This is a genomic window from Serratia sp. 1D1416 (assembly GCF_003641105.1).
Classification (GTDB): Bacteria; Pseudomonadota; Gammaproteobacteria; order Enterobacterales; family Enterobacteriaceae; genus Serratia; species Serratia ficaria.
In genome coordinates this window covers 1,601,376-1,659,046 of record NZ_CP032738.1, presented here as the reverse complement: position 1 = coordinate 1,659,046, position 57,671 = coordinate 1,601,376, and the positions used below count along the sequence as shown (strand labels likewise).

At 61.1% G+C, this 57,671-nt stretch carries 42 protein-coding genes, 1 tRNA gene, 1 other RNA gene and 2 pseudogenes (2 of these 46 cut by a window edge); 10 read left to right on the top strand and 36 right to left on the bottom strand.

Translation table 11 applies throughout. The features are described 5' to 3' along the window. The 6 genes and pseudogenes from wecC to trxA all read right to left on the bottom strand — a co-directional run. Positions 1 to 1,093 carry the 5' portion of a UDP-N-acetyl-D-mannosamine dehydrogenase gene (gene wecC / locus D7I37_RS07865; RefSeq protein WP_061797951.1) on the bottom strand. 170 nt of this gene lie to the left of the window's left edge, so the window shows 1,093 of its 1,263 coding nt (coding positions 1–1,093); its start codon is at positions 1,091 to 1,093; its stop codon lies beyond the left edge, outside the window. Next, on the bottom strand, positions 1,090 to 2,220 hold the full coding sequence (gene wecB / locus D7I37_RS07860; RefSeq protein WP_061797950.1) for a non-hydrolyzing UDP-N-acetylglucosamine 2-epimerase: 1,131 nt from the start codon (positions 2,218 to 2,220) through the stop codon (positions 1,090 to 1,092). The genes wecC and wecB overlap by 4 nt, the downstream gene beginning before the upstream one ends. Positions 2,221 to 2,304: 84 nt before the next feature. Then, positions 2,305 to 3,356 (bottom strand): annotated as a pseudogene (gene wzzE, locus D7I37_RS07855) (ECA polysaccharide chain length modulation protein). A 20-nt stretch (positions 3,357 to 3,376) separates the two neighbouring features. Continuing rightward, on the bottom strand, positions 3,377 to 4,474 hold the full coding sequence (wecA, locus tag D7I37_RS07850) for a UDP-N-acetylglucosamine--undecaprenyl-phosphate N-acetylglucosaminephosphotransferase (RefSeq protein WP_095099948.1): 1,098 nt from the start codon (positions 4,472 to 4,474) through the stop codon (positions 3,377 to 3,379). A gap of 293 nt (positions 4,475 to 4,767) precedes the next feature. After that, positions 4,768 to 6,027 (bottom strand): transcription termination factor Rho, encoded by a 1,260-nt coding sequence (gene rho / locus D7I37_RS07845; RefSeq protein ID WP_037422810.1) that lies wholly within the window; start codon positions 6,025 to 6,027, stop codon positions 4,768 to 4,770. Positions 6,028 to 6,425: 398 nt separating this feature from the next. Further along, a complete protein-coding gene (trxA, locus tag D7I37_RS07840) occupies positions 6,426 to 6,752 on the bottom strand; it encodes a thioredoxin TrxA (protein ID WP_061797947.1) in 327 nt (108 codons plus the stop codon). Between the two features lie 131 nt (positions 6,753 to 6,883). Between trxA and rhlB the strand changes: the two genes are divergently transcribed. Further along, on the top strand, positions 6,884 to 8,170 hold the full coding sequence (rhlB, locus tag D7I37_RS07835; protein ID WP_095094984.1) for an ATP-dependent RNA helicase RhlB: 1,287 nt from the start codon (positions 6,884 to 6,886) through the stop codon (positions 8,168 to 8,170). A 128-nt stretch (positions 8,171 to 8,298) separates the two neighbouring features. Next, complete coding sequence (gene ppx, locus D7I37_RS07830; RefSeq protein WP_095099945.1) at positions 8,299 to 9,795, top strand: exopolyphosphatase; 1,497 nt, start codon at positions 8,299 to 8,301, stop codon at positions 9,793 to 9,795. A 31-nt stretch (positions 9,796 to 9,826) separates the two neighbouring features. Here the strand turns inward: ppx and rep are convergent, their stop codons facing one another. Then, positions 9,827 to 11,851, bottom strand: a complete 2,025-nt coding sequence (gene rep, locus D7I37_RS07825; RefSeq protein ID WP_061797944.1) for a DNA helicase Rep — start codon at positions 11,849 to 11,851, stop codon at positions 9,827 to 9,829. Between the two features lie 108 nt (positions 11,852 to 11,959). On the opposite strand from rep, the gene ppiC reads away from it, so the two are divergent. Further along, entirely contained in the window at positions 11,960 to 12,241 is a 282-nt protein-coding gene (gene ppiC, locus D7I37_RS07820; protein WP_037401326.1) for a peptidylprolyl isomerase PpiC, read from the top strand. Between the two features lie 22 nt (positions 12,242 to 12,263). On the opposite strand, the gene D7I37_RS07815 is transcribed toward ppiC, so the two are convergent. The 9 genes from D7I37_RS07815 to bcsR form a co-directional block, all read right to left on the bottom strand. Beyond that, a complete protein-coding gene (locus tag D7I37_RS07815) occupies positions 12,264 to 13,739 on the bottom strand; it encodes a pitrilysin family protein (RefSeq protein WP_061797943.1) in 1,476 nt (491 codons plus the stop codon). Positions 13,740 to 13,998: 259 nt separating this feature from the next. After that, positions 13,999 to 15,285: a dicarboxylate/amino acid:cation symporter gene (locus D7I37_RS07810; RefSeq protein WP_061797942.1), complete on the bottom strand. Its 1,287-nt coding sequence runs from the start codon at positions 15,283 to 15,285 to the stop codon at positions 13,999 to 14,001. Between the two features lie 248 nt (positions 15,286 to 15,533). Beyond that, the gene (hmsP, locus tag D7I37_RS07805; RefSeq protein ID WP_207205556.1) at positions 15,534 to 17,540 is read right to left on the bottom strand and encodes a biofilm formation regulator HmsP; all 2,007 of its coding nucleotides are present in this window, start codon (positions 17,538 to 17,540) and stop codon (positions 15,534 to 15,536) included. 218 nt (positions 17,541 to 17,758) lie between these two features. Further along, the gene (gene bcsC, locus D7I37_RS07800; RefSeq protein WP_129543521.1) at positions 17,759 to 21,232 is read right to left on the bottom strand and encodes a cellulose synthase complex outer membrane protein BcsC; all 3,474 of its coding nucleotides are present in this window, start codon (positions 21,230 to 21,232) and stop codon (positions 17,759 to 17,761) included. After that, positions 21,214 to 22,326: a cellulose synthase complex periplasmic endoglucanase BcsZ gene (gene bcsZ, locus D7I37_RS07795; RefSeq protein WP_061797973.1), complete on the bottom strand. Its 1,113-nt coding sequence runs from the start codon at positions 22,324 to 22,326 to the stop codon at positions 21,214 to 21,216. The genes bcsC and bcsZ overlap by 19 nt, the downstream gene beginning before the upstream one ends. A 5-nt stretch (positions 22,327 to 22,331) precedes the next feature. Next, the gene (gene bcsB, locus D7I37_RS07790) at positions 22,332 to 24,620 is read right to left on the bottom strand and encodes a cellulose biosynthesis cyclic di-GMP-binding regulatory protein BcsB (protein ID WP_061797936.1); all 2,289 of its coding nucleotides are present in this window, start codon (positions 24,618 to 24,620) and stop codon (positions 22,332 to 22,334) included. A gap of 63 nt (positions 24,621 to 24,683) precedes the next feature. Then, positions 24,684 to 27,287, bottom strand: coding sequence for a UDP-forming cellulose synthase catalytic subunit (gene bcsA / locus D7I37_RS07785; protein ID WP_061797933.1), 2,604 nt, complete (start codon positions 27,285 to 27,287; stop codon positions 24,684 to 24,686). Continuing rightward, positions 27,284 to 28,021 carry a cellulose biosynthesis protein BcsQ gene (gene bcsQ / locus D7I37_RS07780; RefSeq protein WP_129543520.1) on the bottom strand — a complete coding sequence of 246 codons (738 nt, stop codon included), beginning with the start codon at positions 28,019 to 28,021 and terminating at the stop codon, positions 27,284 to 27,286. The genes bcsA and bcsQ overlap by 4 nt, the downstream gene beginning before the upstream one ends. A gap of 3 nt (positions 28,022 to 28,024) precedes the next feature. Further along, entirely contained in the window at positions 28,025 to 28,216 is a 192-nt protein-coding gene (gene bcsR, locus D7I37_RS07775) for a cellulose biosynthesis protein BcsR (RefSeq protein ID WP_129543519.1), read from the bottom strand. A 200-nt stretch (positions 28,217 to 28,416) separates the two neighbouring features. Between bcsR and bcsE the strand changes: the two genes are divergently transcribed. The 3 genes from bcsE to bcsG are packed head-to-tail and all read left to right on the top strand — an operon-like array spanning position 28,417 to position 31,824. Next, complete coding sequence (bcsE, locus tag D7I37_RS07770; RefSeq protein WP_129543518.1) at positions 28,417 to 29,985, top strand: cellulose biosynthesis protein BcsE; 1,569 nt, start codon at positions 28,417 to 28,419, stop codon at positions 29,983 to 29,985. After that, the gene (bcsF, locus tag D7I37_RS07765; RefSeq protein WP_061797927.1) at positions 29,972 to 30,175 is read left to right on the top strand and encodes a cellulose biosynthesis protein BcsF; all 204 of its coding nucleotides are present in this window, start codon (positions 29,972 to 29,974) and stop codon (positions 30,173 to 30,175) included. The genes bcsE and bcsF overlap by 14 nt, the downstream gene beginning before the upstream one ends. Next, positions 30,172 to 31,824: a cellulose biosynthesis protein BcsG gene (bcsG, locus tag D7I37_RS07760; RefSeq protein WP_061797926.1), complete on the top strand. Its 1,653-nt coding sequence runs from the start codon at positions 30,172 to 30,174 to the stop codon at positions 31,822 to 31,824. The genes bcsF and bcsG overlap by 4 nt, the downstream gene beginning before the upstream one ends. A 245-nt stretch (positions 31,825 to 32,069) precedes the next feature. On the opposite strand, the gene dppF is transcribed toward bcsG, so the two are convergent. From dppF to D7I37_RS07690, 14 genes and pseudogenes are all read right to left on the bottom strand, one after another. After that, positions 32,070 to 33,059, bottom strand: coding sequence for a dipeptide ABC transporter ATP-binding subunit DppF (gene dppF / locus D7I37_RS07755; RefSeq protein WP_061797925.1), 990 nt, complete (start codon positions 33,057 to 33,059; stop codon positions 32,070 to 32,072). After that, complete coding sequence (gene dppD / locus D7I37_RS07750; protein WP_061797923.1) at positions 33,056 to 34,036, bottom strand: dipeptide ABC transporter ATP-binding protein; 981 nt, start codon at positions 34,034 to 34,036, stop codon at positions 33,056 to 33,058. The genes dppF and dppD overlap by 4 nt, the downstream gene beginning before the upstream one ends. Positions 34,037 to 34,051: 15 nt before the next feature. Then, on the bottom strand, positions 34,052 to 34,954 hold the full coding sequence (gene dppC, locus D7I37_RS07745; protein WP_061797922.1) for a dipeptide ABC transporter permease DppC: 903 nt from the start codon (positions 34,952 to 34,954) through the stop codon (positions 34,052 to 34,054). An 11-nt stretch (positions 34,955 to 34,965) separates the two neighbouring features. Then, positions 34,966 to 35,985, bottom strand: coding sequence for a dipeptide ABC transporter permease DppB (gene dppB / locus D7I37_RS07740; protein ID WP_061797921.1), 1,020 nt, complete (start codon positions 35,983 to 35,985; stop codon positions 34,966 to 34,968). Positions 35,986 to 36,153: 168 nt separating this feature from the next. Continuing rightward, positions 36,154 to 37,761 carry a dipeptide ABC transporter periplasmic-binding protein DppA gene (gene dppA, locus D7I37_RS07735; protein WP_129543517.1) on the bottom strand — a complete coding sequence of 536 codons (1,608 nt, stop codon included), beginning with the start codon at positions 37,759 to 37,761 and terminating at the stop codon, positions 36,154 to 36,156. Between the two features lie 632 nt (positions 37,762 to 38,393). After that, on the bottom strand, positions 38,394 to 40,085 hold the full coding sequence (locus D7I37_RS07730; protein WP_095094963.1) for a glycosyl hydrolase family 18 protein: 1,692 nt from the start codon (positions 40,083 to 40,085) through the stop codon (positions 38,394 to 38,396). A gap of 394 nt (positions 40,086 to 40,479) precedes the next feature. Beyond that, positions 40,480 to 40,608, bottom strand: a non-coding RNA gene (locus D7I37_RS07725) — RtT sRNA. Positions 40,609 to 40,640: 32 nt separating this feature from the next. Next, positions 40,641 to 40,717: transfer RNA gene (locus tag D7I37_RS07720), tRNA-Pro, on the bottom strand. A gap of 120 nt (positions 40,718 to 40,837) precedes the next feature. Then, positions 40,838 to 42,213, bottom strand: a pseudogene (locus D7I37_RS07715) (MFS transporter). Between the two features lie 94 nt (positions 42,214 to 42,307). Continuing rightward, positions 42,308 to 43,849: a signal transduction histidine-protein kinase/phosphatase UhpB gene (uhpB, locus tag D7I37_RS07710; RefSeq protein ID WP_129544754.1), complete on the bottom strand. Its 1,542-nt coding sequence runs from the start codon at positions 43,847 to 43,849 to the stop codon at positions 42,308 to 42,310. Further along, on the bottom strand, positions 43,849 to 44,439 hold the full coding sequence (gene uhpA, locus D7I37_RS07705; RefSeq protein WP_061797915.1) for a transcriptional regulator UhpA: 591 nt from the start codon (positions 44,437 to 44,439) through the stop codon (positions 43,849 to 43,851). Before uhpA ends, uhpB begins: the two co-directional genes overlap by 1 nt. Positions 44,440 to 44,560: 121 nt before the next feature. Continuing rightward, positions 44,561 to 46,255, bottom strand: coding sequence for a kdo(2)-lipid A phosphoethanolamine 7''-transferase (eptB, locus tag D7I37_RS07700; RefSeq protein WP_061797914.1), 1,695 nt, complete (start codon positions 46,253 to 46,255; stop codon positions 44,561 to 44,563). 215 nt (positions 46,256 to 46,470) lie between these two features. After that, on the bottom strand, positions 46,471 to 46,896 hold the full coding sequence (locus D7I37_RS07695; protein WP_061797972.1) for an organic hydroperoxide resistance protein: 426 nt from the start codon (positions 46,894 to 46,896) through the stop codon (positions 46,471 to 46,473). Positions 46,897 to 47,055: 159 nt separating this feature from the next. Next, positions 47,056 to 47,520: a MarR family winged helix-turn-helix transcriptional regulator gene (locus D7I37_RS07690; protein ID WP_061797912.1), complete on the bottom strand. Its 465-nt coding sequence runs from the start codon at positions 47,518 to 47,520 to the stop codon at positions 47,056 to 47,058. A 112-nt stretch (positions 47,521 to 47,632) separates the two neighbouring features. Between D7I37_RS07690 and D7I37_RS07685 the strand changes: the two genes are divergently transcribed. Continuing rightward, positions 47,633 to 48,232 (top strand): HD domain-containing protein, encoded by a 600-nt coding sequence (locus tag D7I37_RS07685; protein ID WP_061797911.1) that lies wholly within the window; start codon positions 47,633 to 47,635, stop codon positions 48,230 to 48,232. Between the two features lie 41 nt (positions 48,233 to 48,273). Here the strand turns inward: D7I37_RS07685 and D7I37_RS07680 are convergent, their stop codons facing one another. The 3 genes from D7I37_RS07680 to D7I37_RS07670 all read right to left on the bottom strand — a co-directional run bounded on the left by D7I37_RS07680 (position 48,274) and on the right by D7I37_RS07670 (position 52,567). Next, entirely contained in the window at positions 48,274 to 49,677 is a 1,404-nt protein-coding gene (locus tag D7I37_RS07680; RefSeq protein WP_095094957.1) for a glycoside hydrolase family 1 protein, read from the bottom strand. 14 nt (positions 49,678 to 49,691) lie between these two features. Next, positions 49,692 to 51,560 (bottom strand): PTS beta-glucoside transporter subunit IIABC, encoded by a 1,869-nt coding sequence (bglF, locus tag D7I37_RS07675; RefSeq protein WP_061797908.1) that lies wholly within the window; start codon positions 51,558 to 51,560, stop codon positions 49,692 to 49,694. A gap of 260 nt (positions 51,561 to 51,820) precedes the next feature. Beyond that, on the bottom strand, positions 51,821 to 52,567 hold the full coding sequence (locus tag D7I37_RS07670; RefSeq protein ID WP_061797907.1) for an SDR family NAD(P)-dependent oxidoreductase: 747 nt from the start codon (positions 52,565 to 52,567) through the stop codon (positions 51,821 to 51,823). A 114-nt stretch (positions 52,568 to 52,681) separates the two neighbouring features. On the opposite strand from D7I37_RS07670, the gene D7I37_RS07665 reads away from it, so the two are divergent. Both D7I37_RS07665 and D7I37_RS07660 read left to right on the top strand, forming a co-directional pair. Next, positions 52,682 to 53,545: a LysR family transcriptional regulator gene (locus D7I37_RS07665; RefSeq protein WP_095094951.1), complete on the top strand. Its 864-nt coding sequence runs from the start codon at positions 52,682 to 52,684 to the stop codon at positions 53,543 to 53,545. A gap of 94 nt (positions 53,546 to 53,639) precedes the next feature. Then, complete coding sequence (locus D7I37_RS07660) at positions 53,640 to 54,389, top strand: NAD(P)-dependent oxidoreductase (RefSeq protein ID WP_061797904.1); 750 nt, start codon at positions 53,640 to 53,642, stop codon at positions 54,387 to 54,389. On the opposite strand, the gene D7I37_RS07655 is transcribed toward D7I37_RS07660, so the two are convergent. Then, positions 54,367 to 54,825 (bottom strand): bifunctional diaminohydroxyphosphoribosylaminopyrimidine deaminase/5-amino-6-(5-phosphoribosylamino)uracil reductase RibD, encoded by a 459-nt coding sequence (locus D7I37_RS07655; RefSeq protein ID WP_095099941.1) that lies wholly within the window; start codon positions 54,823 to 54,825, stop codon positions 54,367 to 54,369. The genes D7I37_RS07660 and D7I37_RS07655 overlap by 23 nt on opposite strands. A 389-nt stretch (positions 54,826 to 55,214) precedes the next feature. Between D7I37_RS07655 and D7I37_RS07650 the strand changes: the two genes are divergently transcribed. Next, positions 55,215 to 55,916 carry a LuxR family transcriptional regulator gene (locus D7I37_RS07650; protein WP_073970304.1) on the top strand — a complete coding sequence of 234 codons (702 nt, stop codon included), beginning with the start codon at positions 55,215 to 55,217 and terminating at the stop codon, positions 55,914 to 55,916. A 20-nt stretch (positions 55,917 to 55,936) separates the two neighbouring features. On the opposite strand, the gene D7I37_RS07645 is transcribed toward D7I37_RS07650, so the two are convergent. Together D7I37_RS07645 and D7I37_RS07640 are read right to left on the bottom strand one after the other, a co-directional pair. Then, complete coding sequence (locus D7I37_RS07645; protein WP_083950372.1) at positions 55,937 to 56,917, bottom strand: SUMF1/EgtB/PvdO family nonheme iron enzyme; 981 nt, start codon at positions 56,915 to 56,917, stop codon at positions 55,937 to 55,939. Then, positions 56,910 to 57,671, bottom strand: partial view of a WD40 repeat domain-containing protein gene (locus D7I37_RS07640; protein WP_073970307.1) — the 3' portion only. It continues 954 nt past the right edge of the window; the window shows 762 of its 1,716 coding nt (coding positions 955–1,716); its start codon lies off the right edge, out of view; its stop codon occupies positions 56,910 to 56,912. The genes D7I37_RS07645 and D7I37_RS07640 overlap by 8 nt, the downstream gene beginning before the upstream one ends.

Here is a 57,671-nt window from a genome sequence, read left to right as displayed (position 1 = left end):
CAACATTCGGCTCAACCGCCAGCGTCTCCCCAACGTGCCAGTCGGCGATCAGGTGAGCGACTTCCACCGCCGGGCTTTCGCGCAGATCGTCGATATTCGGCTTGAACGCCAGGCCGAAGCAGGCGATCTTCACTTCAGACGCGCGCTTGTCGGTAGCCGCCAGGCAGTCCGCCACCGCCGCCTTGACGCGATCGACCACCCACAGCGGTTTGCCGTCATTCACCAGCCGCGCGGTGTGGATCAGGCGCGCCTGCTGCGGATTCTGCGCCACGATAAACCAGGGATCGACGGCGATGCAGTGGCCGCCGACGCCAGGGCCCGGCTGCAGGATATTGACCCGCGGATGGCGATTCGCCAGGCGGATGAGTTCCCAGACGTTGATGCCCTGATCGGCGCAAATCAACGACAGCTCATTGGCAAAGGCGATGTTCACGTCGCGGAAGCTGTTTTCCGTCAGCTTGCACATCTCTGCGGTGCGGGAGTTGGTGATCACGCACTCGCCTTCGAGGAAAATCTTGTACAGCGCGCTGGCGCGCTCGGAGCATCTCGGCGTCATGCCGCCGATCACCCGGTCGTTCTGGATCAGTTCAACCATCACCTGGCCAGGCAGTACGCGCTCCGGGCAGTAGGCGATATTCACATCGGCCGCTTCGCCGGCCTGCTGCGGGAAGCTGAGATCGCTGCGCGCTTGCGCCAGCCATTCCGCCATCTGTTCGGTGGCGCCCACCGGCGAGGTAGACTCGAGGATCACCAGATCGCCGCGCTTCAGCACCGGCGCCAGTGATTTGGCCGCCGCTTCGACATAGGCCAGATCCGGTTCATGGTCGCCTTTGAACGGCGTCGGCACCGCGATCAGAAACGCATCCGCCGGCAGGGGTTGGCTCACCGCCTGCAGATAACCGCCGTCGACCGCGTCCTTCACCACTTTATCCAGATCCGGCTCAACGATATGGATCGCGCCGCGATTGATGGTGTCGACCGCATGTTGGTTAACATCTACGCCCACCACTTTTTTCTTGCGGGAAGCAAACGCCGCCGCCGTTGGCAGACCGATATAACCCAGGCCGATAACCGAAATAGTGTTAAAACTCATAGTGTCACCTGATGATTCTTTAAAGCTTCGAGGATACGCTGGCAGGCATTGCCATCACCGTAGGGGTTATGCGCCCGGCTCATCGCATGGTATTCATTCTTGTCGGTCAGCAGCCGGGTCACCTCATCGACGATTTTAGTCACGTCGGTGCCCACCAGGCGTACCGTGCCCGCATCGACCGCTTCCGGACGTTCGGTGGTGTCGCGCATCACCAGCACCGGCTTGCCCAGCGACGGCGCCTCTTCCTGAATGCCGCCGGAGTCGGTCAGGATCATATAAGCGTTGGCCATCAGATAGACGAACGGCAAGTAATCCTGCGGGTCGATCAACATGATGTTGTCGATGCCTTTCAGGATGCGGTTGACCGGCTCGCTGACGTTCGGGTTAAGGTGCACCGGATACACTACCTGCACATCCGGATGGTTGCGGGCGATCTCCGCCAGCGCGCTGCAAATGCGTTCAAACCCGCCGCCAAAGCTTTCGCGACGGTGGCCGGTTACCAGGATCAGCTTCTTGTTGGCATCGAGGAACGGGTAGCGCTGCGCCAGGCTCGCACGCAATTCGGCATCGCCCATCACCCGATCGCGCACCCAGAACAGCGCGTCGATCACCGTATTGCCGGTCACGAAGATATGATCGTCCGGCAGCAGCTCACGCAGCAGGTTCTGGCGCGAGTTTTCCGTCGGCGCGAAGTGATACATCGCCAGATGGCCGGTCAGTTTGCGGTTGGCCTCTTCCGGCCACGGCGAGTAAAGATCGCCGGTGCGCAGCCCCGCCTCCACGTGCCCGACCGGAATGCGTTGATAGAACGCCGCCAGGCTGGTCGCCAGCGTGGTGGTGGTATCACCGTGCACTAACACCACGTCCGGTTTGAACTCTTCCAGTACGCCTTTCAACCCTTCCAGAATGCGGCAGGTGATCTCACTCAAGCCCTGCCCGGGCTTCATGATGTTCAGATCGTAATCCGGCACGATTTCAAATAGCCGTAATACCTGATCCAGCATCTCCCGATGCTGCGCCGTTACGCAGACTCTTGATTCAAAGGCTTCATCCTGAGCCAGGGCATGTACCAGCGGCGCCATTTTGATGGCTTCAGGTCTGGTGCCGAAAACAGTCAACACTTTCACAGCGAATCTCTTTTGGTCGGTTAACCGCAGGCGTACCTGCGAATTGGGCGCTTACGCGCCCATCAGCGAATTATTATATTATTTTTAATTACGCGGCCGACGCGCCAGGGCAATGCCTGCGCCAACCAAAGCGCCCATCGCGCCCCACAGAATCAGCCAAAATACCCGTCGTGGGCTGTCGCGTTTTACCGGTTCTTCCGGCGTGCGCAAATAGCGGTAAGTCTGAAACTTCTCGTCCAGCGTCGGGCCAACGTTCAGCGTCGCCAGCATCGCGCGGTTCTGATCGTAATCCAGGTCGTAGGTCGGGCCGGAGGCCTGCAGGCCTTCCAGGCGCGCCTGCAGCATCGGCTTGCCCAGCAGGAACAAGTCGGAGTCCGGCAGCTGCTCCGCCGGCGTGTCGGTCTGCGTGCGGCTGATGCCCTGGGTTTCGGCGATTTTCAGCGCCAGCTGGATGGTATTGAGCTCACGCTTGTAGACCGCTTCCGCTACCGCTTCCTGACGCTTGACCTGCGCCTTCATCGAGGTGGTCCGGGCCGCCCAGGCCCCTGGATCTCTTCGTTCAAATGCAGGGCCGCGCGGTGGCTGGCGAAGGCGACATACTGGCGCAGCAGACGGTTGGCGTCCGCCGCCGTTTCGGCCGTCAGCCTTACGCCGTCGTTTGGCGCCTTTTTGTCGTCGCGCGGGGTAAATTGAATATTGTTGATCAGCTCGTCGAGCATGGCCGCATCGGCGCGGGCATCCCCTTCCTGGCGCTGCCGGTAATAATCGCTCTGCAGCCAAAAATCACGACGCGTATCGTAAGCCGCCAGCTGCATGATGAATTCATTATAGGCTTCGTCGGCGATGCCCGGCTGCTCGCTGGCGACCGCCGGCAGGGTCCGCACGTCCAGATTGCGCAGGAACTGCTGCTGCGAATAATAACCGCCCAGCGCATTGACCGTCGGCCTGTCGGTAATCGCGGCCGCGCTCCACTCCTGCTTGACCAGATAGGACACGACAAGCGCCACCGCGGCGAACAGCACCGCAATGCCGATAATCCAGGGCTTGCCGCGCCACAGGGTACGGAACAGGCCGCGGATATCGAGTTCGTTATCCACCGCCGGGGTATTCTTGTCAGACGTTGTTTCTGGATTCATCACTGCCCAAAAGCCTCTGGTTAAGATACTTGCTTATTGTCGGTCGAACGCCGCAGGCGGCGCTTGATACGCTTAATGTAACGGGCGACGCGCCAGGCGCGCTTGATGCAATAACCGTACAGGAAGAAAGCAAGCAAAAATAATGCCAACATCACCCATTCAGGAATAAAGGTCAGCCGCTCGCCAATGACGCCAATGGCCGCCAGCAGCGCCGCCGCCAGGGTAATCAGGACAAACGCCTGCCGCGGCGTAAAGCCGGCGCGCATGATCAGGTGGTGAATATGTTGACGATCGGGGGAGAAGGGGCTCATCCCCTTGCGTAAACGACGATACATGATAGCAATCATGTCCATCAGCGGAATGGCGATAATCCACAGGGCGGTCACCGGGTTGATCGAGTGAACCTTCCCCTGCGAGCTCTGCAACAGCAGCCAGATGGCGGTAAAGCCGATCAGCGTGCTGCCGGCGTCCCCCATAAAGACCTTATAGCGGCGGCCGAGGATACCGAGATTAAGCAGGATATAGGGAACGATGGTGGCGATCATCGCAAAGCACCAGAACGCCAGCTCGGAATGGCCGCTCAGATACAGCAGAATGCCCAACGCGCCGAAGGACACGCACGACAGACCGCCCAGCAGGCCGTCGATGCCGTCCACCATGTTGAAGGCGTTGATTGCCGCCCATACCGCAAACAGCGTCACCAGGTAGCCGAACGGCCCCAGCAGCATTTCCCAATCGCCCAGCACGTGGCCGAAGCTGCGCAGATAAAGCCCGGCGAACGCCATCATCGCAATGCCGACCAGCGCCTGTACCAGCGCGCGGATCTTGACGCTGATGTCGAAGCGGTCGTCCAGAGCGCCGACAAACACTAAAATCCCCGCGCAGGTGAGATAAAGTTTGCCGTGCGCGATGGTTTGTTCAGAGATCAGGAAAGCGAAGCACAGCCCGGCATAAACGGAAATACCGCCGACCAAGGGAATCAGCCCCTGGTGACGTTTGCGGTAATTAGGTTTATCAACCAGACCAATACGTTTTGCTGCTTTACGGGCAACAAAGAGAAAAGCCAAGGAAAACAGGAAAACAAATAGAATTTCAGTACTCATAGTGAGTAAGTTCACAGTTAACAGATCTCTGTAGAAGATAAGGCAGCTTAACATGGGCGACAGCTTGCGCCATGGGCCCCCGCTACCTTTCAGTCATTTCCTATGACAACAGTGATTCATTCTCATTTCCGTTGTTGCCGGCTAAATCGGCAGCGACAAGATGCGAACGGCAAAGGCCGACCGCAAACAAGATGAATTCCCAATAAGTCGCAGAAACAACTTACTTTTCCATTACTGCTACTTATCGTATCTGCCAGAAGCGAAAAACGCCACGGCTAGGCGTGGCGTTCTGCGAATTTTTTACTGAATTATGAGCGTTTCATCATATCGAAGAATTCATCGTTGGTTTTAGTCATCGCCAACTTATTAATGAGGAACTCCATCGCGTCGATCTCACCCATCGGATGAATGATTTTGCGCAGGATCCACATTTTTTGCAGTTCTTCAGAGGTGGTGAGCAACTCTTCTTTACGGGTACCGGAGCGATTGTAATCGATGGCAGGGAATACGCGCTTCTCGGCGATTTTACGCGCCAGGTGCAATTCCATGTTGCCGGTACCTTTAAATTCTTCGTAGATAACCTCGTCCATTTTCGACCCGGTATCCACCAGCGCGGTAGCGATGATGGTCAGGCTGCCGCCTTCTTCAACGTTACGCGCCGCGCCGAAGAAACGCTTCGGACGGTGCAGGGCGTTGGCGTCCACACCGCCGGTCAGCACCTTGCCCGAGGCCGGCACCACGGTGTTGTAGGCGCGCGCCAGACGGGTGATGGAGTCGAGCAGGATGATCACGTCTTTTTTGTGCTCAACCAGGCGCTTGGCCTTCTCGATGACCATTTCCGCTACCTGCACGTGACGGGAAGCCGGTTCGTCGAAGGTCGAGGCGATCACTTCGCCTTTCACCAGACGCTGCATTTCGGTAACTTCTTCCGGACGTTCGTCGATCAGCAGCACCATCAGCACGCAGTCTGGGTGGTTGTAGGCGATGCTCTGCGCGATGTTCTGCAGCAGCATGGTTTTACCGGCTTTCGGCGGCGCGACGATCAGGCCACGCTGGCCGCGACCGATCGGCGATGCCAGATCCAGCACGCGCGCCGTCAGGTCTTCGGTAGAGCCGTTGCCGCGCTCCATGCGCAGACGGGAATTGGCGTGCAGCGGGGTCAAGTTCTCGAACAGGATCTTGCTGCGGGCGTTTTCCGGTTTGTCATAGTTAACTTCGTTAACTTTCAACAGGGCAAAATAGCGCTCGCCTTCTTTTGGCGGTCGAATCTTACCGGAAATGGTGTCACCTGTACGGAGGTTGAAACGGCGGATTTGGCTAGGGGATACATAGATGTCGTCGGGGCCGGCGAGGTAGGAACTGTCTCCGGAACGGAGGAAACCAAATCCATCCTGCAATATCTCGAGCACGCCGTCGCCGAAGATGTCTTCTCCGCTTTTCGCATGCTGCTTCAGAATGGAGAAGATGATGTCCTGCTTGCGCATGCGGGCAAGGTTTTCCAGCCCCATATTTTCGCCGAGAGTAATCAGCTCAGAAACCGGCGTATTCTTTAATTCGGTAAGATTCATAGTGGTGGGTTCTTAAACTCGGGGTATGTCTCGAACTTGTATCGTGAATGGTATGGCAGCGTGATACGTGCCTGTTTACTGGACGTTCGATCACCGGGCGCTGAGCCGTCGCGGTAAGAAATGGCTTACATCGGGCGTGCGCATTGACGGTTTAAGATCGAAGGTACCTTAAAATTGATTTTGCAAAACCGTTTGATTGCTAAAACGCGGGTTGAGTTCAATTTACTTGCAACGCCAGCGGTTCAACACAGAGTAAAGCTTAGATTCAAACTCTTTAGATTTAAAACTTCGGGCAAGTTCTATATGCAGTGTGGTTAAACTTAACACGCTTCTTGGCAGGCGTCTAGCGGTGAATTAAACATCGCCGCCAGACGCCGCTGCTTGGGCTTCCCGCCCGATTACAGATTCGCGTTCAGGAAATCTTTGAGCTGACCTTTGGACAACGCGCCCACCTTGGTCGCGGCCACTTCACCGTTCTTGAACAGCAACAGCGTAGGGATACCGCGGATACCGTACTTGGGAGCGGTCGCCGGGTTTTGATCGATGTTCAGCTTGGTGATGGTCAGTTTGCCTGCGAATTCTTCGGCAATCTCGTCCAGAATCGGAGCAATCATCTTGCACGGTCCACACCATTCAGCCCAGAAATCGACCAGGATTGGCCCTTCAGCTTTCAGCACGTCGGTGTCGAAGCTGCCGTCAGTCAGGTGAATAATTTTATCGCTCATGTTCTACTCCACAGGATTATGTCTACCTTGTTGGTGTAGCATTAACCAACTCAAGGTGATTTTATTTCACCGCGTTTATTTCAACGGATGTGCTTTCGTAAAGCAATAGTTAGCTGATATTCTACCACACTATGAGCAAAACACACTTGACCGAACAGAAGTTTTCCGACTTCGCCCTGCACCCGTTAGTCCTTGAAGCCCTTGAGAAAAAAGGGTTTCACCATTGCACGCCTATCCAGGCGTTAGCATTGCCGCTCACGCTCTCCGGGCGTGACGTTGCAGGTCAGGCGCAAACCGGTACCGGAAAGACGCTGGCATTTTTGGCGTCTACTTTTCACTATTTGCTTAACCACCCGGCGAAACAGGATCGCCAGACCAACCAGCCGCGCGCCTTGATCATGGCGCCAACGCGTGAACTGGCGGTGCAGATCCACTCCGATGCGGAACCCCTGTCCCAGTCCACCGGCCTGAAGCTGGGCCTGGCTTACGGCGGCGACGGCTACGACAAGCAGCTGAAAGTGCTGGAAAGCGGCGTGGATATCCTGATCGGCACCACCGGTCGCTTAATCGACTACGCCAAGCAAAACTACATCGATCTGGGCGCCATCCAGGTCGTGGTGCTGGATGAAGCCGATCGCATGTACGATCTGGGCTTTATCAAAGACATCCGCTGGCTGTTCCGCCGCATGCCCGCGGTCGACCAACGCCTGAACATGCTGTTCTCTGCCACCCTGTCCTATCGCGTTCGCGAACTGGCCTTCGAGCAGATGAACAACGCCGAATATGTTGAAGTGGAACCGGAACAGAAAACCGGCCACCGCATTAAAGAAGAGCTGTTCTACCCGTCCAACGAAGAAAAAATGCGCCTGCTGCAGACGCTGATCGAAGAAGAATGGCCGGATCGCGCCATCGTCTTCGCCAACACCAAGCACCGCTGTGAAGACATTTGGGGCCACCTGGCCGCCGACGGTCACCGCGTCGGCCTGCTGACCGGCGACGTGGCGCAGAAAAAACGCCTGCGCATTCTCGACGACTTCACCAAGGGCAACCTCGACATTCTGGTCGCCACCGACGTCGCCGCGCGCGGCCTGCACATCCCGTTGGTCACCCACGTGTTCAACTACGATCTGCCTGACGACTGCGAAGACTACGTGCACCGCATCGGCCGTACCGGCCGCGCGGGTGAAAGCGGCCACTCCATCAGCCTGGCCTGCGAAGAGTACGCGCTCAACCTGCCGGCGATCGAGACCTACACCGGCCACAGCATTCCGGTGAGCAAGTACAACAGCGATGCATTGCTGACCGGCCTGCCTGCGCCGAAACGCCTGTCGCGTCCGCGCGGCGGCAACGGCCCACGCCGCAACTCCGCGCCACGCCGCGGCGGCGCGCCGCGCAGCAACCGTAAACGCTCGGGCTGATGCGCCAATGAAGTACCCGCCGCATCCCGGCGCCAAGCACGCAAGCCCTCCGTCACTTACCCCGGTAAGCGGCGGAGGGCGGCGAATGCGGCCAACCACGATGCGGCTTGAAAGGCAAAGGGGATAACATGCTCAGTTCCAGCACGCTCTATGCCGCCATCGATCTCGGCTCCAACAGCTTTCACATGCTGGTGGTGCGCGAGGTGGCCGGCAGCATTCAGACCCTGGCACGCATCAAGCGCAAAGTGCGCCTGGCCGCCGGGCTGGATCAGAACAATCACCTGTCGCATGACGCCATGCAGCGCGGCTGGCAGTGCCTTAAGCTGTTCTCCGAACGCCTGCAGGATATTCCCCGGGAACAAATCCGCGTAGTGGCCACCGCCACCCTGCGCCTGGCCTGCAATGCCGAGGCGTTCCTGCAGACCGCCGAGCAAATCCTCGGCTGCCCGATCCAGGTGATCAGCGGCGAGGAAGAGGCGCGCCTGATTTATCATGGCGTCGCGCACACCACCGGCGGGCCGGACCAACGTCTGGTGGTCGATATCGGCGGCGGCAGCACCGAGCTGGTCACCGGTACCGGCGCTCAGGCGGCCCAGCTGTACAGCCTGTCGATGGGCTGCGTCACCTGGCTGGAACGCTTCTTCAGCGATCGCAATCTCGGGCAGGAAAACTTCGAGCGCGCCGAACAGGCCGCACGCGACATGGTGCGGCCGATCGCGCCGCAGCTGCGCCAGCACGGCTGGCAAATCTGCGTCGGCGCTTCCGGCACCGTGCAGGCGCTGCAGGAAATCATGGTGGCGCAGGGCATGGATGAACGCATTACCCTGGCCAAGCTGCGTCAGCTGAAACAGCGCGCCATTCAGTGCGGCAAGCTGGAAGAATTGGAAATTGAGGGCCTGACGCTGGAGCGCGCGCTGGTATTCCCCAGCGGATTGTCCATTCTGCTGGCGATATTCCAGGAGCTGGGCATTGAAAGCATGATGCTGGCCGGCGGCGCGTTGCGCGAAGGGCTGGTGTACGGCATGCTGCATTTGCCGGTGGAGCAGGATATTCGCAATCGCACCATCCGCAACCTGCAGCGCCGCTACCTGCTCGATACCGAGCAGGCCGAACGCGTCGGCCAGCTGGCCGCCAATTTCTCGCAACAGGTCGCCGGCGAATGGCAGCTGGATACGCGATGTCGCGAACTGCTGCACAACGCCTGCCTGATCCACGAACTCGGCCTCAGCGTCGATTTCAAACAGGCGCCGCAACACGCCGCCTACCTGATCCGCCATCAGGATCTGCCCGGTTTCACCCCGGCGCAGAAAAAATTGCTGGCCACCCTGCTGCAAAACCAGAGCAACACCCTCGACCTGCCGCTGCTGAGCCAGCAAAACGCCCTGCCGCCGCGCATGGCGCAGCGTTTATGCCGCATCCTGCGTCTGGCCATCATCTTCGCCAGCCGCCGCCGCGACGACACGCTGCCGGCGGTGCGGCTGCGCGCGAACAAGGACGATGAACTGACGGTGATCCTGCCGCCGGGCTGGCTGGAGCAGCATCCGCTGCGCGCCGAGGCGCTGGAGCAGGAAAGCCATTGGCAAAGCTATGCCCACTGGCCGCTGCAGCTGGAAGAACAACGTTGATATGACAAGGGCGCAAACCGCGCCCTTTGTTTTACCCTTCGCCTTTGGCCTTGGCCAGCTGGGCGCGAATATTGGCCAGATGGCTCTGGCCCTTCTGCATCCGTTCCTGCGGGCTGACCACCTTGCGCTCGCTTTCCCAGGCCAGGTCGTCCTGCGGCAGCTCCAGCAGGAAACGGCTCGGCTCCGGCCGCACCAGTTCGCCATACTGGCGGCGTTCCCGGCACAGGGTGAAAATCAGCTCTTTCTGGGCGCGGGTGATCCCCACATAGGCCAGGCGCCGCTCTTCGTCGACGTTGTCCTCATCGATGCTGCTCTGATGCGGCAATAATCCTTCCTCCATCCCCACCAGGAACACATAGGGGAATTCCAGACCCTTGGAGGCGTGCAGCGTCATCAGCTGCACCTGGTCCAGCTCTTCTTCGCTTTCGCCTCGCTCCATCATATCGCGCAGGGTGAAGCGCGTGACCACCTGGGTCAGCGTCATCGGCTCATCCAGCTCGCTGCCCTCCAGCATCTCCGTCATCCAGCCAAACAGCGTGTTGACGTTTTTCATGCGCATTTCCGCGGCTTTCGGGCTGGGGGAGGTTTCAAACAGCCAGCTTTCGTAATCGACGCCGCGGATCAAATCGCGCACCGCCGCCACCGGCTCGCGTTCGGCCAGCTGCGCGATGCCGTCCAGCCAGTGGGTAAAGCGCTGCAGCGACTCCAGCCCGCGGCCGGTGAGGTGCTGGCCGAGGCCCAGATCGAAGCTGGCGCGGAACAGGCTCTTGTTGCGCTGATTGGCCCATTCGCCCAGTTTCTGCAGCGTCGCCGGCCCGATCTCGCGCTTGGGCGTATTGACGATGCGCAGGAAGGCGCTGTCGTCGTCCGCGTTGGTCAGCACCCGCAGATAGGCCAACAGATCCTTGATCTCCGGCCGTGAGAAAAACGAGGTGCCGCCGGAAATTTTGTACGGGATGCGGTTCTGCATCAGCATCTTTTCAAACAGCCGCGACTGGTGGTTGCCGCGGTAGAGGATCGCGTAATCGCTGTAATTAGTCTTCTTCACGAAGTGATGGGCGATCAGTTCGCCGACCACCCGTTCGGCCTCGTGGTCTTCGTTATTGGCGGTGACCACCTTCAGCTCTTCGCCGTAGCCGAGCTCGGAAAACAGCCGCTTTTCAAATACGTGCGGGTTATTGGCGATCAGGATATTGGCCGCTTTCAGGATGCGCTCGCTGGAGCGATAGTTCTGCTCCAGCTTGATCACCTGCAGCGCCGGGAAATCCTCTTTCAGCAGCACCAGGTTCTGCGGCCGCGCGCCGCGCCAGGAGTAGATAGACTGGTCATCGTCGCCCACCACGGTAAAGCGCGCGCGGTTGCCCACCAACAGCTTCACCAGCTCATACTGGCTGGTGTTGGTATCCTGATATTCGTCCACCAGCAGGTAACGAATGCGGTTTTGCCAGCGTTCGCGCACCTCTTCATTGCGCTGCAGCAGCAGGGTCGGCAGCAGGATTAAATCGTCGAAGTCCAGCACGTTGCAGGCCCGCATATGGGCGTGGTACAGGCCGTAGCAGTGGGCGAACAGCTTGTCGCGTTCGGAGCGCGCCAGCTCCATCGCCCGTTTGGGATCGACCAGGTCGTTTTTCCAGTTGGAAATGGTGGAAATAAGCTGCGCCACCAGCGTTTTGTCGCTTTCCAGCCATTTCTCGGTCAGCTCTTTCAGCAGCGCCAGCTGATCCTGATCGTCGAACAGCGAGAAGTTGGACTTCATCTCCAGCGCCGCATACTCCCGTTTGATGATCTCCAGCCCCAGGGTATGGAAGGTGGAAATCATCAGCCCGCGCGCCTCTTTGCGCCCCATGGTTTGCGCCACACGCTCTTTCATCTCGCGCGCGGCCTTGTTGGTAAAGGTCACGGCGGCGATGTGCCGCGCCTGATAACCGCAATGGTGGATCAGGTGGGCAATCTTGTTGGTGATGACGCGCGTCTTGCCGGAACCTGCACCGGCCAGCACCAGGCAGGGCCCGGTAACGAATTCGACGGCTTGTTGTTGGCTGGGGTTTAATCGCATGGCGCTTTATTGCTCGACTTTATAACGTGGATGGGGATTGTAGCAGAAAGCGCCGCCGAGATTTAACGGGTATAATCGGCGCAATTTCGCATTGATAAAGGCAATACCATGGCAAAGACGGCGTGCGCCCTGCACATACTGGTGGATAATGAAAAGCTGGCCAACGAACTGCTGGCCAAGCTAAAGCGCGGCGTCAGCTTCGATACGCTGGCGCGCAAATACTCGAGCTGCCCGTCGAAACGCAACGGCGGCTCATTGGGTGAATTCAACAAGGGCACCATGGTGGCCGCCTTCGACAAGGCGGTATTCAGCATTCCGCTGCTGAAACCCTACGGCCCGGTCAAAACCCAGTTCGGTTACCACATCATCAAGGTACTGTACCGCAATTGAGGGGGCCGCAGCCCCCTCAAGGCTACTGCGTGCCGGCGTCGGCCGGCCTGGCCTCTTCCGTCACCACGGCGGGCGCCGGCGACATGATGCCGTTGTAGGTTTCCTGCAGCTGCTTCATGCTCATTTCCGGCTCGCCCTTCGGCTGCATCAGCACCAGGGTCGCGTCCTGAGAAAGCTGCAGCTTCAGCTCCTGATTCAGCGATTCCAGCGTCAGGCCGGACAGGAACTCCTGGCGCAGCTTCTGGTACTGCTCGGGCGCGATATCCACCACCCCGCTCTGCTGGGAACGCAGGCGCTGGCTCATCAGCACGTCGGTATCGGTGCGCGCATAGGTGGCGAACAGCTTGCTCAGCTGATCGTTTTTCTGCGCCAGCAGGCCGTCGAACTCTTCCTGCGACAGCCCGTTGTCGCGGACGTTGACCAATTCGCGGGCGATAAAGCCCAGGCTGCCGTTCAGGTTGTTATTCGGCGTATCCAGGTGAATGGCGCACTGCGCGCGCTGATATTGCACCCGGCAGTCAAAGCCCAAATGCAGGTTCTTCTGATCGCTCTTTTCCAGGGTTTGCTGGAGGTGCCAGAACAGCGCTTCGCGCGCCAGATCGCTGCGCCAGTAACGGCTCAGGCTCTGCGAGTCGCGGATCGGGTGCCAGGGCGCATCCCACATGATCGACAGCGTGTCCTGCTTCACCTGCTCGCTGAGCAGGCTCACCGGCTGCGGCGGCAACGGCGTCAGCGTCGGCATGGTGGCCGGGGTCTCGCGCTTGCCTTTCAGCGGCGAGAAGGCTTTGCCGATCTGCTCACCGAGGCTGCGGCTGTCGACCTTGCCGACCACGTACAGCGTCATGGCGTCCGGGGTGTACCACTGCTGGTAGAATTTTTTCAGCTGATCGATATTGACCGGCCGTTTCACCGGCTGCGCGGGATCGTGCGCCAGCAAGGTCGAGCCCTTCAGGCGGTAGCGCCACCAGGCGTCTTGCGGGTTTGGCGGGAAGGTGCCGATCGGATCCACGCTGGAATTCATCACCGCATGCACCGTATGCTCGTCGATCGCCAGCCTGCCGGTGGTGTCGGACAGCCACGCCAGCGCTTCTTTCAGCAGATCGGGGCGGTTGTTCGGCAGGCTGAGGTTGTAGAGGGTGAAGTCGTAAGAGCTGATGGCCGGCGGCAGCGGCCGATCATTGTCCACGCTCTGCTGCCACAGCGAACGAAGCTGCGGCGCGGTAAAGCTTTCGCTGCGCGCCAGCGCCAGGCGCGGCAACAGATGGGCGAAGCCGATCTGTTGGGAAGACTCCACCAGGGAGCCGGTATTGACCATCAGCCGCAGTTCGACGCGATCGCTCGGCCGCTGGGGCGTATCCAGGATCTGCCATGCAAACCCGTTGTCCAGTTTGCCCTGCTGCCAGGCGGGATCGGGTTGTAGTGCTTCAGCCTGCACGCTGCCGTTGGCTGCAGCCAATAGCAGCCCACCAACTATAAGATGAATTCTGGTGCCCTGCATGTGAACCCCTACTTAATTACTATCCAATTTCTTTATGCAAATACGGATATTCCATTCAATGGAATCATAAAAATACGCCCTGAGTTTCACAGTGGGGCGGAAAGCAGAAAGTGTACCATCCTGTTAGACCGCGCGCCTTTGCGGATGTCACTCATCGGAGTGAAAAATAATGGATAGCAGGATTTTTAATGCAAGAATTCGTTACGCGGGGGAATAAAACGTCACCGGCCGCCGCAGCAGCCGGTGATTCAGGGGAGGATCAGGCGGAAGGCAGCGTTTTGTCGGCGCCGGCTTTTTTGTTGTTCAGCGTATCCTTCAGCTGCTTTTCATCCAGCTGGTTACACCACTTCGCCACCACCACGGTGGCCACGCCGTTGCCCACCAGGTTGGTCAGCGCGCGCGCCTCCGACATAAACCGATCGATGCCTAAAATCAGCGCCAGGCCCGCCAGCGGCAAATGCCCCACGGCGGAAATGGTGGCGGCCAGCACGATAAAGCCGCTGCCGGTCACCCCGGCCGCGCCTTTGGAAGACAGCAGCAGCACCACCAGCAGGGTAATCTGGTGCATGATGTCCATATGGGTGTTGGTGGCCTGGGCGATAAACACCGCCGCCATGGTCAGGTAAATCGATGTGCCGTCGAGGTTGAACGAATAGCCGGTCGGGATCACCAGCCCCACCACCGATTTCTTGCAGCCCAGCCTCTCCATCTTGTCCAGCATGCGCGGCAGCGCGGATTCGGAGGACGAGGTGCCGAGCACGATCAGCAGCTCTTCCTTGATGTAATTGACGAACTTGAAGATGCTGAAGCCGTTGGCGCGGGCTATCGACCCCAGCACCACCACCACGAACAGGATGCAGGTGATGTAGAAGCACAGGATCAGCTGGCCGAGCTGCACCAGGGTGCCGACGCCGTATTTGCCGATGGTGAACGCCATGGCGCCGAAGGCGCCCAGCGGCGCCAGGCGCATGATCATGTTGATGATGCCGAAAATCACCCGCGAGAAGCTGTCGATCACGTTGAAGATCAGCTGCCCTTTCTCCCCCAGGCGATGCAGGGCGAAACCGAACAGCACCGCAAACAGCAGCACCTGCAGAATGTTGCCGCTGGCGAACGCGCCGATCACGCTGCCGGGGATGATGTCCAGCAGGAACGGAATGATGCCCTGCTGCTGCGCCTGCTCGGCATAAACCGCCACCGCCTTGGCGTCCAGCGTGCCGGGATCGACGTTCATGCCGGCCCCCGGCTGCACCAGGTTGACGATCACCAGGCCGATGATCAGCGCAATGGTGCTGACGATTTCAAAATACAGCAGCGCGATGGCGCCGGTGCGCCCCACCGCTTTCATGCTTTCCATGCCGGCGATGCCGGTCACCACGGTGCAGAAGATCACCGGGGCGATAATCATCTTGATCAGTTTGACGAAGCCATCGCCCAGCGGTTTCATCTGGGCGCCGATGTCAGGGTAGAAGTGACCAAGCAGGATACCCAGCGTAATCGCCGTCAGTACCTGAAAATAGAGGCTTTTAAAGATAGTTATTTTCATATGGACATCCTATGGGGGAGACACGCACCAGGCGGCACCGCCTGTTCATCGCTTGCGCGGAAAATAACACCCACATAACAACATGGAAATAATTTGTTGCACCCCGACAGCGGGGTTGATGTGATTTTAAGAGCTGAAACGCGTCAGTCGGGATGCAAGGCTGAGAATTTCGTAAGCCTTTGTTTGCACTAACGCCAAAGAGGTAGGGGATGCGCGCGATTTTTTGAACGCGGCCGCAGCGCGGCCACTCAATCCGCAGCGCGGCAGAACTGGGCTTCAAACGCCTCGCGCGGCAGCGGGCGCGCAAACAGGAACCCCTGGCCGCTGCGGATGCCATGTTCCAGCAGCCAGTCGCGCTGCGCGGCATTTTCGACGCCCTCGGCCATGACCGGCAGGTTGAGCACTTCGGAGATGGCGCTGACGATGCGCGCCATGGCGTCATCGTTCGGCAATCCCTGAATAAAGCTTTTATCGATTTTAATCAGATCGATCGGCAAGGATTTCAGCCGGTTCAGGTATTCCAGGCTGGAATAGCCCATGCCGAAATCATCCAGGGCGATCGACAGCCCCAGGCCGTGCAGTTCGCGCAGCAAGGTCAGCGCCCGATCGAGATCGTCGATGCGTACCGTTTCGGTAATCTCCAGCAGCAGCTTGCGCGGATCGATCCGATACTGCGCCAGGATGCTCTTCAGGTGCGGCACAAAGCCCTCGTGCTGCATCTGGATGCCGGAGATATTGACCGCCAACGGCAGCTGGATGCCCTGCCGCTGCCAGTCCGCCAGAATGCGGCAGGATTCCTCAAGCACCCAGTTGCCGAGCGGCACTATCACCCCCAGCTCTTCCGCCAGGGGGATAACGTCTGCCGGCAGGGTGAAGCTGCCGTCATACTGCTGCCAGCGCAGCAGCGCCTCGGCGCCGATCACCGCGCCGGACGCCATGTCCAGCTGCGGCTGCAGGAACAGCGTGAAGTGACGCTGCTCGATGGCGTGCAGGATCTCGCTTTCCTGCGTCAGCCGCTTCTGGGTTCTTTCCGTCAGGCTGGGTTCAAAAAACCGGATCTGATTCTTGCCTTCGCGATGCGCGGACATCATCGCCGAGGTGGCGCTGCGCAGCAGCTGCTCGGCGCTCTGTTCCTGATGCAGATAGTGGGCGATGCCGACGCTGGCGTTCGGCCGCAGCGCCAACCCTTCCAGGCTCAACGGCGCGTTGATCTCCGCCATGATGCGCCGCGCCAGCTGCATGGCGTGGAAGGGACGCTCGACCCCTTTGGCCAGAATGGCGAACTCGGTGTTGCTCAGCTGCGCCAGCACGCCGTTTTCATCGACGCAGCCGCGCAATTTTTTCGCCAGCGCCAGCAGCAAGGTTTCGCGCATCGCCGGGCTGAGCACGCCGGAGGCCTCATGCAGCGTCTCGATGCCCACCACCAGCAGGTTGAAGCGCTCCGGCCGCAGGCTGGAGGCGATATGCTGCTCCAGCAGGGCGGTGAACAGCGCCTGGTTCGGCAGGTCGGTCACCGGGTGGCGGGTGCTGAGGCGGCTCATGTCGGCATGGGCCTTGGCCAGCGTCTGCTGATTGCGGTTGTAGTTGCGCACCAGCAGGCCGAGCTCGTCGTCCTGATGCAGCGCCGGCAGCCTCAGCTGATGATAGGGCGCCTCCTCCTGCGAAATGTCTTCCAGCTCTTTGGCTATCGCGCGCAGCGGATGCACCATCAGCCGGTTCATGCACCAGGTGATGGATATCGACAGGATCAGCGCCAGCAGCAGGTAGGTCGAGAGCATGGTCGACAGCATGCTGAGGATAAACTGGTACATGCGGAACGAATCGGCCTGCAGCACCAGATAAGCCAGCGGCTGCGGATTGGCCGGCACCCGTTCCAGCGAATAGAGCGGGACGGAAATCTGGATCGGCAGCTCGAACAGCCGGGCGATCGGCGTCGGCACCGGGCGTTCCGGCGGGAAATTGGCGTGCAGCGCCTGAAACTCGTTGGGCAGCACGATATCCGCGCGGGTGAGGATCCCCACCGGCAGCAGTTGATTCAGCACCCTTTTGGTTTCCGGCACGTCCATGCGCAATACGGCTTCCGCCAGCGGCTGCCGCACCGAATGAGCGATATTTTCCAGTTGCTGGGCGTAGTCATCCCTGCGCTGCTGCACAAAATGGAATAACTGAATCACGATAAATATGCAGATAGTCACCAGCGCCACGCCGGACACCGTCGCCATCTGTTTAATCGTTAATGAACGCCTGACCCGCAAACCTGCTCTCCGTGAAATCGGGCTGAAATAAAAAAGGGGGCTGAATAATACCCTCCCCCTCGGACCGGTCTGAGTATACTCGATCGTCTGGTGTTTTTATCTTGCCATACCGCTGGCAGAACCAAGAAAACCGCGGGTTTCAGTCTTTTCCTAATGGGAATAAACACAGGGTAGCAAAACTACCCTGTGTCCGACACTCCGAATCTTGCCGATTACGGTTACTTGAAGTCTGCGTAAGGGGTCAGCGGCTGCGGCGGCAGATCGAGATCCCCCTGCCAGCCGGCCAGAGAATAACGCAGATAAATCAACGCGTGGCTCGGCGTATAGTCTTTCGCCTGCTGGATGTCGATGCCGGCGCCGAGCGTCCAGTGCGCCCCGAGACGCCGCTCGACGATCGCCCGCAGGGTGTAACCGACGCCGGTGGAGGAACCGCCGTCCTCGACCGCAAACTTGTCGGGCAGCGAATCGGGGATCAGCCCCTGCAGCGGGTAGCGGCGCTGGCTGTCGGTTTTCGAATGGGAAAGCGAAACCGAACCGCCCAGCTCCCACGACCAGTTCTCGGTGCGCTGGCGATAGTTGACCGGCAGCGACAGCGACAGGTATTGCTGCGGGCTGTAATAACCGCCCTGGCCCAGGGAATAGCCGCTCAAATCCTTCTGATAGTGCCACAACATGCTATTCAGACCGACGGTCACGCGGCGGTTGTCTTCGTTGATCAGCTTGTAGTAATACCCGGCCATCAAGCGTTCGCGCTGGTTATCCGCCACGTTTTTACCGGTGATCCGGTGCGCGCTGAGGTCGGCCCAGACGCCGTGCGCCTCACCGCGATCGTAGCTGCCGCTCAGGCTGACGCCGGTGGCGCGCACCCCGCCCCAGGTGGTGCCGGTATTCGGGTCTTTCGCGCCGCCGAACGCCAGCAGCGAGCTGGAGATCGGCCGCCGCGAAGCCGCCAGCGTCCAGCCGATATGGCGCCAGTCGCCGCTGTAAGCCAGGCCGCCGGTCCAGTCGACCACCTCGAACCCCATCGGCGTGGTGCCGATATCCCCGGCCCAGCGATCGTTTTTCCAGCCCGCCGCCACGCTGGTGCCGGTGGTTTTCTGCTGCTCATCGCCGCTGCAGCCCCGGGTGTCGCAGGTGCCGAAGGTTTCGTAGTATCTGCCGCTGCCGTCGTCGGAAAAACTGCCGGCGTCCAGCCGCACGGTGTCGGTGCGGAAAAACGCCCGTCCGTCGTACAGCGGCATATCCACCTGCAGCATGGTGTCGTGCGCATGGTAATCGGAGATGCCGCCGCTGCCGCTGGAGCGCCAATAGTCGTGATCGAGCGTGACGTTTACGTCCTGCTGGCGATACAAATCCGCCGCATCCGATCGAATGCCCCGCTTCAGCCAGTCATCGCCCGGGTGGTTGCGCGTCAGGTAGGTATAGCCGTCATTATCCTGCGGCAGGCTCGGCGTAATGCCGCTGGCCACCATCGCCTGGCGGTAATCCTGCTGCGCCGGCGCCGGTTGCCGCCGGTCGCGTTCCAGCCGGGCGGCGTCGCGATACACCAGCGCCTTCGCCTGGCCGGCGGGTTCCCGTGCCGCCGCGGTTTTCAAACGCTGGAAGATGGCGCTCGCCCGCTGCGGCTCGCCGACGGCGCTCCAGGCGTTGGCGACCCGCCGTTCCGTGTTGATCGTCCGCGCCTGTTGCGGCGGCTCGGTTTGCAGCCGCCGGCGCGCCTCGCTCAGGCGCCCCTGCGCCACATAAGCTTCAACTTCGCCCAGGCGCGCGTCGGGGTTGTTCGGTTCGCGCTGCCGCACCCGCTGGTAGTCGGCCAGCGCCGCCGCATATTCTCCGCGCGCCAGCGCCCAGTCGGCCAGCAGCAGATCGATGCGGGTATCCGCCGGCTGCCGCCGCAGATAGGCCACCGCCGCCGGCTCATCGCCCGCGGCGCGCAGCCGTTCGGCGTGCTCGAGCGTCGCCTGCATTTTCAGCCGCTGCGCCAGCTCGCGCATATTGTCGTTCCACTGCGCGGCGGGCAGCGTATGCAACTGCGCCAGCGCCTGCGGGTCGCGGTCGCTGCCGGAGAGATAGAGCGCGTAGGCATAGGCCTGCTGGGGATTGGCGCGCTGCCGCTGCGCCAGCCGGCGGAACAGCGCGTCCGCCTGCTGCGGCTGCCCGGCCTGGCGCAAAGTCTGGGCGTAACGGTAGGTCAGCCAGACATCGTCGGGATCCCTCTGCTGGGCGCGGCGGTACTTTTCCGCCGCCTGGTGCCACTGCCGTTGTTCCGCCAACGCCTCCGCCTGTCGCTTGAGCATATCGAGCTGCAGGCCGTCGAGGGTGCTGCGCAGCTTGTTTTGCTGACTGCGCGGCAGGCCGTTGAGATAGGCCAGCGCCTTCTCCGGCGACTGACGCTGATAAATATTCACCAGCCCGCGCAGCGCGCTGCCGTTGCCGGGATCGCGCCGCAGCGCCTGCCGATAGAAACCTTCCGCCGCCGCGTCGTCGTTGCTCGCCACCGCCACGTCGCCCAGGCCAATCAAGGCGTCGCCGTCGGTGCCGTCAATCTGCCGCGCCTGCTGGTACTTCTGGCGCGCCAGCGCCAGATTGCCGGCCTGCAGCGCCTTGTCGCCTTCGTCGATCGCCAGCCAGTAGCCGGTGCTCTTGATCAGGCTGCGCCATTTGCCGCTGCTGTAACCGTCCTTGTCGGCCTCCAGCGCCTGACGATACAGCTTCAGCGCCTGCGGGCGATTGCCGGCCCGCGAATAGGCCTGCCCCAGCGCCCCCAGCACTTCGCCGTCGTTCGGCGCGGCCGCCAGCGCTTTTTTCAGCGCCGGGATCGCCGCCCGGCTGCCGCCCTTGTCCACCTGCGCCAGCCCGCGCACCCGCGCCTGATAGGCCGGATCGGCCAACAGCTTCTGCTGCCGGGCCAGCTCTTCGCGGGCGTCGGTCGCCCGATCGCCGGTATCGAACACGCCGAGAAAACGGTTCAGCGCCGCCACGCTTTGCGGGCTGACCGGCATCGCCTTGACCTTATCCAGCCACAGGTCGGCGGCGTCGCCGCGTCCGGCCGGATCGGCGGCGATTTTTTGCAGCAGGTCATAGGCCTGCGCATCGCGATCCTGGCTGAACAACATGCGCGCCAGCGACATGCGCAGCGCCACGTTGCCGGAATACTGTTGGTCCAGCGCCTGCAGCTGTTTCAGCGCCTTCGCCTCCTGCCCCGGCAGACGCGCCACCAGCCGCCAGTACTCCACCGCCAGGTCGAGCGTCGGCGGCTCGCCGCGGAACAGCGCATCGTACTGCGCCTTCGCCTCCGGCAAGCGCCCGGCGGTGGCCATCAGCCGCGCCTGCTGCAGTTTCTGGCGGGTCTCCGGCTGGGTCAGCAGCATGTTCATTTCCGCCTGACGGTAGGCGCCGGACTGCGGCGCGAGGCGCTTAAGCTTGTCCAGCTGCTGCTGCGCCAGCGCCTGATTGCCCTGGCGCAACGCCAGCCGCATGCGCGCGGCGATCACCTCGGGGTTGTTCGGATCCATCATTTCGAGCCGGTACAGCGACTGGCGCACCAGCTCTTCCTTATTGCCAGCCTCGCCAATGCGCACCTGCTCCAGCAGCCACTGCTCCGGCGCTACGGCCTCCGCGGCGCGCGCCTGCGGCAGCATCGCCAGACTCAATGGGATCAAACCCAGCCAGGTTATTTTGAAGTTGCGCATTGGCCGTCCCAGGAGGGTTGAAGTTCACCCTGACGATTAAAACGATAACGTTGTTGATCCCATCCCTGACCGAACAGCGTCAGCGAGGCGCTGAAATAGGCGTCGTCGCCCGGCGGGCGATCGCTGATGCGTTGGCGCTGCGCCGCCAGCGCCTCGGGCTGCGCGGCCAGCATCGGCAGCATCGAGGCGGCGAAGCCCACCGGGCCATCGCCGGTGGTTTTGCCGCTGGCGGTATCGGTTTTTTCCGGCGGAACGCCCCGCTGCGCGGTCAGCTGCGCCATCGGTTGGAACCGTTTGAGCAGCGCCGCCTTGTGGTCATCGTCGTCCGCCAGCATGCCGGCCCACAGATAAACCCGAATGGCGTCATAGCTGCCGACGTTGGGTTTGACGGTATCCGGCTGCCAGCCTTTGCCGACCTGCCATACCGCCCAGTCCGGCGAGAAGCCGTGCGGCGCGGTTTCCAGCCACAGCCGCTGATTGGTCTGGCGCATCGCCCGCCACGGGCCGTTCAGCGCGGCGAAGCGCGCCAGCAGCTGCGGCGGCAGGTAGCTTGGGTTCAACCGCCAGCGATCTTCCGCCGCAAACCCCACCTTGCCCGGCAGCAGCATCAGCCCCAGCCCCGGAATATCGGCCACTTCCTCGCGGCCGATGCGCTGCAGCAGCAGGGTGCCCAGCGTTTGGTAACGCCGGCTCTGCCACAGGCGGCCGGCCTCGAGCAGGTTATAGGCGATCCACAGATCGGCGTCCGACGCCGAGTTGGCGTCCAGCACCTTCCACTGCTTGTCGTCGGCCTCGCCCCATAGCCAGGCGGGCAAACGGGCGCTGAGATCGCCCGCCGCCAGGTTGTTCTCCGTCCAGCTCAACAGCCGATCGAAGGTCGGCCGATCGTTGGCCACCAGCGCGAAAAACAGGCCGTAGCTCTGGCCTTCCGAGGTGGTGATTTTATTGGGGCTGCTCGGATCGATCACCCGCCCCTGTTCGCTGATATAAAACTGCTTGTACTCTTGCCAGCCCGGCCACTCGCAGGCCGCCGCCGCGCCGAAGGCGCACAGCAGCAGCATGCTCAGCGACAGGCGTTGCAGCATCGCGCTCACCGCCGTCAATCCCGGTCTTCAGGCGCCAGACGACGACGGCTGAAGGCTTTCAGACCGCGCCACAGCATCAGCGCCAGGATCACCACCAGGATCGCCGCGATCGCCGCCAGCAGCACCGGATGAGTGGACAGCGCATGCCAGATGCGTTCCCACCACGGCAAATGGCCGACGTAGTAAATATCGCCGACCCGCAGGCTGTTGACCCCCGATTCGCGGATCACCGCCACCGAGCCGAACACCGCGGCGCGCTTGCCGCTGTCCAGCAGGGCATTGTTCAGCAATTCATAACCGCGTGGGCTGTCGGCCAGCAGCGCCACTATGCTGCGCTGATCGTTAAACGGCGACTGCACGCCGATGATCGCCGACATCGCGCCTTCGGAGCTGACGGTGGTTTTGCTGTCCGGCCGGGCGTCATCCGCCAGCACCTCCATGCTCGGCAACGCCGGTTGGCGGGTGGGTTGTTTCACCCAGCTCTGGGTAGCGTCCACCAACAGGCTGATTTTCTTGTCGTCACGCAGCTCCGGCGGGATGGTGCCGACCATCAGAATATCGGCGTCGCGCTCCCGGGCCTGCGACCAGTCGTCGCTCAGCGTCATCGCCAGCGCCGGGTAACCGGTCTGGGCGCCGATCACCCCCAGCGCATTCAGCAACGCGCTAACCTGCGCCGGCTGCGGCTTCTGATTCACCAGCACCAGCGTTTGCGACAGGTCCGCCAGGCGGCTGAACGGGAAGCCGGCGTTGGCGAAGGCGCGCAGATCCGGCATCGCCATGAAGTGACGGTAACCGGAGAAATCGATGGTCGACGCGCCGTCGATCACCGCATGGTTCTGGGTGAAGGAATAGGTTTCACAGCGCCCCTCGGCGCCGCTGGCCAGCAGCGTGGTGTAATCGAAGTCGAAACGCAGCTGGTTGGTGGCCCCCAGCCGCAACGCCGGGATATTGACGTTCTTGTCGGAGTCGAGCAGCCCCTGGGTCAGCGGCAAGCGCAGCAGTTGCGCACCCTGTTCGTGTTCCGGCACCAGCGAGTAGGCCTGCACGAACTGGTTGTTCAGGCTCACGCTCAGACGCGAACCGTCCTGAATGCGCGGCGCGGTGTAGCGGTATTTCAGGTGCATGTCGATGCCGGCGCTGCGGATCAGGAACAGGTCCGGCGGCAGGTTCATGGTCAACGAGATCGGGCCTGGCTCAATGCCGCTGGTCTGCAGCTGTTCGGCATATTGCTGCAGCTCGGCGAAGGTCATCGGCCGATCGGTGCGCACCCAGTTCGGCGCGTCATACGGTTGGCGCGGCGCCAGCTGCTCCACCTTGTCCACCGTGACATTCTGGCCGCGGAACAGGATGTTGCCCTGCGCGATGCCTTTCACCGCGGTGACCAAATCGTCGTCATCGCGGCCCTGCACCAGCAGCAGCTTGATGTACGGGTTATCCGGGTGGCTGATCATCTCCACCGTCGGCCCGTCGACCGGCGGGTAGTCGCGCAGGAAATCCGGGCGCTGCCGATTGGTGGCGAATACGATGGCGTGCTGCTCGGGCAGCTTGTTGTACAGCGTCGGGAATGACTGGCCGCGCCACTGCGCCTTGCTGCCGAACCAGGAAGCCAGCATGCCCGCCGCGCGCTGCTGGGTGAGATCCGGCTGGCCGGCGAACACCATCGGCAGCGTCAACGGCCGGTTGTCGCGGCTGTCGAAAAACGGCTCGGGGAAGTGCGAAAGTTCATTCTTCACCGGCAGCGTCTGGAAGCGCAGCTTCAATGCGCTGGACTTGCTGACGTCCAGCCACAGCACGGTGCTGGCCGGGTTTTCGCAGATATTTTGATAGTGGCCGACGAACACCAGCCGCACGCGGTTAAAATCGGTGATGTAGCGCGGATCGATCGGCATCTGGATGCGATTGGGTTTACCCAACTGCTCTTTGGCGAGGGTGGTCACCCCCATCAGCTCATCGTTCAGGTACACCTTGACGTGGGATTCGACCGGGATCAGCGCCGGCGACGGCGTAAACTCCAGATCGAGCAGCGCCTGCGACACCACCTCGTCGCTGCGCACGCCGAATTCTATCTGCCCGTCCGGCCGGGTGCCGCGCAGGGTAAAGGTGCCCGGCGGCGGCGCAATCTGCGCAAACGGCAGCTGCACGTCGCGCACCGGCGCGTTCGGATCCTGCGGCGCGCTGATGCCCAGCGGCGCGGTGACCGCCGCATCGGCGGGTGCGGCGACCGGCGCGGCGGCGGTTTCGGCCTGCGACAAGGTACTGATGCCTAAGGCCAGAGCGGTAAACCAGGTTATTTTTCTCGTCATCGTATCATCATCAATGTTGGAGCCTGTTCACCGGGCAAGTGAGCGGGCGGTTTGAACTCGCAGCTAACCCACTGTCTCTTTTTGAGAGAATGCCGGATCGCGACCGACGCCATGCGGAATAAATGACGCCAGCCAGGCGATCAGCGACGTCAAGCCGACCAGCAGACCACGCACCATCGGCGGGGCGTAATCCGCCATGCGCACATACCCCCGGAAACCCAGCGCCAGCACGTCGCGCAGGCTTTCGATCGGCTTGTCCTCAGGGAACCCGTCCTGCCACAGCGCCCAGGTATCGGCGCGGGCAAAGGTGCACTGAATAAAATCAATGTGTTCGCGGGTGGACAGCTCGACCAGGCGCACCCCCACCTTGCTGCCGAAGGCGCGCGTCACCACGCACGGGAAGCTGTATTCCTGCTGGCCGCGCTTGAGCAGCAGCGAAACCTTGTCGCCGTCTTGCAGGGCGTCCGCCACCCGCATCTCGATCCCCACGCCGCCATCGGAGTAATCGCGCAGCGTACAGGGGAACAGGTGCCCGTCGCCGCGCGCCACCGCGGCCGGCATGGCGATCTCCACGCGGTGCGACTGCCGCACCTGCTTGGCTTCGACCGCCACCGCCACCGCGCCGCCGAGAATGGTCATGTTATACAGCACCCACACCAGGCTGATGATCACCGTCATCACTTCATCGGCCGGGCCATAGCCCAGCCGCCAGATGCCGAACGCCAGCCCGGCCAGGTTCAGCACCACCAGGAACATGTAGGGCCGGGTGATCACCCAGTCGACGTGCTCCTCCTCCACCAGTCCGCCTTTGGCGGTGACGTTGAACTTGCCCTTGTGCGGGTTGAACAGCGCCACCGTGGTCGGGCGGGCGATATACCACGCCAGCACCGTTTCGTAGATTTCACTCCAGAACGAGTGGCGGTATTTGCCCTGGATGCGCGAGTTGGTCAGGCTGGCGTGGATCATGTGCGGCAGCACGTAGAGCGCGATCGCCAGCGCCGGCGCAAAGATGATGTAGGCGTGCAGCAACAGAAACGCCAGCGGCGCCGTCAGGAAGATCAAGCGCGGAATGCCCGACAGGAAATGCAGCATGGCGTTGGCGTAACACAGGCGCTGCGCCAGCTTCAGCCCCTTGCCCAGCAGCGGGTTGTCCAGCCGGAAGATCTGCACCATGCCGCGCGCCCAGCGAATGCGCTGGCCGATGTGCGCCGACAGGCTCTCGGTGGCCAGCCCGGCGGCCTGCGGAATGCGGATATAGGCCGAGGTGTGCCCGCGCCGGTGCAGGCGCAGCGAGGTATGGGCGTCTTCGGTCACGGTTTCCACCGCGATGCCGCCGATCTCGTCCAGCGCGCTGCGGCGCAGAATGGCGCAGGAGCCGCAGAAGAAGGTGGCGTCCCACATATCGTTGCCGTCCTGCACCAGGCCGTAAAACAGCGTGCCTTCGTTCGGCGTCTGGCGGAATCGCCCGAGGTTGCGTTCGAACGGGTCAGGCGAGAAGAAATGGTGCGGCGTCTGCAGCATCGCCAGCTTTTTGTCCTTGAAGAACCAGCCCATGGTCAGCTGCAGGAAAGAACGCGTCGGCACGTGGTCGCAGTCGAAAATCGCCACGAATTCGCCGGTCGCCTGCTTCAACGCATGGTTGATGTTGCCGGCCTTGGCGTGCTCATGGGTCGGCCGGGCGATGTACTTCACGCCGATCTCTTCGGCAAACGCCCGAAACTCCGGGCGATTGCCGTCGTCGAGCAGGTAAATGCCGATCTTGTCTTTCGGCCAGTCGATGCCCAGCGCCGCATAGAGGGTGGGTTTCACCACCGCCAGATCCTCGTTGTAGGTCGGCACCAGCAGATCGACGGTCGGCCAGCTTGCGCTGTCGGCAGGCAGCGGCACCGGCTGGCGGTTGAGCGGCCAGAGGGTCTGGAAATAGCCCAGCACCAGCACCACCCAGGCATAGGTTTCCGCCGCCAGCAGCAGCAGGCCGCAGGTCAGGCTCAGCGGATCATCCCAGTTGAGCGTGGCGGTGTAGCGCCACCACAGGTAGCGGCAGGAGACGGTCAGCGACAGCACGATCAGCATCAGGCCCGGCAGGCGCCCCGGCACGCGCCGCACCACCATCGCTATCCCCCACAGCAGCAGCACAAACACCAATTGCGCCGACAGGTCGAACGGCTGGGAGATGCACAGCAGGGCGAGGATCGCCGCCAGCACGCTCACCAGGACAAACAGCGCGCGCCGCATGCCGCGGCTCAGGCGGCTCAGGCGCTCCACCGAGCGTTGCTCGACGCCGGCGCCGGCCAAACGCTGCGGAATGCTTTGCAGCCAGTGGGCGTAGCGCAGCTGCAGCCGACGCCAGCCGGCAAAATAATGGCGCCCCATCGGCGCGCGGCCGCTGCGAAACAGCAGCAGCCACAGGCCCTGCAGCAAATAGCGTACCCCGTCCGCCGGTCGCGGCCGTTCGGCGGACAAATGCGGGAACCAATAGGCGCGGCCGGCGCGCACGCGCCGCCAGGCCGGGGATTCAAACCGCAGGAACAGCCAGCCGAGCGCCGCCAGCAGCGCGGTGAAAAAGGCGGTCGGCGCCGACGAGCCCTGGCGGCGATAGCCGCGATAGCGCGCCTGCACCGCCTGACGGACCGGCGGCACCAGCAGCAGGCTCAGCACCCGGCTCATGGCGCCTCGCCCTTCAGGTTGATCAGACACCAGTTGGCCAGCGTCAGCACTTCGTCCGCCGTCAGGCTTTCGGGGCGGTATTCTCCCAGCGGCTGCTTCACCGCCAGCGCTTCCGCCAGCGCCTCATCGCGATGGATCACCACCGGCAGCAGGCCGCTCAGGGTTTGCAGCCACAGCTGGTGCAGATCCTGCTGCAGCCGGCTGGCCGAGGAATAATGATTGATCAGGAAGCGGCAGCCTTCCGGCAGCGCCTGTTGATGAAGGCGCACCTGGCAGTTGGCGTCGGGGTTAAGCAGCACGAACACGCAGTCGGCAAGCCGCAGCGCCTGCTGCGCCAGCACGCCGTCTCCGGCGGGCGCGTCCAGCAGGATCCAGCGGTGCCGCGCGCCGGCAACCAGCTGCGCCAGGTTGTCTCGCCAGCGGCCGGGGTTATCCAGACACTGTTGCTGCACATCCAGCCGTTCCGCTGGGTTTAGGCGGCCAAAGGGCAAAAAATCGAGGTTTTCATCATAGCGCATCGCGCCTGCGGCCCAGCTTTCGCCGTCCCGCTCCGCGCGGGCCCAGCCGCGCGCCAGCTCGAATGGCGTATTGAAATGCAGACGCAGCAGGTTGTCCGGCGAGAAATCGATCGCCAGCACCGACTCCCCCAGTTGCCGCAGCGCCCAGGCGAGCGCCGCCGTGACCGACGTCGTGCCCATTCCGCCCCGCACCCCTTGCAGCGCAATCACCGGCATAGGTCAGCGGCTCCCCGTGGTCTGGGCCAATTCGGCCAACAGCGGCCAGCGCGTCATCATTTGCGACAAACGCTCCTGACGCGAAATATCGACGTAGCTTAATTTGGGTAAGGAAAAAGCCTGACCGAGGGCCACTAGATCGTCCTGAGTTTCCGGCGGTGCCACTGCGTGAAAGTGCGTCAGCGAATTATTCATTTTTCCGCCTTTAAAAAAATAGGCTAATGTTAATTAACTATAGCAACGTTAGAAAAAGATATAGCCAATAAGATGATTCCTAAGCGATATTATTACACAGATTGGCGTATTTGTTATTATTGATGCCAATGTTACAATTATTGAATAGCCATACCGAGTTGGCCCGCAACGACACTTTCAACGAAAGTAGAAAATATCCTATGGCGCAATCTTTTTCTTTAGGCATTCGGCAGATTTGGGAAGAGCTGTCTGTTATGCAGTCCCCGGGCCTTTATTGGGTCAATATCGACCGGCAAACCGACGCCGGTCTGCTCTGTCAGCAAACCCTGGCCGCCCAGGCCGCCACCAGCAAGGCCGCGCTGATTTGCAGCGGCGAGAAGCCCGACCGGCTGCTGGCTGAGCTCGCCTCTCCCGCCCTGAAAAAGCTGCCGCTCTACCAACTGCCGGAGAAAAAGGCCGCGCTGATGCACCTCATCGACGACCTGATGCGCGCGCTGAAACCACGCAACCGCTTGTTAATCCTGCTGGCCCACGCCAGCCTGTGGCAAACCTTCACCACCGAAGAGCTGCGCGACTGGTCGCGCGCCATCGCCGGCTGGCTGCGGCGGCAAGGCTGCACGCTGCTGATCCTCAGCCACGGCAGCGGCGTCAATAAACTCAAAGGGCAGCTCAGCGCCCAGCACCGCATACTGAACGGCCTGTCCAGCCTGCAGTGGCAGCAGGACAGCGCCCAGTATCTGGTGAACTGGTGGAGCACCGAAAACGGCATCAACGCCAACCAGCTGCTGACGCTGTATGCCGGCGAGCGCGGCTGGCAGGGCGATGAGGACGGCAAAAAGCCCTCGCCCACCGCCATCCGCAGCGATGAAGGCCACTATCTGGCCGAACGCAGCATTCTGGAGGGCGCGCCGCCGCTGTCGGCCAACTGGCAGCTGCTGGACAGCAACGCCCAGCTGGCGCAGCACGGCATGCTGACGCTGTCGGCGACGCTGATTTTCGCGCTGTACCAGAGCGATCAGATCGACGCACTGGCGCACCAAATTCACGGCCTGCGCCGCAGCCGCGGCAGCGGCCTGAAAATCGCGGTGCGCGAAATGAGCGCCAGCCTGCGTTACAGCGACGAACGCCTGCTGCTGGCCTGCGGCGCCAACCTGATCGTGCCGCACGTCGCGCCGCTGTCCCGCTTTCTGACCATGCTCGAAGGCATTCAGGGGCAACGCTTCGCGCGCCACGTTCCCGCCGACATCGACGTCCTGCTGGCCGGCCTGCGCCCGCTGCAGCTGAAAGGCTATATGCGGCCGCACGACTTCAGCCAGGCGGTGAGCTCGCTGATGGGCAATACGCTGCTGCCGGAAGACGGCAAAGGGGTGATGGTCGCGCTGCGCCCGGCGCCGGGGCTGCGCGCCGAACAGGCGATGACCCTGTGCCATCTGCGGCGCTTCGGCGACGTGATGACCGTGGTGCAGGGCAGGCTGGTGCTGTTCCTCTCCACCTGCCGGATCAACGATCTGGATACCGCGCTGAAGTTCATCTTCCGCCTGCCGGTGGACGAAGCCTTCAGCAACCGGGTGGTATGGCATCAGGATGTCGACATTATCTCGGAAATTAAACGCATGGCGCACGGCGGCGGGCCAGCCCCGGCGACGGAAGCCGTCGTCGCCGCGCCGCGCCAGAAGGCGGCCGCCGCCGAAGACGCGCCGGAGCGGCGCCAACCGGTCGCCTTCACGCTGGCGACCGGCGCACAGGAGGAAAAACATGCTGAACCTTAACGACATCGTGCAGCTGATCGTCCTGTGCGCCCTGGTGTTCATCCCGCTGGGCTACGCCTTTCACCGGCGTTTCCCGCACTGGCGGCAATACTGGCAAAACCTGTTGTTATCACCGCGCTATTTAAAATCTGCCGGGTTATGGGTGCGCGAAGGATCTTCATCTCAGATAAAAAGTAAGAAGCAGCCATGAAGCCAAACACGAATACGCAACCCGATCACTCCCTGTGGCGCTATTGGCGCGGCCTGGGCGGCTGGAACTACTATTTTCTGGCGAAATTCGCCCTGCTGTGGTTCGGCTACCTGAACTTCCACGCGTTGCCGAACCTGGTGTTCATGGCGTTCCTGGTGATGCCGATACCCGCGATGCGCCTGCACCGCTGGCGGCATTATGTGGCGATCCCCATAGGTATCGCGCTGTTTTATCACGACACCTGGCTGCCCGGCATCAACAGCATTCTCAGCCAGGGTTCGCAGCTGACCGGCTTCAGCGCCCAGTACCTGCTGGAACTGGTCAACCGCTTTATCAACTGGCAGATGATCGGCGCCGCCTTCGTGCTGCTGATCGCCTATCTGTTCGTGGCCCAATGGGTGCGCGTCACGGTGTTTACCGTGGCGGCGCTGGTATGGCTCAACCTGCTGAACATCGCCGGCCCGGCCATCTCGCTGTTGCCGGCCGCGACCGCCCCTGCGGCCCCCGCCGCATCGGCGACGCCGGCGGCGGCGGCGGTCGATAACGCGCCGGCCGACAGCCTGCCGCCGACCAGCGCCAACCTGACGGCCTATCTGAATCAGTTCTACGATCGGGAAAAAACCCGCGCCACCGCCTTCCCGGCGGCGCTGCCCGCCGACGCGCAGCCGTTTGACCTGCTGGTGATCAACATCTGTTCGCTGGCCTGGGCCGACATGGAAGCGAGCAACCTGCAAAATCATCCGCTGTGGTCGAAGATGGACATCATGTTCGACAACTTCAATTCCGCGACCGCCTACAGCGGCCCGGCGGCCATTCGCCTGCTGCGCGCCAGCTGCGGCCAGCCGTCGCACCACGATCTGTATCAGCCGGTGAATCAGCAGTGCTATCTGTTTGATAACCTGGCCAAGCTGGGCTTCAAGGAACAGCTGATGCTGGATCACTCCGGGGTATTCGGCAACTTCCTGAAAGAGCTGCGCGAGCAGGGCGACATGCAGGCGCCGCTGATGTCGCAAGCCGGCATCGGCAACGAACTGGCCTCGTTCGACGGCGAACCCGTTTACAACGATTTGGAGCTGCTCACCCGCTGGCTGGATCAGCAACAGAAGGCCGGCGACGGCGCCCGCAGCGCCACCTTCTTCAACATCATCCCGCTGCACGACGGCAACCGCTTCGTCGGCTCCAACAAGAGCGCCGACTACGCGCCGCGGGCGCAGAAGCTGTTCGATCAGTTGAACACCTTCCTCGACCAGCTGGAGAAATCCGGCCGCAAGGTGATGGTGGTGATCGTGCCGGAACACGGCGCGGCGTTGGTGGGCGACAAGATGCAGATGTCCGGCCTGCGCGATATCCCCAGCCCGAACATCACCCATACCCCGGTCGGCATCAAGCTGGTGGGCATGGCCGCACCGCACCAGGGCGGCCCGCTGCAGGTCAAAACGCCGAGCAGCTATCTGGCGCTGTCGGAACTGGTGTCGCGGCTGGTGGACGGCAAGGCGTTCACCGCCCCCGGCGTCGACTGGCAGGCGTTGACCCAGGGATTGCCGCAAACGCCGGTTATTTCTGAAAATGATAACGCCATCGTGATGAAATATCAGGACAAGACCTATATTCGGCTGAACGGCGGCGACTGGGTGCCTTATCCGCAATAACCCCATCGGGCAATAAGCGAAGCGCGCCGCCGGCGCGCTTTTTTATTTGCTGAGCCGCCAGTTAAATAACCTGCTTATTATTTCCATGTAAATCTTATTTCAAATAAGCCGCCGTCGGCATGTGATTAGGCACAGCGCCCAGATAAATATAATCAACCAGGTCGCGGCAATAACCCGTTGATAAAAACCGAATAAAAAAAACGCCGGCATCGCGCCGGCGTTTGCATAGGGCATCGGCGGGGCCGTCAGGCGCCGGGATGCTCGTCCTGATCGACCGCGAAACAGGCCACCATCTGGTCGCCATACCGCTTCAGCTGCGGCTGCAGCTGGGTGCAGGTGCCGAAGGCGCGACGGCAGCGGGCGTTGAACGCACAGCCCGGCGGCGGGTTCATCGGGCTCGGCAGCTCGCCGGTCAGCTTGATGCGCTCGCGGCGCATATCCGGGTTCAGCCGCGGCGTCGCCGACAGCAGCGCCTGGGTGTAGGGGTGGCGCGGGTTGTTGAAGATCGCGTCTTTGCTGCCCTTCTCCACGCAGCGGCCCAGGTACATCACCATCACTTCGTCGGCGATATGCTCCACCACCGACAGGTCGTGCGAGATGAACACGTAAGACAGCCCCAGCTCCTGCTGCAGGTCCATCATCAGGTTCAGCACCTGCGCGCGCACCGAGACGTCCAGCGCCGACACCGGCTCATCGGCGATCACCACGTCCGGGTTCAGCATCAACCCGCGGGCGATGGCGATGCGCTGGCGCTGGCCGCCGGAGAACATGTGCGGATAGCGGTCGTAGTGCTCGGTCTTCAGGCCGACCTTCGCCATCATCGCCAGCGCCTTCTCGCGCCGTTCGGCGCCGCTCAGCGAGGTGTTGATCAACAGCGGCTCCTCGAGGATCTGCCCGACCTTCTTGCGCGGGTTGAGCGATCCGTAAGGATTCTGGAACACGATTTGGATCTTCTGCCGCCGCAGCTTCTCGGCGGTGACGTCCGGCTTCAGCAGATCTTGCCCCTGATAATACAGCTCGCCGCCGGTCGGCACTTCGATCATCGTCAACAGACGGCCGAGGGTCGACTTGCCGCAGCCGGACTCGCCGACCACCGCCAGCGTCTTGCCGCGCTCCAGGGTAAAGGAGACGCCGTCCAATGCCTTGACCAGCCGCTCCGGCGCGAACATGCCCTTTTTGACCGGGTAATGCTTCTTCAGGTCGATCGCCTGCAGTAAAGGTTGATTCTGGCTCATACGGTCGGCCTCCCCGCATCATCCAGCGGTGTGTGACATTTAACCTGACGGCCGGGAATGCTGCGCAGTTCCGGCTCCTCATTACGGCAGCGCTCATTGGCGTACGGACAACGCGGATTGAGCAGGCAGCCGGTCGGGCGATCGTATTTGCCCGGCACCACGCCCGGCAGCGAAGCCAGCCGCGCCTTGTCGGCGGCGAACTCCGGCAGCGCGCGCAGCAGCGCCTGGGTATAAGGATGGCGCGGCGCGCGGAAAATTTCCGCCGCCTTGCCGGATTCCACCACCTGGCCGGCGTACATCACGATGATGTGGTGCGCGGCCTCGGCGACCAGCGCCAGGTCATGAGTGATCAGCAACAGCGCCATATTTTCGCGCTGCTGCAGATCCAGCAGCAGCTCGATGATCTGCGCCTGGATGGTCACGTCGAGCGCGGTGGTCGGTTCATCGGCGATCAGCAGCTTGGGCCGGCAGGCGATCGCCATGGCGATCATCACGCGCTGGCTCATGCCGCCGGACAGCTGATGCGGGTAAACGTCCAGCCGCGAGGCCGGATCGGGAATGCCCACCTGGTTCAGCAGGTCAATGGCCCGCTGGCGGCGGGTGCGGCGATTGCCGCCCTGATGCACCTTCAGCGCCTCCATGATCTGGAAGCCGACGGTATAGCACGGGTTCAGGCTGGTCATCGGGTCCTGGAAGATCATCGCCACTTCGGAGCCGACCAGCTGGCGACGTTCCTTCTCGGAAATTTTGCGCAGGTCCTGGCCGTTGAACTCCAGCTTGTCGGCCATCACCTTGCCGGGGAAATCGATCAGCCCCATGATCGCCAGCGAGCTGACGGACTTGCCGGAGCCGGACTCGCCGACAATGCCGACCACCTGCCCTTGATCCACGCTGTAACTGATGCGGTCTACCGCGCGGAACGGGGTGCCTTCGTCACCGAAGTGCACCGAAAGCTTGTCTACATTCAATAACGCCATCTCTCTCGTCCTCTGTTACTGCTTGAGTTTGGGGTCGAGAGCGTCACGCAAGCCGTCCCCCATCAGGTTAAATGCCAGCACCGTCAGCAGGATCGCCAGGCCGGGGAAGGTCACCACCCACCAGGCGCTTTGCGCGAACTGCAGTACGTCGGAGAGCATGGTGCCCCACTCCGGCGTCGGCGGCTGCGCGCCCATGCCGAGAAAGCCGAGGGCAGCCATGTCCAGAATGGCGTTCGAGAAACCGAGAGAGGCCTGAACGATCAAGGGCGCCAGGCAGTTTGGCAGTATATTGATGAACATTTGGCGCAGCGCGCCGGCGCCCGCCACCCGCGAAGCGGTGACGTAGTCGCGGTTCACTTCCACCAGCACCGCCGCGCGCGTCAGGCGCACGTAGTGCGGCAGGGCGACGAAGGTCAGCGCCAGCGAGGCGTTGACGATCGACGGCCCGAATACCGCCACCAGCACCAGCGCCAGCAGCAGGCTCGGCAGCGCCAGCATGATGTCGACGACGCGCATGATAACCGCGTCCACCACGCCGCCGAAGTAGCCGGCCAACAGGCCGAAGATCACGCCCATGATCAGCGACAGCACCACCACCAGGCAACCGACCAGCAGCGATAGCCGCGCGCCGTACATCAGGCGCGACAGCACGTCGCGGCCCACGTCGTCGGTGCCGAGAATATATTGCCAGCTGCCGCCGTCCTGCCAGACCGGCGGCTTGAGCAGCGCGTCGCGGAACTGATCCGCCGGCGCGTGCGGCGCCAGCACGCCGGCGCCGAGGGCGATCACCAGCATGATGACGATATACACCAGGCCGACCACGGCCCCTTTATTGCGCTTGAAATAGTGCCAAAACTCCTGGAACGGGGTCATCGGCTTCGGCGCACCTTTAACTGCAGACTCAGTGATTTGAGACATGAGAGCGCCCCTTATTTCTTGTGGCGAATACGCGGGTTGACCACGCCGTAGAGCACGTCTACCAGCAGGTTAACCAGAATGATCATACAGGCGACCAGCAACACCCCGCCCTGCACCACCGGGTAATCGCGGCGCTGCAACGCATCGATCAGCCAGCGCCCCAGGCCCGGCCAGGAGAAGATGGTTTCGGTCAGAATGGCGCCGGCCAGCATGGTGCCGACCTGCAGCCCAATCACCGTCACCACCGGCAGCAGCGCGTTGCGCAGCGCATGCACCACGATCACCCGCATGCGGCTCACGCCCTTGGCGCGCGCGGTGCGAATGTAGTCTTCGCCCAGCACTTCCAGCATCGAGGAGCGGGTCATGCGCACAATCACCGCCAGCGGGATGGTGCCCAGCACGATGGCCGGCAGGATCATGTGCATCACCGCGTCGGCGAAGTCGCCCGGCTCGCCCCAGATCAGGGTGTCGATCAGCATAAAGCCGGTCAGCGGCAGCGTATCGTCCAGGAACACCGTGTCGCTGATGCGCCCCGACACCGGCGTCAGGTTAAGCTGCACCGACACCAGCATGATCAGCATCATGCCCCACCAGAAAATCGGCATCGAATAGCCGGTCAGCGAGATGCCCACCGCGGTGTGATCGAATATCGAACCCCGCTTGACCGCCGCCAGCACGCCGACCGGAATGCCGACCAGCACGGCGAAGATCATCGCGCAAAAGCCCAGCTCCAGGGTGGCCTGGAAACGCGGAACGAATTCGCTCCAGACGGAGATGCGGCTTTTCAGTGAGGTGCCCAGATCGCCCTGCAGCACGTTGGACACGTAGGAGAAATACTGTTGGTAGAGCGGCTTGTCCAGCCCCATTTCCGCCATCAACTGCGCATGGCGTTCTGCGGAGATCCCGCGTTCCCCGGCCATGATGGTCACCGGGTCGCCGGGGATCATATGGACGAATGCAAAAGTCAGCAACGTTATGCCGATAAACGTTGGGATAACTAACCCCAAACGTCGGAGTATGAACTGCAACATATCCCGAACTCTCTGTATCAATGCCCGGCAGCTCATCGTCCGCCAGGCTTATTAAAGCTCACACACTATGAACAATCCTGGTGCCATACGCCGGAGACTGGCCAGCAGGGGCGCAACCTGTTGCGCCCCTGCAAGTCCATTCGTGCGTCTCCGGTTTAACGGTCAGAATCAGTCTAAAGAGACATTCTCAAAGTGATGCTTACCAAGCGGATCCACGACGTAGCCCTTCACTTCCTTACGAACAGGTTCGTACACGGTGGAGTGAGCGACAATCAGCGCCGGAGCCTGATCGTGCATCACCACCTGAGCCTGCTTGTACAGTTCGATGCGTTTGTCGTGGTTGGATTCGGCGCGCGCCGGTTGGATCAGATCCTCGAACGGCTTGTAGCACCAGCGGGAATAGTTGGAGCCGTCTTTCGCCGCGGCGCAGCTGAACAGCGTGGCGAAGAAGTTATCCGGATCCCCGTTGTCGCCGGTCCAGCCCATCATCACCGTCTGATGTTCGCCCGCCTTGGCGCGCTTGAGGTATTCCCCCCACTCATAGGTCACGATTTTAGCCTTCACGCCGATCTTGGCCCAATCGTTCTGGATCATTTCCGCCATGCGGCGAGCGTTCGGGTTGTAGGGACGCTGTACCGGCATCGCCCACAGGTCGATGCTGAAACCATCGGCCATGCCCGCTTCTTTCAGCAGTTCTTTGGCCTTGGCCGGATCGTAAGCGTAATCCTGCACCGCGTCGTTATAGCCCCACATGGTCGGCGGGATCAGGTTTTTGGCCGCCTGGCCCGCCCCCTGATACACCGCGTCGATGATCGCCTGCTTGTTGACCGCCATGGTCAACGCCTGGCGCACCTTCAGGTTATCCAGCGGTTTTTTCTCGACGTTGAACGACAGATAACCCACGTTCAGCCCCGGCTGTTCCATCAGGTTGATGGTTTTGTCCTGCTTCATGCGGGCGATATCGGCCGGGTTCGGGTACGGCATCACCTGACATTCGTTTTTCTGCAGCTTGGCGTAACGCACCGAGGCGTCCGGCGTGATGGAGAACACCAGGCGGTCGATCTTCGGCTTGGTGCCCCAGAAACCGTCAAACGCCTTGTAGAGGATCTTGGAGTCTTTCTGGTATTGCAGCAGCTGGAACGGACCGGTGCCGATCGGGTTCAGGTCCACCTTCTCCGGCGTGCCGGCCTTCATCATCGCGTCGGCGTATTCGGCGGACAGGATAGAGGCGAAGTCCATGCCCAGGTCGGCCAGGAACGGCGCCTCCGGACGGGTCAGCACGAAGCGCACGGTGTTGTCGTCCACCTTCTCGATTTTCGAGATCAGCTTCGGCATGTCCATGCCTTCGAAGTACTCGTAGCTGCCGCCGGACACTTTGTGGTAGGCGTTATTCGCGTCCAGCTGACGCTCGAAGGAGAACACCACGTCGTCGGCGTTGAAGTCGCGGGTCGGTTTGAAGTTTTTGCTGCTCTGCCACTTCACGCCTTTGCGCAGGTGGAAGGTGTAGGTTTTGCCGTCTTCGCTGACGTCCCATTTCTCAGCCAGGCCCGGCTGCAGTTCGGTGGTGCCGACTTTGAATTCGACCAGGCGGTTGTAGATCGGTACCGAGCTGGCGTCGTAGGTGGTGCCCGAGGTGAACAGCTGGGGGTTGAACCCTTCCGGGGAACCTTCAGAACAGTAGACCAAGGTTTTGGCCTGTACGCTGGCCGCGACGGTCAGTGCGACCAGCCCGATGCCGAATTTCAGAATCCCTGATTTACCCAAGGAATTTGTCATCGTTAGTGCTCCATTGTGTGATGTGATGTGTGTATACCCAGCGGCTGGAAAGCCATGGGTAGTGACTGCCAGAACCCTATATTTTTTATTGCGCGGCCTGTGCAGTCGGGCGCCCGAAGGCAGAAGGAGCAATGGCGCGAGAACGCCGGATGGAACGCATCGCAGCGGGGACGTCTGAGCGCGTGGAATTCACTCAAACTGCTCTCGCTCTTGCCCCTGAGGCTACCAAATTGCCAACTGTTTGGGGTGTCGTCAATATAACCAGTGGGGATTTACGCAGACTGTGAGAAACAGCAAACAAACATAAAAAAAACCTTTTTTTAACAGTTGCAGCATTAAAATTTATGCTAAGCGGTCATTTTTAGTTCAATGGTCTAAGTCACAACAAGTTACTGGTTTTTAACTCCGTTAAAAAACTAAAAAAGTTTGTTGCTGAATGATGAATATCTGAACGGTTATTTTTGTGATCGGCGTTAAAAACAGGAGGAAATGCTGACCCATCACCCAAAAGAGTGAGGCGGTTGGACGGTTTTTGATCGAGGCCCCGCCACAATCTGTGTGACGTGAAAGAACTTTCTTCGGCGAAAAAGCCGGGGGCAAAAGGATATCCCCCGGCAAGGTGCTGCAACCGATTATTGAACGCCGGCGCCGTTGCCCAGGCTGACGTTCATATTGTTGAGAATATCGCCGTTGTCGGCGTCGATTTCCCAGGAGAACAGGCCGCCCAGCTGCTTGTCCAACACATACTTGCCCTTCGCCTGCACCGAACGCGCATCGTCGAAGGTGATCAGATCGCCGGTGGACGGCTTGAACACGTACGGCGCTTCCGCGGCGGCGTCGTAGCTGTACTGCCATTCGCCGCTCATAAATTCGTTGGCGATTTGGCGGTAATCGACGATGCCGTTTTCCCAGGTGCCCTTGACCGGCCCGGTGGCGCTGCCGGTGAACGGAATGTTGTTCTGGTAGCCGTTCACGCCGGTCCAGCCGCGGCCGTACATGGCGGTGCCGACCACGATTTTGCCCGGCTTCACGCCCTGCGCCAGCAGCGCGTTGACGCCGTTAACCGTGGTATAGGCGGTGTCCGGCTTCCAGGACGGCGCTTTCAGCGCGGTTTGGTGCCCGAGGTTCTTCAGATCGAAGGCGCCATAGAAGTCGTAGCTCATCAGGAAGATGTGGTCCATCGAGTTTTGCGCGCTGTTGTAGTCCACCTTGTCGATCTTGTCCTTGCCGGCGCTGATGGCGGAGGTCAGCTCATATTTGCGGCCGGTTTCCACCGACAGCTGGTCCAGCATGGTCCGCAGCTCTTTCATCAGCAGCACATAGGTTTCCCCGTCCTGCGCGCTGCCCAGTTTCGGGTTGGCGCCCTGCCCGCCCGGGAATTCCCAGTCGACGTCCACGCCGTCAAAGAACTTCCAGGTCTGCAGGAACTCTTTCACCGAGCCGACGAAGCGGTCGCGCTTCACCTTGTCGCCCATAAAGAAGAACGGATCGGACAGGGTCCAGCCGCCGATCGACGGCAGGATTTTCAGCTCGGGGCGCGCCTGTTTCAGCGCCATCAGCTGGCCGAAGTTGCCTTTGTAGGGGTCATCCCAGGCGGTGACGCCCTTCTGGCCTTTCTGCAGCGCGGCGAACGGATCGTGGATGGAGACCTTGAAGTCCTCACGGCCCTGGCAGGAACGCTGCAGCGCCTGGAAGCTGCCTTCGATCTCTTTCAGGCTGTCGTTGATGCCGTCGCCGCCGCAGATCGGGATGAAGCCGTACAGCAGATGAGTCAGGTTCTGCGCCGGGATCTTATCGACGGTGAAATTACGGCCGTACACGCCCCATTCGACGAAATACGCGCCGACGACCTTGCCGGAGTCCTGCTTGTAAGGCTTATTCTTTTCCAGCAGCGGCTCTTTTAACGGCGCCAAATGACTGCCGTCGGTATCGGCCACCACAATTTCGGTCGCGTCGCTGGCGGTGCACCCCTCGGCATTGCATAACGCCACCTGCATTTGATAGCGCCCGCCTTTATTGACCTTGAAATTAGCCGTGCCGGAAGCGCCGGTCGAGGCGCCGCTCCACACTTCCTTGCCGTTCAATAATACTTTTGCCGTGGTGCCGGTATCGCCATTCCATAAATTCCATGAAACAGAAACGTCGGCGGCGTTTTTTACCTTCACCAAATTGTTATAGGCGGTGGCGGCCTGATCGACTTCCACGATGGCGAACTTGGTGTTGCCCCAGGCCAGCGTCGGCTTGCCCGGCGCGGCGGCCTGCGCCGCAGAACACAGCGTGCTGCCGATCAGCAACGCCAACAGCGGTTTATTAAGTTTGCGCATAACTGATTCCTTTATTCCGAGAGGATAAACGTAAAAGCTTTAATCATCGCCGCTCACTGCCGGATAAAATAATCCCGCAATAATCCGGCAAGATTAAAGTGAATAAATGACCGTTCGTTTTTCCACGCCACGGAAATTAATCATTCCCGTTTCGTGTACTCAGACTATAGATAAAAGCTCGGTTAAAACAAGAGCGCCATCAACCGGGTTTTATTGTTCAACAATGAATTTATTTAAATATAAAAATAAGAAGGCAGGATAAATAAGGAAAGTGAATTCATTAATGAGGAAGGATAAATATATTTCAACAAGGGGGCGATTTCCAGGAGGAATGAGGCAAACGCAATCTGCGGGCGAAAAAAAACCTGCTTTAAAAAGCAGGTTTTTCGAATGGTGGTCGGCGAGAGAGGATGACGCGCATCTGCGATGCTTGCCCTGCGGGCCGTCGCTAAAGCAACGTGGTCTCGCTGCGCTCGGCTCAAACCTCCTTCGGAGGTCCTCATCCTCATAAACTGCGGGCGTAAAAAAACCGACTTTCGTCGGTTTCTTTGAATATGGTCGGCGAGAGAGGATTCGAACCTCCGACCCACTGGTCCCAAACCAGTTGCGCTACCAAGCTGCGCTACTCGCCGATGCGGGGCGCATCTTACTGCTGGCGGTTATAGGCGTCAATCACTTTTTTGCCCCGCCGTTTCAAGTGCTGATAAAAGCGCCATAATGCGCCGTACCGGGTGCGGTGCGGCGCATTTCACTCAGGCCTTGGCGGGTTTCAACGCCGGTGACTGCGCGCGCAGGAACGGCAGCAGGAACAGCGCCGACAGGCAGGCGGCGATGGAGATCACCACGAAGAAACCGTTCCAGTGCCAGATTTCCATCACCCGGGCGATCGGATAGCCGGACAGCGCCGCGCCCAGGTAAGCGAACAGGCCGACAAAACCGGTGGCCGCCCCGGCCGCATCCTTGTGCGAACACTCCGCCGCCGCCATGCCGATCAGCATCTGCGGCCCGAAGATGAAGAAGCCGATGGCGAAGAAGCACGCGGCCTGCAGCAGATAGCTGAAGCCCGGCATGATCCACAGCGCCGCGACCGACAGGAAGATGCCGATGGCGAAGATCAGGTTCATCGGGCCGCGGTTGCCGCGGAACAGTTTGTCGGAGCCCCAGCCGGCCACCAGCGAGCCGATAAAGCCGCCCACCTCAAACAGCGAGATCGCCGAGTTGGCGGTCATCAGCGAATAGCCTTTCTCCTGCGTCAGGTACAGGTTGCCCCAGTCGTTGATCGCGGTGCGCACGATGTACACCAGCACGTAGGACACCGCCAGCAGCCAGATGTATTTGTTGGTCAGCACGTAGCGTTTGATGATTTCGCGATTGGTCAGCCCCTGGCCTTCAGATTCCTGCACCAGCTCCATGGCGTCGTTGCGCCATTTGCCGACGCTCGGCAACCCCATGGTGGACGGCTTGTCGCGCAGGCGCCAGCACATCAGCAGGCCCAGCGCCACGCCGATGATGCCCGGAATGATCATGCCGTAGCGCCAGCTGAAATGCAGCGAGATAAAGCCCACCAGCAGCGGGATCAGCGCGCCGCCAAAGTTGTGCGAGGTGTTCCAGACGGCCCACCAGCCGCCGCGTTCGGAGCGCGAATACCAGCTGGTGAGAATTTTGGAGCACGGCGGCCAGCCCCAGCCCTGGAAGAAGGCGTTGAGGATCCACAGCGTGCCCAGCATCAGCCCTGGAAGAAGGCGTTGAGGATCCACAGCGTGCCCAGCATCAGCAGCGACGAACTGAGGCCGAAGAAGATATTCAGCACCCCGGTCATGATCAGGCCCAGCCCCATGAAATAGCGCGGGTTGGAGCGGTCGCTGATCATGCCGGAGATGAACTTCGAGCAGCCGTAGGTGATGTAGAACAGCGTGCCGAGGATGCCGACGTCGGACATCGTCAGGCCCAGATCGCTCAGCATCGCCGGCATGATGAAGTTGAAGCTTTTGCGCGTGAAGTAAAACGCGGCATAGCCGATGTACATCGTCCACATCAGTTGGATACGCCAGTATTTGTAGCTGGCGTCGATCTGCCGTTGATCGGTGACCTGCGGCGCATCCGGGCGGCTTTTAAGGAAAGACCACATGTGAAACCTCAGAGAATGAGAAAAGTGCCGCTATCATGCGGCGCGCACGCGCGAATGGCTTACGCCGGATTCCCGACGCCGCTAGGAGTTTTTCCTAGTTTTGCCCTTCTGCCGGCGAAACTGTGGGCAAGATCACAGTCAAACAGGCGCCCTGCCCGGAGGTCAGCCGCAGGCTGCCACCCAGCGCGCTGATGCGTTCCCGCATGCCGCGCAGGCCGTAACCCGGCTCATGGCTGGCCAGATCGATGCCCACGCCGTTGTCGCGAATGCTCAAGGCTATCTCCGGCGGCCGGTCCTTGCGCTTATGCAACCGCGCCTCCAGCTCGACCCGGCTGGCGCCGGCGTGCCGACAGACGTTGGTGATCCCCTCCTGACACACCCGGTACAGCGTGATCTTCAGCGTTTCATCCAGCAGCTCGTCCGGTACCTGCCACTGCATGCTGCTCGTCAGCGAGGCGTCCTGCGGCAGCGATTCGCGCAGCATCGCCGCCACCGCCGCCGACAGCGGCAGATTATTCAACGCCGCCGGCCACAGCTGGGTCAGCACGTCATGCACGCCGTCGTACACCCGCAGCGCCAGCGCGTCGATGGCCTCGGCGCAGCCGGCCACCCGCGGCTCAGGCGCCAGGCGTTTGACAATGCTGGCCTGGGTGCGGATCACCGTGATGGTCTGGCCAACCTCATCGTGCAGTTCGCGCGCCACCTCGCGGCGGGTTCGTTCCTCCGCCGTCACCAGCGCTCGCGCCAGCTGGCGGTTCTCCGCCAGCCGCAGCCGCAGCTGCTGGTTCAGTTCGCGCTGCCGCTGGATGCCGGCGCCGAGCAGCAGGCCGGTCAGGCTCTGGGCCAGCAGCGAAAGCAGCAGATCGCGATGCGAATCCGGCTGCGGCGGCTCGTTGGCCACCAGCGCCACGCCGTTGAGCAGGGTCGCCAGCAGCGCCCCCTGCCAACCGTAGCGGTAGGACATGAACAGGATCGGGATTGCCAGGCAGAAAGGCGCGAAGCGGCGCAGCTCGGCGACGTTCACCTGCTGCTGCAGCCAGATGCTGAGCGCGAACAGCAGCAAATAGCTGGCCAGATGGCGCAGCCGCAGCGTTACCGGTTTGTGGATCAGGCCCGGCTCCAGCGGCACCCAAATCTGGCGCGCCAGATAGTGCCACAACAGCAGGCAGGTCGGCGCCAGGGTGAAACCGCCCGCCAAACCGAGCAGCAGCACCCGCGCGCCGTCGCCGCTCACCAGCTGCCACACCAGCGCCTGCAGGGCGGCCGCCACCGCCACCACCGCCCCCTGCAGCAAGGGCCAGCGCCATTCGCTGTCGCTCTGTTGGTGGCGCAGCAGCCAGGGGGAAGCCAGCAGGCTGAGCAACACCGTCAGCGCCAGCACCGCCATCGAAGCCCACAGCGCCGGCCCATAGCCGAACTGATCCGCCAGCAGCGCCATCAGCAGCAGGTCGGCCAGCAGAATGCCGGGCCAGAAACGGTGCGGGCTTTGCAGCAAAATGCCCATCCGCAGGCCGAACGGGAACAGCAGCAGCGCCTGCCATGGCGGGTCGATCAGCGCGGTGCCGATGCCCCACAGGCAAAACGCGCTGGTGCCGTAGATGAAGAACAGCGCCAGCTGGGTGAACAGCCGCTGCATCACAGGTTAAGCATCCGCTTCGCCAGCTCGACGTTGTTGCTGATGCCCAGCTTGGCGAACAGGTTGGCGCGGTGCACGTGCACCGTCTTCGGCGACAGCCCCAGCGCGGCGGCTATTTCCCGCACTTCCCGGCCCTGCGCCAGCAGCAGCGCGACCTCGCGCTCGCGGCGGGTCAGCGGATCCACCTTCACCCGCGCCAACTGCTGGGCGATTTCCGGCATCAGGTACACGCCGCCGCCGGCGACGGTGCGCACCGCGGTGATCAGATCTTCCGGCTTGCAGCGTTTGGAAAGGAAACCGCTGGCGCCGCGCTCCAGCGCCATCTCCACCAGCGCCGGGTTGTCGTGCATCGACAGCATCACCACGCGGATGCCGGAGGGAATGTCCGCCAGCAGATCCAGCCCGCTGCCGTCCGGCATCGAAATATCGCAGACGCAGATCTCCGCTTCCAGCCCGGGCAGGCCGGCGCGCGCCTGCGCCGCGCTGCTGAACTCGCCCACCACCTGAATGTCCGCTTCCAGCGACAGCAACTGCACAAAGCCCGAACGCACAATGTCATGATCGTCGATAAACGCCACGCGCAGGGTCATGGGATCTCCGGTGTGAGGGGGAAAGTGCGCAAGTATACCGCATGCGCACGCCGGATTAATTGATGGCGGGAAGGTATTCGCGTGAATCGCCGGGCGCAGGTTACGCCCGGCGGGCAGAAAATTACAGCTTGGCCGGCGCCGCTTTGTCCTGCGGAATATGGCACCAGTTGTTTTTATCCACGATGCCGCCGTCCGGCGAGCTATAGCCGAGGCAGCCGAGAATGGTGTCGAACAGCTCAACGTGGCGATGGGTCTTGCCGATGCGCTGCTGCGCCTGCAGCTGCTCGAAGGCGCTGAGATGCTGCGGATCCTCGAGGAACTTGTCCGAGGCCCACACCATCATCGGCACGCGGAACTGCTCGGGCGGCGCCATTTCGCGCGGCGTGCCGTGCAGGTGCGAGTTCTCGCCGATCGATTCGCCGTGGTCGGACGAATAGAACACTATCGCCTTTTTGTCGCGCACCTGATCGATCACGTTGGCGATAAAGCTGTCGGTGTACAGCACCGAGTTATCGAAGGCGTTAACCAGCTGCTCCTTGGAGCAGAAGTCATCCACCCCCATGCACTCCGGCTGATAGCGCGCATAGCTGCGCGGGTAGCGCTGGGAGTACAGATAATGCGAGCCTTTGGTATGCAGGACCACCAGATGCTTGCCGCGCGGGTAGCGCGCCAGCGACTCCTTCATTTCGTCCACCAGCAGCATATCGTCGACGGATTTACCGTCGTTGCGCTTCTCGGAGGCGATCATCTCGCGGAACGAATAGTTGTCCACTTCGGTGTTGTTGTAGAACCACACCTCGCTCTGCATGGCGAACAATTCAGAGGTAAAGCCCAGGTCTTTCATCACCGCAAACACGTTTTGCTCTTTCAGCGTGCGCTGCGGGTTGTCGGCGGTGCCGCCCTCGCGCACGAACATGCAGCGCAGCGACAGCTTGGTGGCGGTATCGCAGGACTCGCCGCGGAACGCCACCAGGTTCTTCTCTTTCGACAGCCGCGGCGTGGTGTCGCGGTCATAGCCGAGGATCCCCATGTGGTCCCAACGGGTGGTCTCGCCGATGATAAACACCACGTAGGTGTCGTCGATATCCGCCGGCGGCACATAGGTGAAGTTCTGGCCCGGATCGAACATATTGGCCTGATCCTGGCTCTCGTCGTAACGGGTGTAGGCGAACAGCCCCAGCGCCGACAGCCAGTTGGACGGCAGATAAGAGTGCGCCACCACCCCGCCATAGCTCGGCAGATCGATGTTGGTGATTTTTTCCTGCGCGCTCTGTTCTTTATCCAGCATGCGCAGCGGCAGCCAGACCAGCGCCACGACCGCCACCAGCACCAGCAGCGGCTTCACCCGATGGCCGGGGGTTTTCAGCTGTTCGATCAGCGTGTAACGCAGGCTGTTCTTCCAGATGCACAGCAGCGGCAAGGCGCTGACCACCCCCATCCACAGGAAGAAATGCAGGCCGATGACCTCTTTGGAGAGATCGATATCGGTGGTCATCACCGACACCACGATGCCGTAGCCGATCACCACGTTGAAGAACGTCATGTAATAGCTGGCGGCGACCGAAATCAGCACCAGCAGCGAGGCGACGACGCGATAAAACAGCCGGCCGCCCAGCGACACCAGCCGCATGATGAAGAAGGTAAATAGCACGATGGCGATAACCTCAGTCACCGCTGAAATAACCTTAATCCCTTGAATGCCGTGCGCAAATGAATCGAAACGACGATAAAAAACGGAAAGGTTCAAAAAGATGCCGATATAGATCGCTAACAATAACGATAAATTCTGCTGCGATAGCGATTTCACTTTGTTCATGTAACGCGGTGGCTCCGGGGACGGTGTAGCAGTTCTGAATCTGTCAGACATTTATTGCGGCCGCTGGTTCAGCCGAACGGCAATAAGCGTTATTTTGGGGGTAATAATCAAGAGAATTCTCACAAAATGGGCATTTTTTGCCATTTTTTGTGAACTGAGCGGAGGCGAAAGCGCAAAGAAAATGGAGGGATATCCCTCCATTATGGGCAAAAACGTTATTTCACGTTGAGCGTTACGTCAATATTGCCGCGGGTGGCGTTGGAATAAGGGCAGACCACGTGGGCCTTTTTCACCAGCTCTTCCGCCACGCTGCGTTCGATGCCCGGCAGGCTGATGTCCAGCTGCACTTCGATGCCGAACCCGTTAGGGATTTCACCGATGCCGACGGTGCCGTCGATTTTGGCTTCGGCCGGGATCTTGACCTTTTCTTTCGCCGCGACAAACTTCAGCGCGCCGAGGAAGCAGGCCGAATAGCCGGCGGCAAACAGCTGCTCGGGGTTGGTGACGTCGCCGCCGGCGCCGCCCATCTCTTTCGGCACGCCCAGTTTCACATCCAACACGCCGTCGGATGAGGTCGCACGGCCGTCGCGGCCACCGGTTGCCGTGGCGTGAGCGCGGTAAACAACTTTCTCAATAGACATCATTCATTCCTTCTTGCTGGTTGGGGGACGTGACGTCGGCTTCAGCAAAACGAAACCCGCCACGGGTTTATCTTTCACGATTAAATCGTGCACTACTTATATTTGACGCTTACTTCAGTGTAGACCACCGGCGCCGATCTTGCGTCCGGCGGCCGGGGGTCAAACCTGGTCGATCAGGCTGCCGCGCAGTTTTTCCAGCTGCCGTTTGAGCGTGACTATCTCGTCCAGGCTGCAGTCGGTGGCGCACATCACCGCCTCGGGCACCGCCTGCGCCTTTTCACGCAGCGCGCGGCCGGCTTCGGTCAGCGCGATGATCACCTGCCGCTCATCGGCGGTGGCGCGATAGCGCACCAGCAGCCCGGCGCTCTCCAGCCGTTTCAGCAGCGGCGTCAGGGTGGCGGAATCGAGGAACAGCCGCTCGCCGATATCCGATACCGTGATTTCATCCCGTTCCCACAGCACCAGCATCGCCAGATACTGCGGATAGGTGAGGTCGAGCTGGTTCAGCAACTTGCGATACACCTTGTGCAACGCCAGATTGGCGGAGTACAGGGCAAAACACAGCTGCTGATCGAGCAGCAGCGTATTTTTCGCGTTGGGTTGTTCGGCGTTTTTGCTTTTCATGATGCGAATATAGATAGTGCACGATGTAATCGCAAGCTATTTTTTGCACGATGTGCTACATTTTTTAGATGCAGAGGATGCCACAGCAGGGTGCTGTGCGGAGGGAAAGGATATGACAACCACGCTTGCAGAACGCGCGCGCCGCTACGCCACCAAGGCGCATGCGGCGATCGATCAGCGCCGCAAATACACCAATGCGCCCTACATCGTTCATCCGCAGGCGGTGATGGAAATCGTCAGCAGCGTGCCGCACACCGAAGAGATGCTGGCCGCCGCCTGGCTGCACGACACGGTGGAAGACACCCCCACCACCCTCGGCGATATCGAAAGCCACTTCGGGCCGAAGGTGGCGGAACTGGTGGCGATGCTGACCAACGTCAGCCATGCCGGCGACGGCAACCGCTTCGAACGCAAGAACCGCGATCGCCGCCACAGCGCCGGCGCCTCGCCGCAGGCCAAAACCATCAAGCTGGCGGACCTGATCGACAACACCCGCTCGCTGCTGGAGTACGACAGCCACTTCGCCCAGACCTATCTGATCGAAAAACAGCGGCTGCTGGAGGTGTTGACCGAAGGCGACCCGACGCTGTGGCGCCAGGCCAGCCATATCGTCGAGCAGGGGCTGGCCAGGCTGCAGCGGCCGCCGCACAACGTGCCGGCCAGCTGGTTCGAGCACGCCCGCCGGCGCTACCGGGAAAACGACGCGGCCTAGAAGGCTTGCCCGGCGATCGCCGCCGGGCGGGCTAATGGCGGTTAGCCTTTCGGTTTCAGGCAGTTGCCGTTGCTGTGGATCACATCGCGATACCAGTAGAAGCTCTTTTTACGCTTGCGCTCCAGGCTGCCGTTGCCGGCATCGTCGCGGTCGACGTAAATAAAGCCGTAGCGCTTCGACATTTCGGCCTTCGAGGCGCTGACCAGATCGATCGGCCCCCAGCTGGTGTAGCCCATCACCTCCACCCCGTCGTCGATCGCCTCGGCCACCTGCACCAGGTGGTCGTTGAGATACTCGATGCGGTAGCCGTCGTCGATGCTGCCGTCGGCCTCGACGCGATCCTTGGCGCCCAGGCCGTTCTCGACGATAAACAGCGGCTTCTGGTAGCGGTCATACAGCAGGTTGAGCAGGTAGCGCAGGCCGACGGGGTCTATCTGCCAACCCCATTCCGAGCTGGCCAGGTGCGGGTTCGGCACCATGTTGAGAATATTGGCGCGGGCGGTCCGGTTCTGCGCCGCGTCGGTGGTGACGCAGCCGCTCATGTAATAGCTGAAGGAGATAAAATCGATGGTTTCGCGCAGCGCCTGCCGATCCTCGGCGGTGATTTCGAGCTGAATGCCGTGCTCGCGGAAGAAGCGCCGCATATAGGCCGGATAAGCGCCGCGCGCCTGCACGTCGCCGAAGAACAGCCAGTCGCGGTTCTGGCGCTGGGTTTCCAGCAGGTCTTCCGGCCGGCAGCTCAGCGGATACAAAATGCCGCCCAGCAGCATATTGCCGATTTTGCCGCCCGGCACTAACTGGTGGCAGGCTTTCACCGCCTTGGCGCTGGCCACCAGCTGATGGTGGATCGCCTGATAGATGGCGCCCCTGTCGCTGTCTTCCGGCAGGCCGACGCCGGTAAAGGGCGCGTGCAGCGACATGTTGATTTCGTTGAAGGTCAGCCAGTGTTTGACCTTATGCTTGTAGCGTTCGAATACGGTGCGCGCGTAACGCTCGAAGAAGCCGATGGTCGCGCGGCTGCCCCAGCCGCCGTATTTCTGCGTCAGGCCATAGGGCATTTCATAATGCGACAGGGTGATAAGCGGCTGAATGCCGTATTTCGCCATCTCGTCGAACAGCCGATCGTAAAACGCCAGCCCGGCCTCATTCGGCGTTTCCTCGTCGCCCTGCGGGAAAATGCGCGCCCAGGCGATCGAGGTGCGCAGGCATTTAAAGCCCATTTCGGCGAACAGGGCGATGTCTTGCGGATAGCGATGGTAAAAATCGATCGCCACGTCCTTGATGCCGCTGTCGCCCGGTTTGCGCGGGGTGATGGCGCCGAAGATGCCCTGCGGCTGCAGATCGGACGTCGATAGGCCTTTGCCGTCGGTCAGATAAGCGCCTTCCACCTGATTGGCCGCTACCGCGCCGCCCCACAGAAAATCTTGCGGAAATTTGCCGTTCATCGCTTGCTCCTCAGTTAACGTAATAAAGTCAGCAGCGGCGCCTGTTCCCGCACCGGAGACTGGCCGCTGGTCAGCACGTCGACGTAATCATCGCTGTTGCTGATGATGATCGGCGTGGTGGTGTCATAGCCGGCGGCGCGGATCGCCGCCTGGTCGAACTCAATCAGCAGATCGCCCGGCGCGATCCGATCGCCCTCCTGCACGTGGGCGGTAAAATGCAGCCCGTCGAGCCGCACGGTATCGATGCCGACGTGGATGAGAATCTCCGCGCCGTCGTCCGACTCGATGCCGATGGCGTGCCGGGTTTTAAACAGCGACGCCACGCGGCCGGCCACCGGCGCCACCACCCGCCCCTGCTGCGGCGCTATCGCCACCCCTTTTCCCAGCAGCCCGCTGGCGAAGGTGGCGTCATTGACCTGCTCCAGCGGCAGGAGCTCGCCGGCGATCGGGCTGAGGATCCGTTCTTTGCGGTTGAGCGGCGCGGCCGCCGCCGCTTCCGCCGTCGCTGCCTCGGCCGGGGTGACGCCGAACAGGTAGCTGGCCAGCGCGGCGAAGCAGAACGACAGCAGCGTGCCGCCGATCGCGCCCCATACCGTGGCGTCGAAGCCGCCGGCGGGAATGATTTGCGCAAAGGTGAAAACGCTCACCAGCCCGAAGGAGTAGGTCGCGGTGTGGAAATAGCCGATCACCGCGCCGCCCAGCGCGCCGCCGACGCAGCCGAAGATAAACGGCCGCTTGTTCGGCAGGGTGACGCCGTAGACCGCCGGTTCGGTGATGCCGAAAATACCGGCGCCGATGGCCGAGCCGGACAGCGCCCGCAGTTTGGCGTCGCGGGTGCGCAGCATCACGCCCAGCGTGGCCCCCACCTGCCCCATCACCGCCGGCAGCAGCAGCGGCGCCAGGGTGTCGCGCCCCAGCACGCTCAGGTTGTTGATCATCAGCGGCACCAGCCCCCAGTGCAGGCCGAAGATCACGCACACCTGCCACATCGCCCCCATAAAAGCGCCGGCGACGATCGGGTTAAAGGCGTAGATGCTTTGATAACCGTTGGCCAGCAGGTGGCTCAGCCAGGTCGCCGCCGGGCCGATCAGCAGGAAGGTCAGCGGCACGGTGATCGCCAGGCACAGCAGCGGGGTGATGAAATTGCGCAGCGCGCTGTGGACAACCCGGTTGCACCACGGCTCCAGCCGGCAGGAGACCCAGGCGGCGAAAATGATCGGGATCACCGACGAGCTGTAGTTGATAAAGGTCAGCGGAATGCCGAGGAAATATTCGCGCGCCGCGCCCGGCTGCTGCGCCGCGTCGAACGCCGCCATCATCAGCGGATGCGTCAGCGCGCCGCCGATCGCCATGGTGACGAACGGGTTGCCGCCGAATTTTTTCCCGGCGGTGTAACCGAGCATGATCGGAAAGAAATAGAACAGCGAATCGCTGGCGGCGAACAGCGTTTTGAAGGTGCCGCCGCTCTCCAGCAGCCAGCCGCAGGCCAGGCCCAGCGCCAGGGCGCCCTTCAGCACCCCCGAAGCGGCCATCACCCCCAGCAGCGGCGTAAAGATGCCGGAAACCACGTCGATAAACCGGCTGAGCAGGTTGTCCGGCTTGTCGTCCGCGCCATCGCCGCCCGCCGCGCCTTCACCGAAGCCGCCGGCCCGGTTGACCGCGCGATACACCTCCGCCACGTGGTTGCCCACCACCACCTGATACTGGCCGCCGCTCTCCACCACCATGATGACGCCGGGATTTTTTTTCAGCGCGGCGGTATCGGCGCGGCCGCCGTCGCGCAGCTTGAAGCGCAGGCGAGTGGCGCAGTGCACCAGGCTCTTTACGTTGTCGCGGCCACCGACGCCGGCCAAAATCTCACTGGCTAATGAGTCATATTTCATACGGTTATCCTTAGCATTCGCGTTCTGCCGCTCCCCAGCCCGACGATGGCCAATCGCTGCGGCGGAATTCGGCGCAAAAAAAAACCTAAACCTCGCGGTCTCTTTCCCGAAGGGAATAGAAACGCGAGGTTTAGGTTTTGCCTGCCGGAGCAGTGACAACCCTAAAGCGGCTGAGTCATGACGTTAACACCCGAGATTTTGCCGGAGCAAGGCTTTGCGCCGGCAAATTGCCGAACTGTGATCCGGCGGGCAAAACCGCCTCAGTGGGCGAAATAATGCAGGCCGCCGTCTACCGGGATCACCGCGCCGGTGATATATCGCGCGAGCGGGGAACAAAGAAACGCCGCCAGATGGGCCATGTCTTCCGGCTCGCCGAAATAGCCGATCGGAATATGCTGCGCGATATACGCCTGGCGCGCCGCTTCGGTCGGGTATAGCCGCTCGCGGATCTGCTCGCTGTTGATGCGCCCGGGCTGCAGCGTGTTGACGGTCACGCCCTGCGCCGCCACCTCGCACGCCAGCCCCTTGGCCCACAGGTGCAGCGCGCCCTTGGCCGCGCTGGCGGCGCTGAGGCTGCGCGGCTCCATCGAACCGCTGATGTTGATCACCCGCCCCCAGCCCCGCGCCTGCATGCCCGGCAGCAACGCCTGCGTCAACCGCCGGGCCGGGGTAAAGTTCAGGGCGAAGGCGTCGTCCCAGCCCCGATCGCCCTCGTCCAGCGCGGTTGGGCGGAAAGCGCCGACCGCGTTGATCAAAATATCGATCGGCCCCGCCTGCGCCGCCATCTCGGCCAACGCCCGGGCGTCGGTAACGTCCGCGGCAATCACCCGCGGCCGCGGGTCGCCCCGCCGTTCAATCTCATCCGCCAGCGCCTGCAGCCGGTCGCCCCGCCGGGCGGTGGCCACCACAGCGGCGCCTTCCGCCGCCAAAACCCGGACCATGCCGGCGCCGATGCCTTCGCTGGCGCCGGTCACCAGCGCGGTGCGTTGCTGAAGCCGTAAATTCATAAGACATCCTAATTGAATCATTCGATTTTGCGGAAAGTATGTACGCATTGAATCACGCCGCGCTCTGTGTGAATATTCCTTAAAATTGCATCGATACTGTGCAGGAATTCACTGATGTTCGACTGGCAGGATTTAAAACACTTTGTGGCGCTGGCGCGCACCGGTTCATTGTCGGCGGCGGCGCGGGAGCTGGGTTGCGATCACGCCACCGTCGGGCGGCGGGTGGCGGCGCTGGAAAAGGCGCTCGGGCTGCGGCTGATCCTGCGTTTGCCGCGCAGCACCCCGCTGACCCAGGACGGCCAGACCATCGCCGGGCTGGCGACCGAGATCGACGCGCAAAGCCAGGCGATCGTCCGCCATGCCCGCAGCGCCGGCGCCGCGCCCCAGGCCAGCGTGCGCATCAGCGCCCCGCCGTCGATTGCCGCCCATGTCATTGCGCCGCGCATCGCCGAATTTCATCGCGCCTTTCCGCACATTGCGCTGGCGCTTTCCGGTGAATCGGCGCTCGCCGAGCTGGACCGCGGCGAAGCCGACATCGCGGTGCGCATGGTGCGGCCGCAGCAGCCGGATCTGCTGGTACGGCGCATCGGCATGATGCGCTACGCGCTGTACGCCGCCGCGCGGCATGCCGCCTTGCCCGAGGCGGCGCGCCGCTTTATCGCCTATGACCATCATTACCGGCAGCAGCCGCACCAGCAGTGGCTGCTGCAGCTGCTGCAGGGGCGCCCGGTGGTGTTTCAGGCCAGTGACCTGTTTTCACTGCAGCAGGCCGCGCGATCGGGGCTGGGCGCCGCGGTATTGCCGACGTTCGTCGCCGATGGCGACCCGGATTTGCAACCGCTGCCCACGCCGATCGCCGCGCCGACGCGTGAGCTGTGGTTGGTCACCTACCCTGACCTGGCGCGCACCGCCGCCGTGCGGGCGGTGATGAATTTCTTGACCGACGCCCTTGCGGAATGCTGCCCGCTGCCGGAATAAAACATCAGAAATTCTAATTGAAATGCTGGACAAACGTCATGCAGGGGATTATTACTGATCGTCGCGTAATCTATTCTTAGGGACGACAGCAATCATGACGTTACGTACGGAATTTGGACGGATTTTGATTACCGGCGCCGGCGGCCGAGTGGCCACGGCGTTTCGGCAGGCGGTGGGCGACCGCTACCGGCTGCGCCTGGCGGAAAGGGACAGCGGCCTGCTGAGCAAGCTGCGGCCCGATGACGAAGTCATCAGCTTCAACATCGCCGATCTCGACGCCTGCCGCGCGGCCTGCGCCAATATCGACACCGTGCTGCACCTGGCGGCCGACCCCTCGCCCGACGCAGACTTCTGCGGCTCGCTGATGGACAACAACATCCTCGGCACCTTCAATATCTTCCGCGCGGCGAAAGACGCCGGCTGCCGCCGCGTGGTGTTCGCCAGCAGCGCGCAGGCGGTGGAGGGTTACCCGCTGGATTACCAGATCCGCCCGGACGACGCGCCGAAGCCGAAAAATCTCTACGGCGCCAGCAAGGCGTTCGGCGAAGGCATCGCCGCCTACTTCGCGCACCAGGAAGGGCTTTCCGCGCTGTCGGTGCGCATCGCCAACTTCACCGCGCTGGCGGCCGGCGAGCGGCTCAGCGCCCGTGACATGAGCGCCTTCCTCAGCCACCGCGACGCCGCCGATTTGCTGGAGCGTTGCATTGGCGTTGAAGGGGTGCAGTACGCGGTGGTGCACGGCGTTTCCAACAACCGCTACAAGCGGCTGTCGCTGGAGGAAACCAGCCGCCTGCTCGGTTACTACCCGCAGGACGACGCGTTCAGCATCCTCGGCTTTGAGTGAACGGCTCCGGCTCATGATGCAAATAAGGGGATAGCCACGCGGTAATGGGATCGGCGAGGAGCCCCACTTCCACCGGGATCCCCCCCTGTTCCAAGAGGGCGATCCCCGCCCCACGATTGCGCGGATGCGGATCGAGAATGCCGACATAAACTTTGCCGACGCGCCGCTCGACTATCGCCCGGGCACAAGACGGCGTACGCCCGTGAAATGAACAGGGCTCCAAAATGACGTACAACTCATATTCTTCCAGCGTTCCTTCTACCTGCGACAACACATCGGCTTCGGCATGATAATACCCCGGTGCTCGGGTATACCCCTGCGCGACGATAAGGTCTTGTTTAACCAAAACGCTGCCAACAGGGGGGTTAGGCAGGCAATCGGGCAGAGCTTGCCGCGCACACCTCAATGCCTCTTGCATAATCCGTGTTTTACTCATCGTGGCTCCCATCTCCCATGTGGATAGCGCTCGTTTCCGCGCCAATCACCCTACCGGTGCAGGCATGGGGTCTGCCCGCAAAAACGCAGTAACTCCCGCGACAGCCTTCGTCTATTTCCTTAGAAAAGCAGCCAAACCCGGGATACCGAAGCTAAAAGGTAATGAATGCTGCTATTGAACGCGTAATGAATCGTGATATTAGTCACAAAAGCAAATAACCATTCAGGATAGTTAAACGAAAAAAAAACCTATCAGTATGAAATATAATTAAAAAATACCCCCATAAATGTATCGCCACATTTAACCTTTAATTAAACTTTACTTTACATTTAATCAACATTAATGTTAATGAATTGTTTAGCTGATTTTACATGAAAGGAAGCCGACGAATGAAAGATGCCTTTGATTCGTTAGATGAAAACAATAATGATATAAATCAATCAATTAATAAATCAATCATCTCATGTGGTTTCACATTCTTTAGCATCACTATGTTTCTTTCCCGTTCACTGACCAAAACGGAACGCATAGTGATTGAAAATTATCCTAAAGAATGGCGAATACATTATGATGAAAACAATTATCATGATTACGATCCCATCCTGGCCTATGCGAAAACATCCAGCACGCCAATCCATTGGTATAAGCTGTTAAAAGATGCTCACCCCGATGGCAAAGCCGTATTGAAAAACGCCTTGCGCTTTGGCATTGGGCCTGGTTTCAGCATCCCTTTTAGAGGGAAGAGCAGCACTTTGGGCATTGTCAGCATCAACGCGGTCGACGAAAACCCCAGCCATGACGACTATGCGCGCTGCATCAAAGAGATCCTGGCGATAACGCCCTATATCCATGAAAAAATGGTGCAGTCCCTCGAGCAACAAACCATCAAGCTGACCAGACGCGAGCAGGAATGCCTTTTCTGGGCTTGTGAAGGCAAAACCTCATGGGAAATCGCGCAAATCATCGGCTGTTCCGATCGCACCGTCGTCTTTCATCTGAACAACATCTCCGAAAAGTTCGGCACTCAGAATCGCTATCAGACCATCACGCATGCTTTGCTCTCCGGCGCAATCACGCCGCTGCTGTGCTGAAGCGGCGACCGTACAGAAATTTAGGGCGTCTTGATATCTTCAGCCAATCGAAAGCCCATAACATAAATGGCTTTTGGATACGCACCGTGCCGCCTGGTACAGCGAGCCAAGTCATGGTGTCGGGTGAAACTGCCGCCGCGGGCGACCCGGTAAGGCGTTTGCTCATCCAACCGAAACAGATCGTCATCCACCACCTCGCCGCCGGGATACGGCAGATAAGGCGTCGCGGTAAACTCTTCCACATTCCCCGCCATATCAGCCAAACCAAAGGCCGAGTTTCCCTTAGGGAACATGCCGACGGGCGTGGTAGTCAGCAACCCCAGCTCTAACGTATTGGCACAATCGCGCCGGTAGCTTTCTCCCCAGGGAAATTCTCGCCGGACGCCACCGCTGGCGGCATACTCCCATTCAGCCTCCGTCGGCAAACGAAATGCACGTTGCGTTTTGGCGGACAGCCAGCGGCAGTAGGCTTCGCAATCCTCCAGCGCCAACGAATTCACCGGATGGTTGGCGAGATGGACAGGATATTTGCCGAACGACCAGCCGGCGGGCAATCTTTCATAGCGGCTATCGAGCAGAAAATCGCGATATTCCTGATGCGTGACGCAATACTTCGCCAAGTTGAACCGCTTGATCCGGCAACGATATGCCGGCGCCTCCTTGGCAATCCACTCCCGTTTGACGCCTACCGCCGCATATTCTTGCCATATCCCATCGACCTGCTCCACATCGCGCCCTAGCACCACGTCCGCTTCGCACAGCGCAACCATCGCGGGAGCCAGAGTGTTGATGCGCGGATCACCGTGCAATGCCAGCAATGAACCGGCGGCATAGCGCACCGTTAGCGGCCGGTGTTCATCTTCAACGATGCCGGCCAGATCGCTGACGGCGCAGCGGGATAACGACGCCATCGCGGCATCAAGGTTATCCAGCTCGGAAGCATAGAAATAGGGCTCCATCCCCATCGCCTCACGATCGGACAGCTGATTGATGTCATGCATAGGCCGCATGTTTCCCCCCCGCGCGGCTGCATGCCGCCGCGTGGATGAAATGCAATTCACCCAGGTAACTGCCAGCGATGAAACGACCGTTGGCGGCATCAAAAACAAGGCAGGAAATACCGGCGGTGGAAACCTTCTTCACCATGACCCAGCGCTGTTGCGTGAGATCGTATACAGCAACGGTTCCCCGATAGTCGCCTGACATAATCAAATGATATTCTGGCGCATAGCTGATGCATTTAATCGAGTTTTGGTGCGGTGAATCGATAATCTGCTGCTCGCCCGTGAGGCTCCACAACCGCAATGTTTTGTCGCGGCTGATGGAGGCGAAACCGTTGTCCAACGCGACGCAGCCGTTCACAATCATGTCGTGTTCACCGACGAAGCGTAATGTCGGCTGGGCCAGATCCGTTAAATCGTGGGCGGCCACGGTGTGATCCGCACAGGCGGTAAACAGTATGGCGCCATTGATCGCCATGCCTTTTATCGCGTTCTTATGCGCCTGGATATTCTTCTCCCAACTCACGCGCCCGTTATCGTCTACGCGCAATACAATCACCTCTCCCGTATAGGCGCCAACCAAAACAAAAGAGCCTTCAGGGTGTTTCAGCACCGTCTGGCAATTCAACGGGGAATGATGTTGATAAACGACGTCGCCGGTTTCGCCATTATAAACCGCGCCATCTTGCCCTCCTTGCAACACGACGCCGTTCACTTGAATAATGAAGTTACACAGCGAGGGAAGCTGATTGAT

Excerpts from the sequence above, each read along its gene's own strand:
- uhpB (WP_129544754.1), bottom strand. The coding sequence starts at position 43,849 with ATGCAGCGGCTGTTCACCCAGCTGGCGCTGTTCTTCATCTACGGCACC.
- dppC (WP_061797922.1), bottom strand. The coding sequence starts at position 34,954 with ATGTCTCAAATCACTGAGTCTGCAGTTAAAGGTGCGCCGAAGCCGATG.
- ppx (WP_095099945.1), top strand. The coding sequence starts at position 8,299 with ATGCTCAGTTCCAGCACGCTCTATGCCGCCATCGATCTCGGCTCCAAC.
- rep (WP_061797944.1), bottom strand. The coding sequence starts at position 11,851 with ATGCGATTAAACCCCAGCCAACAACAAGCCGTCGAATTCGTTACCGGG.
- bcsF (WP_061797927.1), top strand. The coding sequence starts at position 29,972 with ATGCTGAACCTTAACGACATCGTGCAGCTGATCGTCCTGTGCGCCCTG.
- dppB (WP_061797921.1), bottom strand. The coding sequence starts at position 35,985 with ATGTTGCAGTTCATACTCCGACGTTTGGGGTTAGTTATCCCAACGTTT.
- bcsB (WP_061797936.1), bottom strand. The coding sequence starts at position 24,620 with ATGACGAGAAAAATAACCTGGTTTACCGCTCTGGCCTTAGGCATCAGT.
- bcsG (WP_061797926.1), top strand. The coding sequence starts at position 30,172 with ATGAAGCCAAACACGAATACGCAACCCGATCACTCCCTGTGGCGCTAT.
- dppD (WP_061797923.1), bottom strand. The coding sequence starts at position 34,036 with ATGGCGTTATTGAATGTAGACAAGCTTTCGGTGCACTTCGGTGACGAA.
- D7I37_RS07685 (WP_061797911.1), top strand. The coding sequence starts at position 47,633 with ATGACAACCACGCTTGCAGAACGCGCGCGCCGCTACGCCACCAAGGCG.
- D7I37_RS07650 (WP_073970304.1), top strand. The coding sequence starts at position 55,215 with ATGAAAGATGCCTTTGATTCGTTAGATGAAAACAATAATGATATAAAT.
- D7I37_RS07810 (WP_061797942.1), bottom strand. The coding sequence starts at position 15,285 with ATGAAAATAACTATCTTTAAAAGCCTCTATTTTCAGGTACTGACGGCG.
- bcsQ (WP_129543520.1), bottom strand. The coding sequence starts at position 28,021 with ATGCCGGTGATTGCGCTGCAAGGGGTGCGGGGCGGAATGGGCACGACG.
- ppiC (WP_037401326.1), top strand. The coding sequence starts at position 11,960 with ATGGCAAAGACGGCGTGCGCCCTGCACATACTGGTGGATAATGAAAAG.
- D7I37_RS07680 (WP_095094957.1), bottom strand. The coding sequence starts at position 49,677 with ATGAACGGCAAATTTCCGCAAGATTTTCTGTGGGGCGGCGCGGTAGCG.
- rho (WP_037422810.1), bottom strand. The coding sequence starts at position 6,027 with ATGAATCTTACCGAATTAAAGAATACGCCGGTTTCTGAGCTGATTACT.
- D7I37_RS07670 (WP_061797907.1), bottom strand. The coding sequence starts at position 52,567 with ATGAATTTACGGCTTCAGCAACGCACCGCGCTGGTGACCGGCGCCAGC.
- D7I37_RS07645 (WP_083950372.1), bottom strand. The coding sequence starts at position 56,917 with ATGCATGACATCAATCAGCTGTCCGATCGTGAGGCGATGGGGATGGAG.
- bcsR (WP_129543519.1), bottom strand. The coding sequence starts at position 28,216 with ATGAATAATTCGCTGACGCACTTTCACGCAGTGGCACCGCCGGAAACT.
- bcsC (WP_129543521.1), bottom strand. The coding sequence starts at position 21,232 with ATGCGCAACTTCAAAATAACCTGGCTGGGTTTGATCCCATTGAGTCTG.
- D7I37_RS07695 (WP_061797972.1), bottom strand. The coding sequence starts at position 46,896 with ATGTCTATTGAGAAAGTTGTTTACCGCGCTCACGCCACGGCAACCGGT.
- D7I37_RS07730 (WP_095094963.1), bottom strand. The coding sequence starts at position 40,085 with ATGCGCAAACTTAATAAACCGCTGTTGGCGTTGCTGATCGGCAGCACG.
- eptB (WP_061797914.1), bottom strand. The coding sequence starts at position 46,255 with ATGAACAAAGTGAAATCGCTATCGCAGCAGAATTTATCGTTATTGTTA.
- D7I37_RS07690 (WP_061797912.1), bottom strand. The coding sequence starts at position 47,520 with ATGAAAAGCAAAAACGCCGAACAACCCAACGCGAAAAATACGCTGCTG.
- bcsE (WP_129543518.1), top strand. The coding sequence starts at position 28,417 with ATGGCGCAATCTTTTTCTTTAGGCATTCGGCAGATTTGGGAAGAGCTG.
- D7I37_RS07815 (WP_061797943.1), bottom strand. The coding sequence starts at position 13,739 with ATGCAGGGCACCAGAATTCATCTTATAGTTGGTGGGCTGCTATTGGCT.
- dppA (WP_129543517.1), bottom strand. The coding sequence starts at position 37,761 with ATGACAAATTCCTTGGGTAAATCAGGGATTCTGAAATTCGGCATCGGG.
- D7I37_RS07655 (WP_095099941.1), bottom strand. The coding sequence starts at position 54,825 with ATGAGTAAAACACGGATTATGCAAGAGGCATTGAGGTGTGCGCGGCAA.
- D7I37_RS07660 (WP_061797904.1), top strand. The coding sequence starts at position 53,640 with ATGACGTTACGTACGGAATTTGGACGGATTTTGATTACCGGCGCCGGC.
- dppF (WP_061797925.1), bottom strand. The coding sequence starts at position 33,059 with ATGAGCCAGAATCAACCTTTACTGCAGGCGATCGACCTGAAGAAGCAT.
- bglF (WP_061797908.1), bottom strand. The coding sequence starts at position 51,560 with ATGAAATATGACTCATTAGCCAGTGAGATTTTGGCCGGCGTCGGTGGC.
- rhlB (WP_095094984.1), top strand. The coding sequence starts at position 6,884 with ATGAGCAAAACACACTTGACCGAACAGAAGTTTTCCGACTTCGCCCTG.
- trxA (WP_061797947.1), bottom strand. The coding sequence starts at position 6,752 with ATGAGCGATAAAATTATTCACCTGACTGACGGCAGCTTCGACACCGAC.
- uhpA (WP_061797915.1), bottom strand. The coding sequence starts at position 44,439 with ATGACCCTGCGCGTGGCGTTTATCGACGATCATGACATTGTGCGTTCG.
- D7I37_RS07665 (WP_095094951.1), top strand. The coding sequence starts at position 52,682 with ATGTTCGACTGGCAGGATTTAAAACACTTTGTGGCGCTGGCGCGCACC.
- bcsA (WP_061797933.1), bottom strand. The coding sequence starts at position 27,287 with ATGAGCCGGGTGCTGAGCCTGCTGCTGGTGCCGCCGGTCCGTCAGGCG.